The sequence below is a fragment of the Enterocloster alcoholdehydrogenati genome (assembly GCF_013282095.1).
Classification (GTDB): Bacteria; Bacillota; Clostridia; order Lachnospirales; family Lachnospiraceae; genus Enterocloster; species Enterocloster alcoholdehydrogenati.
In genome coordinates this window covers 57,672-107,983 of sequence record NZ_BLTJ01000014.1, presented here as the reverse complement: position 1 = coordinate 107,983, position 50,312 = coordinate 57,672, and the positions used below count along the sequence as shown (strand labels likewise).

29 protein-coding genes are annotated in these 50,312 nt (G+C 43.6%); 3 read left to right on the top strand and 26 right to left on the bottom strand.

Annotated features, from left to right (window positions below; translation table 11 throughout):
* Positions 1-103: 103 nt before the first annotated feature.
* The 26 genes from HW447_RS18185 to HW447_RS14970 all read right to left on the bottom strand — a co-directional run bounded on the left by HW447_RS18185 (position 104) and on the right by HW447_RS14970 (position 46,970).
* A complete protein-coding gene (locus tag HW447_RS18185) occupies positions 104-5,443 on the bottom strand; it encodes a DEAD/DEAH box helicase family protein (RefSeq protein ID WP_176255959.1) in 5,340 nt (1,779 codons plus the stop codon).
* Positions 5,440-6,213, bottom strand: coding sequence for a class B sortase (locus HW447_RS15090; RefSeq protein WP_176255958.1), 774 nt, complete (start codon positions 6,211-6,213; stop codon positions 5,440-5,442). Before HW447_RS15090 ends, HW447_RS18185 begins: the two co-directional genes overlap by 4 nt.
* A gap of 54 nt (positions 6,214-6,267) precedes the next feature.
* Positions 6,268-6,600, bottom strand: coding sequence for a hypothetical protein (locus HW447_RS15085; RefSeq protein ID WP_176255957.1), 333 nt, complete (start codon positions 6,598-6,600; stop codon positions 6,268-6,270).
* Positions 6,601-6,694: 94 nt separating this feature from the next.
* Entirely contained in the window at positions 6,695-7,225 is a 531-nt protein-coding gene (locus HW447_RS15080) for a hypothetical protein (protein ID WP_176255956.1), read from the bottom strand.
* A 206-nt stretch (positions 7,226-7,431) separates the two neighbouring features.
* Positions 7,432-23,238, bottom strand: a complete 15,807-nt coding sequence (locus tag HW447_RS15075; protein ID WP_176255955.1) for an MSCRAMM family protein — start codon at positions 23,236-23,238, stop codon at positions 7,432-7,434.
* Between the two features lie 117 nt (positions 23,239-23,355).
* A complete protein-coding gene (locus HW447_RS15070) occupies positions 23,356-24,327 on the bottom strand; it encodes a hypothetical protein (RefSeq protein WP_176255954.1) in 972 nt (323 codons plus the stop codon).
* Positions 24,328-24,532: 205 nt separating this feature from the next.
* Positions 24,533-25,525, bottom strand: a complete 993-nt coding sequence (locus HW447_RS15065) for a hypothetical protein (protein WP_176255953.1) — start codon at positions 25,523-25,525, stop codon at positions 24,533-24,535.
* 56 nt (positions 25,526-25,581) lie between these two features.
* Positions 25,582-26,544, bottom strand: coding sequence for a Fic family protein (locus HW447_RS15060; protein ID WP_176255952.1), 963 nt, complete (start codon positions 26,542-26,544; stop codon positions 25,582-25,584).
* 145 nt (positions 26,545-26,689) lie between these two features.
* Positions 26,690-27,181 carry a TnpV protein gene (locus HW447_RS15055; RefSeq protein WP_176255951.1) on the bottom strand — a complete coding sequence of 164 codons (492 nt, stop codon included), beginning with the start codon at positions 27,179-27,181 and terminating at the stop codon, positions 26,690-26,692.
* 23 nt (positions 27,182-27,204) lie between these two features.
* Entirely contained in the window at positions 27,205-27,363 is a 159-nt protein-coding gene (locus tag HW447_RS15050; protein WP_176255950.1) for a PhlB family protein, read from the bottom strand.
* On the bottom strand, positions 27,356-27,874 hold the full coding sequence (locus tag HW447_RS15045) for a helix-turn-helix transcriptional regulator (protein WP_176255949.1): 519 nt from the start codon (positions 27,872-27,874) through the stop codon (positions 27,356-27,358). Before HW447_RS15045 ends, HW447_RS15050 begins: the two co-directional genes overlap by 8 nt.
* 369 nt (positions 27,875-28,243) lie before the next feature.
* A complete protein-coding gene (locus tag HW447_RS15040) occupies positions 28,244-32,947 on the bottom strand; it encodes a hypothetical protein (protein ID WP_176255948.1) in 4,704 nt (1,567 codons plus the stop codon).
* 21 nt (positions 32,948-32,968) lie between these two features.
* On the bottom strand, positions 32,969-35,362 hold the full coding sequence (locus HW447_RS15035; RefSeq protein WP_176255947.1) for a DUF6273 domain-containing protein: 2,394 nt from the start codon (positions 35,360-35,362) through the stop codon (positions 32,969-32,971).
* Between the two features lie 5 nt (positions 35,363-35,367).
* Positions 35,368-35,556 carry a hypothetical protein gene (locus HW447_RS15030; RefSeq protein WP_176255946.1) on the bottom strand — a complete coding sequence of 63 codons (189 nt, stop codon included), beginning with the start codon at positions 35,554-35,556 and terminating at the stop codon, positions 35,368-35,370.
* Between the two features lie 330 nt (positions 35,557-35,886).
* On the bottom strand, positions 35,887-36,048 hold the full coding sequence (locus tag HW447_RS15025) for a hypothetical protein (protein ID WP_176255945.1): 162 nt from the start codon (positions 36,046-36,048) through the stop codon (positions 35,887-35,889).
* A complete protein-coding gene (locus tag HW447_RS15020; RefSeq protein WP_176255944.1) occupies positions 36,048-37,166 on the bottom strand; it encodes a hypothetical protein in 1,119 nt (372 codons plus the stop codon). The genes HW447_RS15025 and HW447_RS15020 overlap by 1 nt, the downstream gene beginning before the upstream one ends.
* The gene (locus HW447_RS15015; RefSeq protein WP_176255943.1) at positions 37,135-37,509 is read right to left on the bottom strand and encodes a hypothetical protein; all 375 of its coding nucleotides are present in this window, start codon (positions 37,507-37,509) and stop codon (positions 37,135-37,137) included. The genes HW447_RS15020 and HW447_RS15015 overlap by 32 nt, the downstream gene beginning before the upstream one ends.
* A gap of 138 nt (positions 37,510-37,647) precedes the next feature.
* Complete coding sequence (locus tag HW447_RS15010; protein WP_176255942.1) at positions 37,648-38,580, bottom strand: hypothetical protein; 933 nt, start codon at positions 38,578-38,580, stop codon at positions 37,648-37,650.
* Positions 38,532-40,274, bottom strand: coding sequence for a phage tail tip lysozyme (locus HW447_RS15005; RefSeq protein WP_176255941.1), 1,743 nt, complete (start codon positions 40,272-40,274; stop codon positions 38,532-38,534). Before HW447_RS15005 ends, HW447_RS15010 begins: the two co-directional genes overlap by 49 nt.
* Before the next feature lie 3 nt (positions 40,275-40,277).
* Positions 40,278-42,158: a VirB4 family type IV secretion system protein gene (locus HW447_RS15000; protein WP_176255940.1), complete on the bottom strand. Its 1,881-nt coding sequence runs from the start codon at positions 42,156-42,158 to the stop codon at positions 40,278-40,280.
* Positions 42,155-42,919 (bottom strand): hypothetical protein, encoded by a 765-nt coding sequence (locus HW447_RS14995; RefSeq protein WP_176255939.1) that lies wholly within the window; start codon positions 42,917-42,919, stop codon positions 42,155-42,157. Before HW447_RS14995 ends, HW447_RS15000 begins: the two co-directional genes overlap by 4 nt.
* Positions 42,912-43,277 carry a hypothetical protein gene (locus HW447_RS14990; RefSeq protein ID WP_176255938.1) on the bottom strand — a complete coding sequence of 122 codons (366 nt, stop codon included), beginning with the start codon at positions 43,275-43,277 and terminating at the stop codon, positions 42,912-42,914. Before HW447_RS14990 ends, HW447_RS14995 begins: the two co-directional genes overlap by 8 nt.
* 1 nt (position 43,278) lies before the next feature.
* Complete coding sequence (locus tag HW447_RS14985) at positions 43,279-43,527, bottom strand: hypothetical protein (protein ID WP_176255937.1); 249 nt, start codon at positions 43,525-43,527, stop codon at positions 43,279-43,281.
* Between the two features lie 4 nt (positions 43,528-43,531).
* Positions 43,532-44,404, bottom strand: coding sequence for a conjugal transfer protein TrbL family protein (locus HW447_RS14980; RefSeq protein ID WP_176255936.1), 873 nt, complete (start codon positions 44,402-44,404; stop codon positions 43,532-43,534).
* A gap of 25 nt (positions 44,405-44,429) precedes the next feature.
* On the bottom strand, positions 44,430-44,855 hold the full coding sequence (locus tag HW447_RS14975; RefSeq protein WP_176255935.1) for a hypothetical protein: 426 nt from the start codon (positions 44,853-44,855) through the stop codon (positions 44,430-44,432).
* A gap of 12 nt (positions 44,856-44,867) precedes the next feature.
* Entirely contained in the window at positions 44,868-46,970 is a 2,103-nt protein-coding gene (locus HW447_RS14970) for a type IV secretory system conjugative DNA transfer family protein (RefSeq protein WP_176255934.1), read from the bottom strand.
* A gap of 228 nt (positions 46,971-47,198) precedes the next feature.
* On the opposite strand from HW447_RS14970, the gene HW447_RS14965 reads away from it, so the two are divergent.
* Genes HW447_RS14965 through mobP3 form a run of 3 tightly spaced genes read left to right on the top strand, consistent with a single transcriptional unit; the run spans position 47,199 to position 49,982 of the window.
* Positions 47,199-47,807, top strand: a complete 609-nt coding sequence (locus HW447_RS14965) for a tyrosine-type recombinase/integrase (RefSeq protein WP_176255933.1) — start codon at positions 47,199-47,201, stop codon at positions 47,805-47,807.
* 31 nt (positions 47,808-47,838) lie between these two features.
* Positions 47,839-48,351, top strand: a complete 513-nt coding sequence (locus HW447_RS14960) for a plasmid mobilization protein (RefSeq protein ID WP_390470376.1) — start codon at positions 47,839-47,841, stop codon at positions 48,349-48,351.
* Positions 48,352-48,374: 23 nt separating this feature from the next.
* A complete protein-coding gene (mobP3, locus tag HW447_RS14955; protein WP_176255931.1) occupies positions 48,375-49,982 on the top strand; it encodes a MobP3 family relaxase in 1,608 nt (535 codons plus the stop codon).
* Positions 49,983-50,312 lie beyond the last annotated feature (330 nt).

The window sequence follows — 50,312 nt, the reverse complement described above, 5'->3', positions numbered from 1 at the left end:
ACTTTTTCACATCATGCTTCCTCACAGCCGTTACCAGCTGCTTTGGTGATGTCAGGCTACTGCTAATGGAATAGCAGGTTCGGTCAATAGCCGAACAATTAAATTATGCGACTTCGTGTCGCACCCAGGAATATGCATCAAATGTATCCGATGTGACATAGCGGTATATCTGTACTACCGGGTTTACATTCCCTTGCCGCACGATCCTTCCCTCTCTCTGCTCTATATCAGATGGACGCCATGGGATATCCAGATGGTGGAGCGCTATTAAACGGTCTTGGATATTGGTTCCAGCCCCCATCTTGAGGGTAGATCCCATAAGGATACGGATTGCTCCTTCCTTTACAGCATGAAACAGCCTACTTTTCTGATCCTCTGTCTTTGCGTTATGTATAAAGGCTATTTCATTTTCTGGTACGCCCTTCATACACAGCTTTTTCCTTATATCATCATAAACACTAAAACTCCCATCCCCTTTTGGAGTGGAGAGATCACAAAAGATGACTTGTGTACTTTTTGCTTCTTTTGTTTCTTCCCATATACGGTGTGTGATATCCACGCAGGTATTGACTTTGGAGTTTGCTGTATCCGGCATTTGTGGGTTTATCAGCCTTTGGTCTAACGCCAGTTTCCGCCCATCATTTGTGATCTTAAGCATATTATCCACGCTAGGGTCTACCCCCTGGTTTCTGACCATGTCCGCTCTTTCTGATATGGCCCTTATCATATCTTTCTGAAGATCGCTTGCCTGTACTTTCACATTGATTATTTCTGCTTCTGGTACCGGCAGGTTCAGCATATCAGAGGTTTGTATATCAGCGCTTTCATGCCATAATGACATCAGTTCGGGCAAGTTGGAGAAACTTGAAAAACGCTTTTTTGTACGATACCCCACCCCTTCCGGTGTCAACTCCACAGCATTTACCACATTGCCAAAATTGGCAGCCCAGGCGTCAAAATGTTCCAGGCCATATTCTTCCAGAAGGTTTCTTTGCAGGTATCTCATATTGGTATACATCTCGACCATGGAATTACTCAATGGCGTACCCGTGGCAAAAATAATGCCTTTATAATTTGTCAATTCATCTAAATATTGGCACTTTAGATATAGATCGGATGATTTTGCGGCCTCTGTCTGCTGTATCCCTGCCACATTGCTCATTTTAGTATAGAGGTATAGATTTTTATAATAGTGGCTTTCATCCACATACAGGCGGTCAATACCCAACTGTTCAAATGTTATAACATCATCCTTTTGTATCGAATTATTTAATTTATTCAGTTTTGTCTGGAGTTTTTTGCGGGTCTTCTCTAGCTGTTTAATCGTTAGCTTTTCCCCTTCTTCTGACTGCTTTTCTGCCTCAGTGATCGCCTTGATCTGGCGTTCAATATAATAAGCTTGGCGTTCTACTGAGAGAGGGATCCTTTCAAACTGGCTATGTCCAATGATTACTGCATCATAATCGCCTGTGGCGATTTTAGCACAGAACCTTTTCCTCCTTTCAGGTGTGAAATCTTCTTTTGTGGCAACAAGGATTTGGGCCGCTGGGTACAGTTTCAAAAAATCCATCCCCCATTGTTCTGTTAAATGGTTGGGTACGACAAACAGGGATTTGTGTGCGATACCAATCCTTTTAGCTTCCATAGCTGAGGCGGCCATCGTATATGTTTTTCCCGCACCCACCACATGACCAAGAAGTGTATTTCCGCCAAAAAGCGTCCTGGCTACTGCATTTTTTTGGTGGGGTCTTAATGTGATTTCAGGGTTCATGCCCGGAAAGCTAAGGAATGAACCATCAAATGCCCTTGGGCGACTGTTATTAAATTTGTTGTTATATGTTTCTACAAGTTCAGCCCTTCGCTGTGGGTCTTTAAATATCCAGTTTTCAAAATCAGCTTTCAATACCTCCGCTTTTGCATTACATAAAGCAGTCTCCTTTTTATTTAATATGTACTTGCCTTCACCAACACTGTCATAAACCTTATTGTCCCGCAGATTAAGTTCATTCTCCAGTATTTCAAATGCATTTTTACGGGCAGTCCCATATTTTGTAGTTGCAAGCGGGAAGGTTTCTTTATCATTTCCAAGCCGCTTATTGCTGACGTTCCACTCCGCATTCTCCTCCAAAAATGTAACATGGGGCATTAACGACTCATTGGACGATGAGGCTCTCCATTCCGGTATATTGAATACTTCTTTTATGAAGTCCTCTATATATTTGGGGGCAATCCATGTGGCTCCCAGATGAGCCTCTATCTCCTGTGCTTCCAGACGTTTCGGAAGCACTTCTTTTAACTTCGCTATATTGAAATCCATGGATACATCATTTAGGGCAGCTGCCTTTGCCTGCTCCATTTTAAGCCTAATATTACCCGATAAGTATTCATCTGCTGTCACATATCCACTATATGGGTCAGACGTGATCTTAGCTGGATCTCTGAACACGGAACCTTTCAACTCTGAAATAACCTTTTCCGGCAGTGTTCCTTTTGGCAGAAGGCTGCACATAAACTCCAGGTCTATCTTCCCTTTTTCGCAAAGGGATATCAAAACCGCCTCTTGTGGGGAGTCCACGTGTTCCACGGAAACCTTTGGAGATATGGTTCGTTTGGAAAACAGATCTGCTTTCCCTAATACCTCCTTATTTTTTCCCAGTTTCTCAAATGTGCTTAAGAATGGGAATGTCACGTCTTCCTTGAAAAACTGATTTGCCTTTGCGTTGATCGCGCTGTAATTTTCTACAAAATTATCATACAGGTCATTCAGCTTTTTCATTTGTGAATAGATCTCATCATCTGTGCGGTTCTCCAGTTCTAATCCCAGCAAACGGTAGCCCTCATCCCTTAATGCAATCAGGTTCTTTGCCCGCTCCGTCTGGTCGACTGACAGCACCTGCTTAACCATCCACGAATTATTCCGGAAGTAAATTTCGCCATTTACCACCGTGTATGAAAAATTTTTCACATTTATATCTGCCGGGATTACTGTTTCTGTCTTGTCGGACAGTGTCTGGATCTGGGTCACATCCGCATCTGGCATATAAGCGCGGAAATTTTTGATAGCTGATATGATTTTTTCTTCAATAGTGGTGCCGTCTGTTATTGCCTTGCACGTCAGCCTTTTCCCGAATGGCCCAGATTCCAGACGCAGATCCCCCAGTACCATTTCCGGATGTTCCTGGAAATATTTGTTGTATGTATAAATATCCGCCTGTTTAATCAGGTTCATTTCCAACGCCTGGTATTCTGTTTCATTTCCTTCATCATCTTTAACAACATACATCTCCCGGCCATTGGTATCGGCAGTCCAGGTGCCTTCCCGCACGACTGTATATTCGTATGTATGTTCCCGCATCATCCAGTCATTAGCATCCCATAAAGACTTTGTGACAGATACTCTGTCTCCGGGATGGAACATGGAATCTTGAGGGACATTACTTTCCGAGTAGATCCATGAAGGGTCAGGAGGCAGTGTATCGACTGCTTTCTGGAAAAACAGGATATCCGTCATGACTTCTGTTCCTGCATTGGCTTTAAAAACATTGTCTGGTAAACGGACGGCTCCGATCAGTTCCGCACGCTCTGCAAAATATTTCCGGGCTGAGGCGTTTTTCTTATCCATTGTACCGGCAGATGTGATCACCGCCATAATGCCTCCTGGCCTAAGCTGATCCAAGCCCTTTGCTATAAAATAATCATGGATAAGGAAATTGTATTTGTCATAGGCCCTGTCTGCAACCCCATAGTCCCCAAAAGGCACGTTTCCCACTACTACATCAAAAAAATTGTTGGGGAAAGCTGTTTTTTCAAACCCCATGACAGAAATGCTTGCATTGGGATAGAGGTGCCGTGCAATCTGGCCGGAAATGGTATCCAGTTCCACACCGAACACGTTTGTCTGAGACATATTTTCAGGCAGCATCCCCAAGAAGTTTCCTGTACCACAGGCTGGCTCCAAAAGGTTCCCGGAAGAAAAACCCATCTCTCCTAAAGCGGTATAGATGGAACGAATCAGCATCGGAGGGGTGTAATGTGCGTTTAATACGGAACCCTTTGCTGAACTGTATTCCTCTTCTGTTAAGGCCATTTTAAGTTCTGCAAATTCCTTTTCCCATCCTGGTCTGTTTTCATCAAAAGCCTCCGGCAGTCCACCCCATCCTACGTACTTGGATAATATATCCTGTTCCTCCTGTGTGGCTATCCGATTTTCTGTTTCGATTCTCTTCAGGGCTGTGATTGCGTCCATATTATGACGGAATTTTTCTTTTGCTGTACCAACACCCAGTTCATCATTAGTAATACGGAAATTCTCTCTCGTTTCCTCTAAGGCACTGCCCTTGGTTTCTGCCTTTTCCTCCTGTATTAAGCGGCTGGAATCCAACAGCAGCAGCTGGTCAAACGCCTGACGGTCTTCTACTCTGGAAACGGAATACAGCATTCCCAATGGCCGTAATTCCACTTTCCTGTCATCCACGTTTGCAATCTGGTACTCATCCCCATCCAGATAAACTGTATCCCCTATTCCATACGCATTTGTGGCCTGTGATTCTTCCTTGCGGTCTTCAAGTATTTTTTTCTCTGGCTGCTTAAGTATCAAGCACGCCATATTTACCTCATCATCGCTGTAGCCCTGGAACATCCTGTCATCTGGCAGGTTTTGTGTTCCTGCCTTTCTTGCTTCATATACTGACTCCAACTGCTGTAATGTAGTTTCCTCTGATAAAGCCTGTGCCTTTTCATACAGGCGGATGTTCCTGATGAGTTCTTTGAATGTAATGCGGGACACATTAGTAATCTGGTCTAACAAGTTCTCAAAGTTTTCCTTTGCGGCATCGGGGATTCTGTCTGCCATCTGCGGTTCCTCTGGGAACAATGTCCGGTTAAGCCCCATACAGGTATCCAGATCCAATTTGCAGCGGGCAAATACCTGATATGCCACTGCTGTATGGATTGCTTTCTGCATACCTGCATCTGCCGTTTCTGTCTGCATACCAACCCATTTCCACAGCTTTTCCTCTGGTGCAATGCCCTGTGCGTCCTGCAGGAGATTTCCTGCTATCAGGCCTAAGCCATCTTTGGGGAATACCCATAACTGAGGTTTTTTTGCCCCCTTTATGTATGGACTTACATCTGTGATATCAAAATAATATTTAACCCTTAGCCTATAGGGGTTTTTATCATCAAGGACAGGGATTCCCTTCGTATTGCGTTTCATATGCATCCCCATCTGGGTGCTCCATACTTTTCCCTCGGCTACTGCTATGGCATCTGGTCTTCGCCCATAGATCTGTAACTGCTCCTTTGCCGGATAGAACACAAAATGGGCCGAGCAATCGAGGAACCGGAACCATTCATCTGGGTCATTTTTTACCCGCTGTATAATTCGTTCATTATCATCCAGAACGGCCTGTATTTTTTTATCAATATCTTTTGTTGTTCTCATTCAGTAACCTCCCTACTGCTATAAGGCGTATCCTGTGGTAGAAGAGCCGCCTGTACGATCAGTTTCTTATTTTTTCCATAACAGGTAGATAGGGTTAGGATTTCTTCTACGCCTGTCCCCTTATCGCTGGCCTTATATATGCTGTTCTGCTGGCAGTGCTTCACAAATTCAGTAAATGCATCCCTGGAAGAAAACAGATAACGATAGGGATCCGTTTTTTGATTGTCTGCCTGATAAACTGCAAATATCTGATATACAGACCATATTCCCTGGTGAAATACATATACCAACGGATGGCTGTTTAAAAAATCATATGAAAGATAGCCGTCCAACTGGCCAAACATCTTTCCAGACTTCATATTATGGCCATGGATCACTGTGTTTAGTGATGAAAACGGGGGATTGGAACAGTCGAAAAACAATGTTCCATTCGCGTTATCATTTCCTTCAAATGTCTTCTTTAGATAATCCTGGTTATCCTGTGAAAGGACAACCGGATAATTCACCTCTGTATCTGGTATGTAGAGCCATGCTGTATATGCCGGGTTGATTGATTTTAAAATATCTTCCTGGATATCCGGAAGCTGTATGCCATATCCCGGATCCGTGCCACCAGGCCCCATAATTTTCTCCCCCTCTTCCATACCCGCTATCCTACGGATTGTTTGATATTCTGCCTCCCCCTTTAAGTCGTCCAGCAACTTCCATGACAGAGCAATTACACACGCAACTACGGTAAAAGTAAATAGGCAAAATAGCCCATTATCCATCACGCTCCTCCTCATTTTTTCCACCTTTCAAAAATAGATTTTCTGTCAGCAGTGTTACATACCAAGTATTTCCGCAATCACCGGGACAGCCCTACAGGTTTCATCCAGCACGCTGTTAAAAACATTTCCCAACGCTGCACGCGGTTCCCCATAGAATAATGCTATCATGCCGATAAACGCCAGACCAATGATCATAACTGTGGCGAGAAAACGCACCAGCCCAGTAATGGTTTTTATCGTGAACTTTAGTGTATTCTCTTTTTCAATGATCACAACGTCTTTCCCTGTGAACCCAAATTTCTCTTTAAGTTTATCCTGTCTCCTTTCCCTGGCCTTCTCTTCATCTGCCCCAGCCTGCAATACTGGCTGAAATTTTTCTTTTCCCATAATGTTTCCTTTCTTTTCAAACATAGCATAGTTACTGGATTCATGCGTATTGGACTATCTCATATTTTTTTACTTATCTCATTTTTGACATATTTTACATCCTGTAAAATAGCTGGCCGATCAGAAACGTGTACACAACCAGAAGCACAGCACGAACTGCCGGGCTTTCAAACACATTTTTTCGTTTCTGCCGCAAGGAAGCCCGGAGAATCCTCCATCTATACCCTATTCCCCTGCGTTGTTTTTCTCCCGAAGTTCCAGCCATGCGCTCACCGATCAGTAACCGGTAACTCTTATTCATAGTGGCATCGTATGCAAATGGGTCTGGGTTATAATTGGCAAAGAATGTATTGTCCGCCCGTTTTGTCATCATTGAAAGTACGCCTTCCTTCTGGTCGTGTGGAACAAAACTGAAAATAAACTTTACATCATTAAATTCCGGCCGCTTTAAAATATCATTTAATACGAACACTTCATTAGGTTTGACCCCTGCACATATAACCTGTATATCCTGCTCTAAAAATGATACCCGGTTGAATGTGCTAAGGCTCATCGCACCATAGTCCTTTACCAGAAATTCATATTCCTCATCTTCTGTCTTTGGCTCGGTCACTGACTGGTACAAGCATATGCGCTCATAAATAATACAGCTTTTGTCTTCTGTTACCCCTTGGTACAGCTTTTGCATATTATTTATATAATCTGAGCCATCAAGCGCAATGTACGCGGCAAGATATCCCATCATCTGTAGATATGCCACAATCTGTAGTGCCTGGGTCGTAGCCCCTATACGGGGCTGCGATCCGCAAACTGCTATTGTAACGGTTTTTTTCATGATCCTCCTTCTTCCTTTTCTTCATTGTTATCTTTCTTTAAAGAGATATATTGGAATTTCTTGTCATCTTTTCGCCGCCTTACAATCCATAGAACAAGGACTGCAAACAGCAGCAGGAGCAGAACAGCCAGCACCACAGGATTACTGATAAATTCGATCAGATGATCCAAAAATGATTTTTTGGTCAGCGTTTCAGAATCCAGCGTATACGTTGCAGTGGCTTTAATCGTATATGTATAGGTTCCTTCCTGTGCCTCCGAAGAGGTTGCTGGCTGCCGGTCTGTATAAACAGCCTGTATCTCTTTGGCAGAGACTGCGGGCAGGTTTGCAACACCTGTATACACAGCGTGGCAGTCCGTCACACGCATTTCACCGCTTGCTGTCAGTTTTCGGCATAGGACTCCATTTTCTTCATACGCTTCCCCATTCCAGGCAATCTGTGTAATTCGGTAATCTGAATCTGATACACCGATCAGATCCAGAAGATCCTTTTCGTAGCCCTTGAGCGGCTCCGTTTCTGATAGCTGGATCTCTTTCCCATTCAGTTCAAACACGTTTGCGTCATAATTACTGACTGTAATCGGGAACATGAAACCGCCAATCCATTTCTCCGTCCCATAATGTTTTTCTGCCAGCGGCACTTGGATCTGGTGCGTATCCCCTGTTACAGAATCTGTTACTTCCAATGCTGCCATTTCAGGGATCTGGCTGTTTACCGGGATATCCCGGTAAACAACCGTATCTGATACGGGTTCTTCTCTGGCGTCCAATTGAGTCTCTTTCACCTCATAGCTTTTCAGATACCACACTGTTTGTTCTTCCCGGATCTCTTGTTCTGGGATATGGTTCTCTTCCGTATCTGTAAATGGCGCTGACGTTGTGACCTTGAGGTTCTCTGATGGATCTGGGTTTTTCTTTTTTGACAGGGTTTCATACTTTATACCAGAAAGTACATATGCATTCCCATCCTCCCCATAAAGCATCTCTTCAAATTCTGGCTTCTGTTTTTGTGGGTCGTCTGTATCAGACAGGTAGGTTCTTTCCTGGTAACGCGCTGTTTCCATGGTATTCTCTTCTGCTGATACCTGGATATTCCCGGCAAGCGATATGCAAAGTGCCATGAGCAGGATTGTGAGTGTTCTTGAGGCTCCGCCGGCACCTCCTTTAGGCGGCTTTTTATTGGAGCCTTTTCCCTTTCTTTTCTTCACAAGCAAAACTCCCATACCCAGTAATGATATGGAAAGCAGTGCAAGCACCTCTTTGGCCGGGAAGTTATCGCCTGTCTTAGTGAGGTTCAGCCCAGAGCCTTCTGCCCCAATCCTGGCCCGTCCAAGCCCATATAGCTTCTCGTCAAATTCCGCCGTGATTGTTCCTTTTTTAGATGGCTGCACCGGAATCTGGGGCGGTGTTTTTTCATTCACTGCATAAAATACATAACTGTCTGCCTGATCCTGATAAAAACTGCTGTCTCCATTCAGCAAAATGGCATCTCCTTCTTTTGATAGTTCAATCCGATAGCTATTCTCCAGTGGTGTATATCCCTGCGGAGGTGTGATTTCCGACACAGTAAGCGTCTGTGGTGTCTTTACATGGAATTTGAATACAGTTCCATTCTCCTCCCTTACACCAGACAGCACGTTTCCACTTCCGTCTGTTACTTTAAACGCTGCTCCTGGAACAGCATTACCGTCCGTATCAACTTTTTTGATCCTTATTGTGTAATCGGAACTGTTTCCGCCGCCCCCATTCTTCCTGTTATCAGCAATAATGGTCAATACATCCGCATAGTCATTTACTTTAAACTCTACATCTTCCATCTTTTTATAGCCAGACGGGGCGGATACCTCGTGCAGAATATATGTCTCTCCTGCATTTAATGTTCCATACACTTTATGGGCAGTTTCTGTGGAAACCCACTTATCGATTACATTTCCAGCATGATCCCAGATTTCAAATACAGCACCTGCCAATGGACGGCCCGTTTCCGCATTTACTTTCAGGATCTCAACCTTTGTAATATCATCCTTCATTTCAACTTTATTTACAGTTCCATCATGATTAACGGTAAAGGTCACGTCCTTTGCATAGGCATAGCCTGGTGCCGGGTTGGTCTCAATCAGCCGGTATGTTTCATCTGCAAGAAGCTTTGCCGTAATAATATGCGGCCCTTCTCCTGAAATCCATTGGTCGATCACTGTCCCATTTTTGTCTACAAGCTGCATTTCACATCCAGGTATTTCCTTACTTCCTGTAATATCTGTTTTCGTAATGGCCGCAATCGTGGGCTTGTCTTCCATTTCGACAATATCAACCGAACCATCCTCTGATACAGTAAACTTTACATCATCCGCATATCCATAACCCGGTGCCGGTTTTACTTCATGCAACCAGTAGGTCTTTCCTGCAACCAGCTGTTTTTCAAAAAGTGTGAAACTTTCCCCTGTTGTAAATATCATCTCCCTTCCCTCATAGAAAACTGGGGTCTTATCCTCATTTAATATCTGCAATACTGCACCTGCAAGCGGGGTTTTCCTACGGGCCTCTGATGAGGTGGCGCTGTCATTTGGAACTTCAAACACATTCTTGAAAATTTTGACTTTTGTTGTATCATCCTTCATTTCCACATAGTTTACGCTCCCATCATGGTTTACAGTAAACTGTATATCATTTGCGATCACAAATCCATCTGCCGGAATCGTCTCCCGCAGCGTATAACTCTCATCTGCCAGAAGCTTTCCAACAATCTTATGCGGTGTGTCAGTGGAGATCCACTCCTCTATTACATTTCCTCCTTTATCAATAATCTGCAGGTGGGCACCAGGAAGTTCTTCACCGTTAGTAATATCTTTTTTAGATATCACAACCTCTGTCTGCCTATCTTCCATCAGGATTTCCTCTACGGCCCCATCTCCATTCATGGTAAATGTCAGATCCAGCGCATAACCATAGCCGGACGGCGGCATTTTTTCATGAATATGGTATGTTTTTCCGGGAGTAAGCCCAGAGAGGCTAAACGCCTCCTCTCCAGATACCCATTCCTTTATGATGTTTCCACTATCGTCTGTCAGTAATAAATAGGCACCAGAAATATATTGTCCGGTTAAAATGTCTGCTTTTGCGACGGATACCTCTGTTTCTTTATCATATCCGCCTACTCCATTGATACTTACTGCATCATCAGCAATATTAAATGAGAACTTATTGCTGGTCTGCCTTTCCCTATCTGTGTATATGGTGGTTTCTGTCAGGAAATAGGGGGTTCCCTTCACAAACAGGTCGCGGTCATTCTCGTCTACTACAGAACGGCTAAACCATGCCGCTGCCCCATCTTCGGATATAACACCTTTTGTGTGATGGGATGATACTTCTTTTCCATCTTCCTTTCTCACCACTTCATAACTACAGCTTTTAAATGTTGCTGGGTCTATGGTAATAAACTCATTTCCACGGAGCGTAATGCTGTCACCGCTTCGTAACATTCCGGTACTGCTGCCCGTATAGGCATATTTCCCTGCAAGTTCATTTCCCTTTTTATCCCACAGCCGGATGGTAAATACGGATTCCTCGTTCCTGTGCTGTTCTTTCCCTGACCCGGTCAGTTCATTCCATACTGTAAGGCAATTATCTTTTTGGATTGGTATGTATTTCCCTGTCTCATAGGTCTTGGATCCTGTCTGTACGGTAACGGCAATTTCTGTTGCCTCAGCAGTGTCTTTAGCAATGGATGCCGCAAAAGAAACGCTGCCTGAAGCAAAGGGTTCCGCTGTACCGATAAGCCATGTGATTGTTTTCCCTTCCGCTGTACCGTCATATGCATCCAGGATCTCCAGATTCTCATCCAAGGTTGCTGTCACAGTTATAGGTTCTGTTGTATGGAGCGGGTTAAACCACCGGATCGTGCAGATAACTGGCTGTCCTGAAAGAATCGGCTCCCCTTCTTCTCCATTCCTGTTTTTCACAGTTACGCGTGGATTTTCTGGATTGACCGTATTTTTGATGGTCTGCTCCTGCTGGTCGGCAGTTGGCTCAAATTGGCTGATTACAGTCCCGTTACGGTCTGTGAGCGAAAGTTCTGTCCGGTCAGCCCTGCGGGTTTTATACAGGAACTCTCCTGCTTCATTAAAATATACCCGTCGTGTCACTTTTTTCGTTACTGTGTCTGTTCCATCTGAATAAATTGTGTGCTCTGCAAAGGTATAGGTCTCCCCATCAGAAAGCCCATCATTTTCATGGAATACCTGGTCTTCCCCTGTATTCTCAAACCGTAATACCTCCTGTCCCTGCTGGTTCAAAATGGCCGTCTCGGTTCTTGATATGCTGCGCCCTTTTATGGTTACAGCCGCTACTATATCCTCTACATACTCCGCCTTCACTACTGACATCTGGTTCGATACATGGTTGATCCCATTCCCGTCCGCTGTCACTGTAAACAATATTGGTTTCATAAGCGTGTATCCATCTGGGGCCGTCAGTTCAACCATTACATAAGACTGGCCTGCGATCAGCCCTTTTAAGCAATGGGCACCTTCTGCCTTCGAGCTGATCCAACGTTCAAACAGGTCTTCTTCTCTGTATGTATACTCGCCGTTTTCATTCAAGGAACTTACTTTGTAGACTGCAAGTTCTGCCCCATCAACATATATTCCATCCGTTCCCTCATCATTCAAATGTGTAAGATCCTTCTTTGATAAATAAATCTGGGTTGGGCTGTTTTTTACAGTTGCCTCATGGACGGTGATCGTGACTGTATGGTCTTTGGTATATGTATCTGTCCCATCATCAAAGCGGAATATGTATGGCTCCTTATTTGCCGCAAAACCATTTGGCGGGACAATCTCTTTAAGGGTATATGTATATGGGCGGATCGTTCCGTCCGCTACTGTTTCACCTACTGGGAGGTTTTCTGCTGTAACGGTTCCATTCACATCTGACAGCCTCCTTGGGAAACCATCTACAGTTTTGCCATTCTCCGACTTTGCCGTCAGTTCAAATATGACTCCTGACAGGCTGTTGCCTGTTTCATCCGTCTTATTGACCACCAGCTTTCCGACTACTGGCTTATCCGTTGCACGTACAATCTGTATCCTTTCTCCTCCTGTGAACTCCAGCCGCATAGGCTCAATGGCTGTATAATAAGGCAGTGCTGCCTGTTCTGTCAGATAGTAGATGCCATCTGGCAGGTCGTAAATATAATGTGGCTTTAAGTCCCCTTCCCTGAATCCATCAGGTATCAGGCCATTGACTAGGTCAAGTTCCGTATACACGCCATCATTTCCTGTGACCCACGTTTCAATCAGGTAGTTATCTTCCAGTGTAAGCCCGCCCTGCTCATCCGCACGGTATAGTGCCAGCTTTGCCCCAGCAAGTTCTTTTCCTGTTTCTGATGATATTTTAGATATCACCATTGCGCTGCGCTCATTACATACATCGTGTAGCTGTATGTCTGTGATCTCATCCACAGATATCAGCACCGGATCAGCTTTTGCATATCCAAGCGGTGCTTTTTCCTCTACAAGTACATATTGCGCATTCACTGGCAGGTAATCTGCCCGCTGTAGCCCATCTGCCGTAAGCCATGTATTCGCGTAGCTGCTTATTCCTGGAAGCGCCTCATAATTAAACTTATAGCTGTATTCATATTCCTGGCCATTGTACAACGCCTTAATCCGGACTTTTTTGCCGGTCTCCTGTATGGTTGCTTCCAGTGTTGCCGCCGTTGGGTATTTTGCTGCCCCTCCGCCTGAGACTTCTGAATCGATCCGGTCAATAACCTGTATGGTTGCGGTTCGGGTAACTGCCCATTTAAGGGTACGCTTCTCACCAATCATATCCGCATATGCTGCTTTGAATCCATCTCGGTCTTCCTTGCTCATGGAAGGCGGGAATGTGACCATTTCATTTCCATTCTCTTTCCTTACTACCACACGGTTTCCATCCTCCAGTACCCAGACATTGGAAGCTGTACTGTCACGGGTTGCGGTTCGTTCCACTGACCAGGTGAATCCGGTTCCGTAGATACCATGTTTCTGGTACATTGCCTCAAAATCATGGGTAAACCCTGTTACCTCATTTTTTCCTGAAGTGTTCGGGTAATCCCGGAGTTGGATCGTCTCTGTATAGTCTGTAGCATCATCTGAAATCCATCCTGTGACCTTCTTTGATTCTTCATATTGTGGGATTCCATTTTCATAAACTACATTCCCATCTGTATCCTTTTTTGCTTCGTATAAAGCAAACTCCGCTCCTGGAAGAAGTTTCTGCCCGTCTTTATCCTGCGTGTATTTTTTAAACGCAAGTTTTGTATGGTCATCTTTCATGAGGATATTCTGGATCTCTCCCTCACTCGTAACCTGGACATTGACTGGGTCTGCCTTTATGAATCCAACCGGTGCAGAAAGTTCCTCCAGGATATAATACCCTTCTGGGATCCCCTCGATATAGATGGGGAGATCTCCCGTTGTCCACTCTGCCCGGATTTTTTCCACAGAACCGGCCCGGCTGTTGGTAGATTCAAACACCAGCGGCTCATCTGATGCCTTTTCCAGACGGTATCCATCCGGCTGAGTAATATCTGCAATGAATTTGGCTGGATACAGGGCAATTTCCGCACCTGCAATCTGGCTGTTAGTATAATTTCCAACAGTCTCTTCACTCTCCCCTGCCACTGCAGGTTTTCCACTCCTATCCTGTTTTGACATATCCCGGATTGCAACTTTCCCAATGGTTCCACTGTCTACTTTTTCTATGTAGTCCTTTGTCGTATCATCTGTTATCTTCACCGTTTGCAGCGCTGTGTCCTCTCCAATGGTAATTCCTGTGGGAAGGCTCTTTACATATCCCTTACCCGATGGCACAGACAACTCTTCCACGATATAAGATCCAGCTGGGACACGTTTAAGGAGGTCGGCCTGACCCTCCGTTTCTTCTTCCCTGAATGGGTCATTTGGATACTTGTCTGAAGTCACCCAGGTATTCTCCAGGATATAGCTTTCTCCCATCCGGTGATACAGCTTGTCCTGGGCCTGTGTTTCCTGGTCAGAACGGCCATCATAAAGCACATCATGCTCATCCAGTACATAGGCTGCATTATTGTACTTTTCCAGCTGGTCGGAATTTTTGTAACGAACAAAATCACCATTTCGGTCATACAATTCTGTTCCTTTATCATACGTCTCATCACTTCTCTGATAGTAAAGCACCAGGCCATGCTCATCATATACCGGATTCATATATTTTAAGAATGTTCCGTTATTGATGCTGTTTAAAACCTCTTCATTCATATTTTGGCCCTGTTTGTTTTTCTTTACGGTTTCTTCCTTATGGCTTTCCTCCCCTCCGTCTGATTTCCATGTGCCTGTTATATATCCTGACTCTGTATGTTCAAATGAAGGTTTATCGGCTTCCTCTACCGGGTTTCCTGAAGGGTTTTCCGGCTCGATCACTTCATTCTCATGATAGCCATCTTCATTTTCACCTACTGTCGCAATACGGGATGTGGTGATCTTGTCACGAGATATCACATTTCCTGCGTCATCCTTTGCAATATTTACCGGCCATACAAGAACCCTGTCTGCAACATGGTTTCCATCTTCATCTGTCTTAGGCTCCAGTACATATGCCATTCCTGTATAGGGATCCACCATAGCATCGCGGTTTCCTTCCCGATCCAGATGGTATACAATGGTTCCTTCTGACATTTTCCAGTCACGGATCCTGCTTACCCACTTCAGCTGTGCGAAATCCCCTTCAAACATTTTGTTCACTGGGTCATATGAAAGCTTTGTGAAATCTCCCCCTGTAAATTCAAATACGGCCTGACCTCCTGAAAAAGCGTAAATAGATGGTTCACGGTCAGACTTATCTTGGTTCTGTTTATCACTTTCCAGCTGTTGTATGGATACTTTTTTGTGTTTTTTATCCCAGCCATAAAGCAGATCCCTTCCATCGATCTTCTCTGTCCATGTAAGCGAAAGGGAATCCAGGTCATAATATAAAATATCCGTGTCAGGCCGTTCTACGGTATCTGCTCCCCAGATATATCCCTTCTGCGTGATGGGTTTTCCATCTTTATCAACACCCACTACATAGTCTGTAAGTATCTCTTTCCCATTTTCATCCTTCTCTTTGACCATATCAACCTTTGTTCCAGCATATCCCTTCTTCACAAACATCTCCTGGACATTCCCGTTGTCACTCCGGTTGATTGTAAGCCCTTCAAAGGCATGATCCTGGGTATCACCGGAAGGCTTAAGTTCAATGGCATCAAACATCGTGAGTTTTGCCCCCGCCACAAACGGGTTTTCATCGTCTGCTGTCTCACGTTCTCTTGTCACATACCCATACCCGGCGAAATTATTCCCGTCATATACGATCTCTACATCTTCACCTGCCTTCTTCAGTGCCATAAGGCGTTCGAGCGTCCCCTTCGGGTATGCATATCCCAGGTAGGTTCCATTGGAATACGCATACTCCAGTTCTGGATTTCCGCCAATTTCTGTAAGGCTGCCTTCGATCCGTTTCCCAATCCGGAATGTCACCTTTCCTGTGGGTTTCTGTTTCTGAACTTCCAGTTTGATGGGTGCATTTTCTGCATAGATCCTTGCTACATTCACTGTATCCTGGGGTTTTGTCCCATTCGCAGTCTGGTGATCCGAGGGATATTCATACATGGCGGCTATTACCCGCTTGTCCTTGTTTCCTTCCTTGTAATAGCTTATCTTGTCACTATACACCTCAATCGCTACCGGCTTTGTACGGACATAGCCAGCTGGTGCCTTTACTTCAGCGAGTACATATACTCCCGCCCCTAAAGGCTGTGGGGTTTCCACATAACCGGCCGTCTGATCCCGGTACACCAGGTTGGTATTGGTATCCTCATCCTTTACAAGCCCATCCCTGACTGTCGAATAGGATTTAAACTCAACTGTCCGGTTTCCGAAAGCATCTCCCTGGATGATCTGTTCAGATTCCTCACAAATAGGGGTTCCTGCTGGCACAACACCGCTGTACAGGGTTCCTGCCCCGTCCTCCTGGCTGCGTTTCACAGGTACGATCCTTTCTGCCCGCATGGCTTCCAGAAACTCCCGGCTGCCAGTAACCGTTGTATCCTCTTCATAGAACATGACCTGTCCATTTCCATCGGGGGAATCATTCCGTTTCGCTGCATATATCTGGAAAATCGCCCCATCATGCAGGATGTTCTCATGAGTTTCGCTGTCTATTTTTTCGATCCGCAATTTAGCTGTAAAGAAGCGGTTACGGAATTTGATATAGTCGAATCCCTTATAGGAACTTTCTCCATTGGCTTGCAGTTTACTGTCTTCAGCCTCTTCGCCTGCGTTTTCGCTTGCTGTGACTGTCCACGGAACAAGCATGGCAGCGTAAAGGCCATCATAGGCTTTCTGCACACCCTGCATTGTTTTTACGCCATCTCTGTATTCAATCCCTGGTATATTATCCTCCGTTTCTTTTCCTCCAGGGAATGGCACTCCATCTGCTGCGCCAGCCTGTTCCGACACGGAACTGTATCGGTAATACTTTGACACCGGTACACGGCCGGATGATCCTTCTGAAAGGTAATATGGGACATCCCCTGTTGTCCGGTCATCCTGGCTATTATAGTAATTCTTGTATGGCTTAAATTCATCCTGTGTCAGGGCAAAATAGTCTCCGGTTCCTGGTTCAACCTCGCCGTTACGGATCTGGTCGATATCCATACCATACTTATATACCTCAAAGTCCCCATCGGCATTCCTTCCTTTAATGGCCTGGGACATTTCTTCGTTAAAACGGATCTTATACCGTTTTTCCATCTCAGCCTGGGTGATCGCCGGGTTATAGTTGTAGTAACCATTCATTGTTTCCGGGGATGACTGGGAGCCTTCATAGCTGTCATAAACAGCTGGCAGCGTCACTTCCTTTGGCCGGTCAATCTGGTAATGCCGGTTCTTAAAGTCCTCCAGCTGATCATATTTGGGCTGTTGTTCCACAACCACATATGTACCGTAAGGGAGATAACAGGAATTGCCAAAATAATAGCCGTCACTTGTATTATCTTTTTCTCCCCAAAGCATATCTGCGGAAAGTGTCGTTGGGTCTTTATCCTTTCCGCCGTCTTCCTCTCCATCCCATTCAACCGCATAGATTTCATCCATATCATATGCAAAGAAGGGTTTCAAATAGTTTTTCGCCTTCTTAATCGCCCTGGCCAGCGCCTCATCGTATGTTTCATCTGAATATGGCACTGTTCCATCCTGATCCTCTTTCTCCTGCGGGTTGTTCTGGACATCCTTCACCAGTTTCTTGATCTCATCATCCAGATACCAGTCAATCGCAAACTGGCGTACCCGGTCAGACACCTTGGCATTTTCTAATGTATTGTCAGTCCTGTTTCCCTTATTACCTATTGGACGCCAGGATGTGTAGGCCGCAGAAGCATCATCCCATTTATCATTATTAGCCACCGCTATGGCATCAAAAAATTTATCATAATTATATGCTTTCACGGTTCTGGTGCTGTCACCATCCTCTACAAGAGTCTCCGTTGTCTCCAGGATGGATGTGTAGCCCTGGTTCTGATCTTCATTGATCATGCCATCCGTATAGCTGTAGAGCGCTTCATTGCTTATGGCAGCGTCCTGTGACTCCTTGAACAATGGGTCTGTCATATGGGGAACCTTTGTAAATATTTTGTTTACCTGGGCTGGGAATGCTTCATTTTCCTTGGCCTGGTCTGGAATTTCTTCCCCTTTACGGTTCTGCCACACTACGTTTCCGTCATTATCCCTAAATAAGCGGGTAAGGTTGGATTTTAAATATGTTTTAAACCGGAAATTATCTATTTTCCTGGCTCCGCCTGACAGCCCCAGTGCCCCGCCAAACTGTTCTGTAAACCAGTCTTTATGCGTTTCAGCATAGGAATTTGTGTTGTTGTATGAGTTTTCATCAATGGTCTTTGTTACCTTAATCTTCTGGCGGATGATCCTTTCTACTACAGAGTTGGGGCTTTCATTTGTATTTCCGTCTTCTGCCAAGTCATGGTTCCCGTTATAGATCAAACGCTGGTTTTTAATATAAGATCTGTCTTTGTTAAAATCTGCTGACGTAAAGACACCTGCCCCTGCGCCTGATACACGCATGATATACGCAGAATCATTGAGTTTATCCCCCACCTTATATCCCCAGACATTATTTTCTCCGATCTTATTGATGTCATTTTGTGTCAGGGTCGTGCTTCCATCGGGGATGGCAACCGTAAAACCGGATTTTTTTACTCCCACCAGATTTGCGTCTTTGGTTCCCGCGTGTAACGTATACTGCCTGGAAACCGAGTCATAAACTACATAGGTACTCCCCACCGGGTCTTTTACCGATTCCATGGAATCTACCATGGGGACTTTTGAGGAATTGACAGTGGACTGCTCCAATGTCTGCTCTTCGTACTTTGTTACATATACCTTTCTTCTGACCGGCTCATGTCCAACCCAGTTCCCTGCGTTATCCTCATACCAGTAATCGTACAGGGTGTCGCCGGTATTGTAGCATAGGTACTCTTCACCAGGAGCGGTTGTCATGATATCCTCTGGCAGCCCATTGGAGCCAATTTTATAATCAGGTGTAAGGTAAATGTATGCCTTATCCGCTGCGCCCGGAATCTCTGCTACCTGTACATCCTGTCCTGTATATTTACGCAATACATATCTTCTGGTATCCTTATTCTCTTTGAATAAATATCCAGCTATCACATCTCCATTTGCATTTGTCTGGTACAGTGCTGTTTTTTTGGGGTTCATGCCGACTGCCACCGTAACCTTTGCGCTGTTTCCGGTATGTTCTATGGCCTGGAGACTGCCATAGGTATACACCTTATTGGCGGAATAATAATCCAGAATCGCATTTATGATGGAGGCATTTGTCGTTACATTGCTGATATCAATGGTCACTTCAGGCATCCCATATGTATTTTCTGTCGGCTCATCATAAATTGGATGGTCAACCTCGGAGTATATGCCTTTTACAGATGGCGTATTGATTCCCATTTCCCGCATCATCTGTTCCAGTTCATATTTGACATAATTGTTGTTACTGTCACTGTCGGAATAAGAGGCATTATATTTTGCCACATCTGACGGTGCAGCAGTATTCCCCTGGATCTCTTTTGCTCGGTATCCCAAGCCACTGTAGGCAAGGGGGATCTGCTTTGCATTGGGATTCTTGATCGGAAGCCCATCTTTATCTCTCTTTACAACGGTAGAGTCTTCTGCCGTCAGATATAGTGGGGCTTCTGTCGCATCAGCCCATTCCCCTCCAACTGGAACTTGTACCGTTACATCCGATGTTTTTACATCATCAAAATAGAAATCCGCACCTTCTGGAAGCCCGTCAAACACTACGTTAAAACCGTTTACCGCCTCATTAGAACTTATCTCAACATTAAACAGATTTTCCCGGTTTCCATATGTGGGGTTACTCTCAGGGAATGTTACAACGTGCTGGAATTTCTGCGTTATCCATGCGCTCCCTTCCGGATGAGACTTTGCAGCCTCTGTTTCCCCATAATCGTTCCGGTTATCCTCTGAAGCGTTTGTAATCTCCATGTCTTTTCCTGTAATGGAAAGTTCAAAGCCTTCAGAACGTGTGAGTTCTTTGATATAATAGTTCCCAAGGATCAACGGCCTCCCGATCCAGTAGTCGCCGTTTACGGTCACATTATCTTTATAGACACGGCCCGTTTCTTCTTGCGCATATTCTTTTCTGAATGTATCCGCATCATACAGGTTTTTCGGGTACTCCTTCCCCGTATATTCAATCTGTCCTTCCTTGTAATTATAAATACTGTGTGGTTTTTCCGTTATGGTCAGGAAAGAACCGTCGCCGTTTTTATCTGTCGTTGCAACTGCAACCAGGTCATTTGCGTCAAATATGATACCCGTACCCTTTGTTACATCACCATTTTTATCTCTCTGGGTATCCGGCCCATAGATGTTATCAGCTGCAAACAATCCATATACAGCCCCTTCTAAGGTAGAATCCCCCTGGGTGTCCCCATATGCGTCATATTCCCCATTTTCCCCAGCTGCCAGATCCATGTCCTTTTTATTAAAATGGATCTGACCTGGTACACGATGGTCATATACCTTAAGGGAATGGCCCATCCGGCCGGGATCGCCAGGGGTTACCGGCGGCTGTGAATCAACGATAGCGCCCTCAAGGTCAATATAGCTTCCATCTGCTGAATAATATTCACCAGGATCGCCCTCTTCCAATATGTAAGTTACTCCGTCCCTGTCATAGCTGTAAGATGTACGGAGTTCATCATCCTCATACTCCTCATCTTCCTCCCAAAGACTATCTTCATTCTTTTGTGAAACCAAAGGTACTTTTTTAGGGATAATGGATAAGGTCTGGCCAGACTCCGGCAGCCCCTCATGGTTCCCGCTTTCTTTATCCTCCGCTGTTTCTGTATCTTTCTCTGCCGACTCTGTTTCTTTGTCGGCTGCTTCTGTGTCCTTTTCGGTTTCTGCCTCTGTTTCCTCCTTCTCTGTCTCTTTCTCCGCTGCTTCTGTGTCTTTCTCTGTCGGCTCGGTTTCTTCCTCCACCTCATCTGTGTCCTTCTCTGTTGATTCTGTTTCTGACCCTGTCGGATCAGTTTCCTTTTCCGCTGTACTGGTCTCATTTTCCTCCGGGAGCGGCTTTACAATATCATCAATCTCTTCTTTTTTGGCGTCAGAATGTGAGGCTTCTTCATGGATCACGTCATATTCCGCTACAATCTTGATCTCTAATTCATTTTCAGAGATAAACTTTTCCGGTAAGCCCACAAAATTCCTCAATGCGTTGATAATACGTTCTCCCATGGAAAGGTCATAGGTCTCTGTCAGGTATAGCTTCTTACCGTCTGCATTGGAATCTGTTGCTTTTCTCATCCGTTTACTGTCAAAAAGCTGCTGGGCTGCCTGTCCCTCTTTATCTGTATCTCCTTCATCCGTTCCTCCGCCCAGATGGTCTTGCGCCCTGCCTTCTACGATAATGTCCTCATTATCGCACTGTGTCCATTCCGCTTCCTTTCCTGCTTCTGATGAGGCAATCGTAACAATTTCAATAGGAACATCATCTGGGTGGCCGTTTTGTCCATGGATAATATAACCATCCCGTGCATCCGTTTCCCTGAAAGTATAGGAGTAGCGCAGGTTGATAAAGTTTTCATATGCAGCGTCCCTTGCTGCCTTACAGCCTGATTGTTCAAAGGCTTCTTCTTCTGACGGCTCTGACTCTGACCCGCACATCCAATGGTGGAACGTCCCGTTGCTGGCTTGCGCAGCAGCTTCACATTCATTCACAGCCTCCTGCCACTGCTCCATCAACGCCTCGTACTCTTCTTGTGCCTCTTCATCTTCCTCATCATCCCCGTCTGTCTCCGGTTCCGGTGGGATCGGATGGCCATCACAATATTTATGTGCAAAGTCGTAGTACCTTTTATCTGCATGGCTGATATACCCGTTTTCATCGGTAGCCATGTCTTCCTCGAAGATCAGCCAGTTATTCCAGGTTGTAGGTTCCTCACGCATCTTGGATTCCACCAGTTTTCCATCCGTTTCATCGGATTCGCCGATCTGGTCTTTATCAGGAAACGCCTCTAACGTCTGCCAGATTGAATCTTTCAGCGGATATCCTGTCTCATAGTCATATTTTGTCAGGTCAACTTTATAATTGCTCTCAAATGTTTCCTGATGTTCATAGATTTTAACAGAAATATTGTCCCCTGTATCCAGGCCGCCGTCGCCGCCATCTGGATTTGTCGGCGGGGTAAACCCTTCCCCAGTGGTCATGTAAAACTCTGGGTATGAAACCTGCACTTTTCCAAAAGCACGGTAAAATGGCTGGGAATCAGCTGCGTCATTGGTTTCAAAGTATTCCAGCTTTCCGGTAACCTTCAGGACTTTAAATACATTTTTATCATATGTCACCTTAAAAAGGATCGGGCCAGGATCCATCCCTGTCACCTCATACCCAGTATCGGGATCGATGATCTTGTAGCGAAAGTGAAGATCGTCAAAGATCACCTTAACAGAATACCGTTTCTCACCACCAGGCTGGGATACAACAATGTCTGATGCCGTAATGTTACAATACTGCTGAAATGAAGCCATATCTTTGATTCCTGCCAGATCATACAGCTTATTCAGATCTACCACTCCAGGGCCGCTCTTTAATGAATTGATGGATATGGCAGTCTCCGGCGTTCCATGCTGGCTTGTCACACTGAATATATCCTCTGGGGATTTACAGCCTGCGGGAATATTTTCCAAGGACATAAAACCGTCTGTTGCATATTTTTCAATCAGGGCTGACCCGCCATTGCTGGCGCCGTGTGACCATGCTACTTCTTTAGCGATTTTGGTGTTTCCCTTGTAAGGTCTTTTAAATGTATTTTCCATGGAATGGTCATTATATTCCGGATAAATGCCCGTGTAGTTTTCATAGGTTAGCATATAGGCCCAAAATAGACGTTTATCTTCCAGTGTTCCATTGGAATAATCAACATCATTGTCTGTTTTGTAGTAATCATAACCCGACTTAGCACTTGCCCCTTTTTTCATGCAAAGGAAATCAGTTTCTACACCTTGACCGTCTACCCTGCCACTAATATCATAGTGACCATCTCCACTGGTAGATGTGTTAAATTGCATACGGAATGCAAATGCCGTTAAAATATCTACTGGTAGATAAGGAATGATTGACATCATAAAAATGACCGTTGTCAGCAGCATTATCACTCCTCGTTTTAGTTGCCTCTCTTTCATAGTTCCTCCATTTTTTAATTTTTATCAAAAAAGCTACCGAATTGGATATTCGATAGCCTTTTCCTATTTCCCAAAAAATAAATCAGGCTACCGAACAATATTCGATAGCCTGATTTATTATCTATATTCATTTTTGAAATCTATGGTTATTTCGCCAAATGCTTCTCCTAAAGTTCCAAATTTGCTTAATTGGTTCTTGTCTGTCGGTATAGTATATCCCACTTCGTAGCAATATTCTCCAATCATCTGATACTTTGAACCTTCAGTCGTAAAATCTGATAAGTCTCCGCCTATGTTAAGCATCATCTGATAACCAGGATTATATTTATATACGTTTGCTACTGTAAAATATTTATCCTTCATAGTCGGCTCATTAGCCAGCCATACTCCATCTACAAAAAACAGAGGATAGGTATGTCCTACATCACCCATTTCAAATGTTGTAATTCCAACAACTTTGCCTAATAGTATTGCTGCTTCTGTATACCCCTGACAAACCGCTTTGCCTTTTACCAAGCAGCCATATGCACCATAGCTAAGAGAATCCGACCATCCCGTTTCATATGCCTCGTTCGCAGCATCATAATCGTAATCAGCCTGATGAATCCTTTCACAAATGCGGGTTGCTTTTTCAAGATCAGATGCATTTCTCCAGTCAAAGCTGTTCATAAATGCCTTGACTTCTCCTAAAAGTTGCTGGGTTTCAGGAGCATCTCTATAAGGTATATTTGCCTCTTCATAACCTGCTAAAATTGCAAGAACCGCTAAATTGTATCCCCCTTCCGGAGCATGGTAAGTAATATCTCTGTCCTCTACTGCTTTTATATCAATATACGTCATTCCTGTCATACCAGCCGGAACCACTCCTTCACTAATTACGTGTGCAGGTTGCCAATATGGAACAAGATTTCCTTCTTCTATTCCAAAATATTTCTCTACTCTTCCCTTCAATGGATATTCATCCGAACTCTCGGTTGTGCTTTCTGTCTGTACCTGCTCCGCTGGCTGCCCCTGGTCGGCAAATACTGTCATGCTTGTAAGTGCCATCATGGCTGCCGTAACGGCTAATACTTTTACTAATTTTTTCATAACATTCCCCTTTATTTTTATGCTTAAGCCTTCTGATAACATACCTCTATGCCACTATAACCTTTTGAAATAATCAAACCATGCTGTCAAAATATCCGACCTGTTTTCCAAAATGTAACGAGCAATCTTCTTTAAATCATTTTGAGGTATTCATATTCCTTTTAAGCATACTGCAAATCATTCCAGTTACAGCCGCTCATACTATTTACTGTTTCTGCAAAGTTTCTTCCTGCTCCCACTGCTTGATTTTTTCTATCGGAATGTTCATACATTTTGAAACTGTTTCATAAGATAAACCATTTTTTAATAAATTCAATGCTGTTCTCACAAGTTTTTCTTCCACTTCTGTTTCCATCTCTTCCCTTACACGAGCCTCTATACGGGCCTCTATGCGTTCTTCTAAACGTTCTTCCAGCAGGTCACTCAGATTACACATATGTTTTACCTCCTCCTCGATTTCTTCACTTACATCAATCCCATATTCCTTCAAAGTCTTCAGTTTCTCATCTGCCTTCAGTACACTGCTGCTCAACGTCTGGAGCATTGACAGCACCCGATCCTCCGCTTCTTTTTTATCGTTGATCCGCAGGATGATCACATTCATCAGGTCGTATTCCTCAGGACGCCTTTTTACAGTACCTATTATGTCTTTTTTCTCCATCCGGTACAGGGTCGCCGTATTCGCTTCCTTATCCGGTACGTCTCCCATACATACCCAGATCGAATATACTTTATGTAGGCTTCCGTAATTCGTGTTTTTGCTGATTGTTTTCAGCTGGCTCCCCAGGCGGCGGGCTGCATAGTATGCTCCCCGCATCTCCATTGGATAACCGGCATAATAGCTTTTCTGTGCTTCCACATTGATATACATCCCTATGTATTCCCCTGTCTTAGATGGGTAACAGGCTTTGAAGATAATATCGTAATATATGGTTGCCTCATTGGGGTTGTATTCTTCCTGGGCGGATCCTTCCACACGGCGGGTATTCCTGGCTACTCCCAGGCTGGAAACCTCTATACTGCCCGGTTCAATGTATTTGTTCTCTATATCCTCCAATGGGATATTTTCATATTCGGGTACAAATCGCTTTAAGATCCGGGAAAGGAATTGTTTATTTGAAAGCAGTTCTTTTATCACATGGTCATATTTTGCTTTCCTTTCGTCTGTTGTTTGAATGATTTCCTCTAACTCATTCACTTCCTTCTCTCCCTCCTGTCTGGCCCTGCCATTTCCGGGGCTTTCTTCTATGTGTTTTATGGCTCTATGTCCCAATCCTCATAAGCTGCTGGATCGGGAACCGTCCCTCCGTCCTCTATCTCCGTCTCAGAAGGCATTTGCCAGTTTGGGTCATAGGATGGGATATCGACATCTTCGCCAAACATTTTCCCTGCAGGAGTATTTTTTTCCTTCCCGTGGGCCAGTTCTTTTAATTCTGAGACAGTCTCTACGTTATATGGGATAACCGCTTCAATTGCCATTTTCCTGTAGGCATCCTGTTCTTTTTTTAAATATGACAGCAGATCCGTATAGTCGCCCGTTTCATGTATTTTTTGTAGGCCAGCGTAATACTGATCTTTATTGCTATCTTGAATAATAAATGGGGTGATCCCGTTTTTCAGGCATTCTTTAAATAATACAATCCGGCCGGTTCTCCCATTCCCATCCTGGAACGGATGAATAGTTTCATACTCCACATGGAATCTTGCAAGGTCATCTAACGTATGGCGTCCTTTGCTCAAGTACGCATCTAATAACTCCTGCATTTTTTCAGGCACCTCCTGAGGAAGGGCTGTTGTAATATTGGAAACATAGTTTCTCCTGTTTTTATATTCCCCAATCGGGTAACCATTTGCAAGATCTTCAAAAACACCAACCTTCAGATCGTAATGATACCGTTTAATCAGTCCCTGTGTCAGTGGCTGCTCCACTGTTTTAAGCATTGTGTTAAACATCCGGAAATGCCCGCTGGTTTCTTCTACATCCTTTGCACGGAAAATGGTATTGCCATCTGCGGATACTGTACCAGTCTCAAACAGCGATGCGGTCTGCCTCTCTGTCAGGCGGCTGCCTTCGATACGGTTGGAATTATATGCCAATAGTTTCTGGGTCATGCCATATATTCCGCTTCTGTCTTTTTTATCACATTCGACCCTTAACCTTTTAAGGAGCACTGTGTTAAACAGTTCCAATGTTTCCTGGTTGTTAATTTCAATCATCTGTCCTTACCTCATTTCATATCCAGTTCCATTCTTGCTCAGGAAATGTTTCTGTCACAGGCAAATCTTTATTTCCCAATAGCCGGCTTTCTTTTGCCTGAGTTTTCCATTACACTGCGGTGCGCCCTATCCTCCAGCTTTCCTATCAGACAAATACGATTTCCGCCCTGACAATTTCCTCGATAGCCGATCTTGCGTTGTTCATTTGCCTGATATATTCCCAACGATCCTGTTCCATCAGATCCTGGTGGGCTGCTTGCCACTCCATCATCAGGTCAAATTCCCTGTCATCAGCCGCTTCCCTGATTTGTTCACAGTGAATGAGCAGTGTCCCATTTTCTATCATTTCATCATACAATTCCGGTTTTTGTTCATAGAGGAAATCTTTACGCAGCTTGGCATATCCCTGGAGTTCATAGGCAAACTCATCCATCGTAAATTCCCATTCATCTGTACTCACATCTGGATACCAACGGATCCCATTCACCTCATAGCCAGGAATCCCATCATCCCTCACATACCAACTCTCCCATGGAGGGAGTTCCCCGGATTCTACCTTTTCTCTCCAGCCCAGATCCACATAGTAATCGGCCCACTCCTGCGCGCACTTAATAATCTGTTCTTTTGTCAGTTTCATCCTTATCTACCATCCTTTTTTTCTTACTCTGCTATTTCTATATCCTGATTACCGCAATATGGGCAGTAAAGATATTTACCCGTCATATGCTCCATGCACGTTCTTTCGATTATAAAATATCCGCCGCAGGATCGGCAGTGCTGTGCCAGAAGTTCTCTCCCAGATTCTTCTTTTTTATCCATTTTCAATCCCCCCTTCTAATGCTATGATCTTGCACTTCGCTCTTCTTCTCCCCCTTCCACGGGGGCTGCTTTGCCAGATCAGGATCGGCTCTTCCCCATAATTACCCATTATGTCCATGGCTGGGAAACAAAGGCCCTCTGGTGTGGTGATCACCATTTTTTTTTCATCTGTCGCAACAGCCTGAAAACCGGGAGGCAATTCGATTTTGACCTTCTTGCTTTCTTCCGACTCCTCTATTGGGTAGATAAAACTAAATATGACTTTCCTGTCCTGACCTGGGACACCATAGTTCGCGTAAGCTTCGATCACAGTCCCTTTTTTCTCTGGTACGAGGAGTTCCTGTAAAGAACATGACAGCAGTTCGCAAATTTTCAGCGCAACACCTAATGTCATGTTTTCCGGATTGTAATCTTGTTTCTCATACTTCTGTAGCTGGCGAACGCCTAATCCAAGCTTTTCCGCCAATTCTGCCTGGGAATATCCCCGCCTCATCCTTAATTCCTTTAACATATGATCCACACCTGACCTTATTTTATGCCTATATAATACGCCTTTTAATTCGTAATGTCAAGCATTTTTCGCTTCTTTTCAGTGAATGTTTGTAGGCAGTCTGTCCCCAGGTCTATCCTTTTCAGCCCCCGGAAAAGGACACGCCTGGAAACAGTCTTTCATAGTAGGCGGCCAGTCGGATCCAGCCGCCTACAAAACTTATTTTTCCCTATCATCGCATTTTAGTCCGTAAGCTATCATCCTTATTCAGTTATCAATGTGCGTTGCAATGTCCTGCCAGGCATTCCACTGCGAAAGGGGCGGCAGATGATGAATCTGCCAGGCTCTGTAGCTGCCCGTATTTCTATGCTCCCCTGCCTGTTTACAAGCTTAATTTTTCTTTGTCTGTATCGTTTTCCCGATTACGTACCTACCGTCTATATCAACAGTATATCCATCCGGTGTAACGCCATTTGCTGCCATAGCGCCCCTGTCTGACGGATCCAGATAATAGCATTCAAAAATGCCATCGTTATTTCCATCAATCCACTGCCATCCAGTAAGCAGACGGCCGCAGGTTTCTCCTTTGGGTTCAAAATATCTCCAACGTCCGTCTACTATATTCCATCCGATGAACATCCGCCCCAGAGTATTGTCTGATATAGGGTTCAGGTAATACCAATCCCCCTGTGTGTTCTGATACCACCCTGTAACCATATGGCCGTTTTCATCAAACCGGAACCAATCAGCCTTGTTCTGTCCATCTGCCGCATATGGATTATAGATATACGCCCACTCGTTTGTGTAATTATGGCCATCTGCTGTAAAAAGCCAGTTTCCATCCGCATCCTGTGTCCAGGTTCCTGTTACAGCCCCAGATGGGCCTCCCACCGTATTCCCCTGGGAAGTTCCTCCGGGAGCGCCAGAACTTCCGGCACCTCCGCCGCCTCCGCCGCTGTGTCCGCCTCCGCCGCCTCCGCCAGAGGATGATTGCGTCTGATCCACTACTGTAAGATGTAAGTTTACTGGAATGGTATCTGTAAAGGCACCATCAGATGAGGACACCAGTACCGCCGCATTGGCCTCTCCTGAAGTACCGGAATGGTTCAATACCGATTTAATCCATTCTGCCGTGACCGTGCCATTTGTGTCTGTAATAATAGGCGTTACTGTTCCGTCTTCTGATACGCTTAAAACAGAAGCATCGCTGCTACTCCATTTCTTTGTCAGGTCTGGGTTATCTGTATAGATCTGTGCCTCTAGATGTTTCGGGCTGTTGCCGCTCCATGTGAAAACCGGATCGGAACGTTTTCCTGTTTTGGTCAGGGTAATCTGAAAACTCTCTGACTCCCGGTCGGCCTCGATTGCATTAGCATGGAATTTCAGGCTAACATCACATGAAGCCGTTTTTCCTCCATCCTCTGTTGTTGCAGTGATGGTGACCGCTTTTTCTGCCTTGTATGGAGCAGTCTTTAGTGCATCCTGTACCCACTGGGCATTTTCATGAACCACAAGTTTTCCATCCAGCACTAAGATCGCATCAGGATCTGAACTTGTCCATTGTACCGTCCGGTTATATGGGGTATGCCCCTCTTCCTCAGTTACACTTGGGAGGACAAGGGCTGTCAAAATATCCCTCTCCCCAAATCCGTCCATTTTCTGTATTTCCGACTTTGTATCCCCTTTAAAGGTATAAGACAGGTCGTAGTCCAGCTTTGTATGGTTTAGGGAAATGCCCTCGGGATGGATAACCGTCTCGTCCTGTGTACGGAAGGTAACCGTTACTGTGCAGTCTGCTGAAACAACACCATGGGTCTGATCTTCGGATGTGGCAGTGACTGTCTCCGTTATACTGCCAGTACCGCTGCGTTTCATGTATCCCCCATCCGCATTGTATTTGGAATTATCTTCATTCACTATATTCTGTATCCAAGCCGGATGATTTTTTCCCGCCGGGTCAAATATGGCAGATACCGCGCAACTCTGTTGGTTGTTTCCAGATGGAGAGAGTGAAATGATCTTCCCGCTTTCTTTATCTGTCCAGGTGACATTTTTGAAAAACGGCTGTGATGGGTTCAGTTTTGCATCCAGGTTCACTGGTTCTGTTACAAAATAGCTTTCTACTGGATTCTTCCTGTCACCTGTCAGTTTTCGGACAACCTCGAATTGAATATTGTTCTGGTTTAACACCAGCCCTTCTACCCTTACAGTCGTCTGGTCAATAATCTGGAAGGTAACATCTACCTTGCAGGTTCCCGTGACTGTTTTATTATCTACGCTGGTTGCTGGATTAGAGGCCGCAGTCACTACCGCCGTATCTGTGTATATTGTATTTTTAATGGGCTGGCTATAATTAGCATCTGCCTGTGCCTGCACCTCTTTCCGAATGATCTGTTGAATAAATTCAGAATTTATATTGGGTACAATCCTGGCATCCTCTGTGGTATATCCACCTGTCCATCCTTCTTCAAAATGCAGTAAATCCGTATCGTCAATTGACCATTCCACGGTACGGTCTGCTGACGCACCGGCTCCATTATGCTCTGCATGGATGGAAACGGGCAGGGCTTTCATTTCTTTGGAGTCATTGATATATTTTGCAATCAGTTTTCCCTTTTCATCACGTACTTCTGTTATGATTTTGGGGTTCTTTCTGTCACCTGTTCTGGTGTGTGTGACGGAAATCGTTGTCTCAGCTGGTGACATCGCCAGTTCAGTCGTTACCTTAACATACTCTACATTCAGTTCCGTATCGCACTCGGGCATATCAAAGGTATAGGAGCCACCATTCATATAGGTCATTGGCTGCGGATCAGACTCTTCGTCCGTATATGTCGGAGGTTTTACCTTACCTGGTTCATTCTCATCGTAAACCATCTGGTAACGGTTCCCATCTTTATTTTTTGCGGCTGTCGCTACAGTGATCGTACAACCAGGGGCAACAGCTGAAGGATGGTCTTTGTCAATCTGGCGGTAATAGCTATTATTCGTAGAAGAGATCGCAGTCAGGGTTGCCACGTCATTGTCATATGTCCCATTGGCATTTTTTGTGTCAATCCTGGGGATTGAGACAAGATATCCTTTCACCGGTTCCCCTTGGGTGCCGGGGGCATAATGGTCAATCTTAAACGCTTCCCCTTTTGCATAGTCGATTGTCAGGTCTTTTCCCAATTTCTGTGTGATGATGTATTGTATCCCATCTTCCAATTCCTCATAAAAATATCTGCTTCCGCTGCCCTCCTGCGTTGTTCCCGCTACCTTGGTATATTTCCTTTGATAATCCGTGAAATATCCGATGTGTGCCTCCATTGTCCATGTGTTATCATCCTGTATGGATGATCCAATCACATTTTTGGCCTGTTTTTCGTTCCCAGCGTACAAGAATGACACATTGTCATTTTTTCCTGTTCCATATTTAAAGCTGTTACGGGCTTCTCTGGTTCCAATGAAGGTTCCCTCATGTGAAGCCGTCCCTTGGTTTGTCCGGCTGATCTCACCATCAAACTGTGCTACGATCAGGTTACCGGATTCGTAGATACCTGTAATGCCTCCCACGGCCTTCCCCAGGTTCCCACCTATCGTACCTGAAACATACGAATTATAAATGTTAACTTTATTCTGTCTTCCGGCCACTCCGCCTACATAGCCTTTCCCCTGGATCCGGTTGCTGTCTCCGTCCTGCGTTATCACCTGTACATCCACAATATCCGCTTTCTGCGCATTTCCCACAATTCCGCCCACAAAGCTGCCGGTTCCCTGTGAGTTAATCGATACATCGTCGGCGATACAATTTTCTACTACCGCATATTGTGTTCCACCCGTCATTTCTCCTGCAATCGCACCGGCGTCTCCCGATTTAGCGTATACAAAACCATTTACTGTTACATTATGGATTGCCGATTTTCCTTCCACGCAGCCTGCCAGGATCGCGATATTATCGTCTCCTGAAACTTCCTCCGCTTCCAGATACAGGTTTTTTACCGTTGCATTCTTTAGATATCCAAACAGCCCAAGGTAAGAATATTCATGGTCTATTTTTGTAAATCGAAGTCCTGATATCGTATTTCCGGCACCATCAAAGGTTCCAGAAAAAGCCGTATCAGGTTTTCCGCCAAGGTCGGACACATTTTTAAACCAGCCAATCGGGTTCCAGCAGCCATCATTCAGGTTAAGCCCCCCAAGGTCAATGTCGCTCTGAAGTTCAAAGTATTTCCCCGCAAAATCTTCCCCCTGTGCCACGGATTCAGAAAGTCCCATAAATTCAGAGAGGGTTGTGATCTTGTACGGATCAAGTTCTGTTCCTGAACCGTCCCAATTCATCTTTGCTCCTGTCCATTCGTCCCATAGATCTCCGGTTGCGGAACTCTTTACATTCCCAAAAAAATCAATTCCTGTATATTCTTTGTATGCCCGTGAAAATCTGGCTTCATTTTTTCCGATCCATTCCATAAACCGGTCATAATCATCTGCTTCTGTATCTTCTAAAAGATCCAGCACATAGTCCCATAGTTCTTCCTGGTCTGTATGTTCAAAGAACCATTCCGTAAAAGATTCTGTCCCTATTTCCGGCATATCCGTCATTGCAAATTCTTCTTTTTCAGGAAGTTTATTAGGCTTGGGAGTTGAGGGGCTTGCATTATTTACCTCCGGTTTCTGTCCTTTCCCGGCCTCTGTTTCCCCTTCAGTTTCCATCTCTGTTGTGTCCTCGGTATCCGCTTCTTTGGATTCTTCCGTCTCTGCCTCCGTAGACTCTTCTGTCTCTGCCTCCGTGGATTCTTCTGTTTCTGCCTCCTTGGATTCTTCCGTCTCTGCCTCCGTAGACTCTTCTGTCTCTGCCTCCGTGGATTCTTCTGTCTCTGCCTCCGTGGATTCTTCTGTTTCTGCCTCCGTGGATTCTTCTGTCTCTGCCTCCGGGGATTCTTCTGTCTCTGCCTCCGGGGACTCTTCTGTTTCTGCCTCCGGGGATTCTTCCGTCTCTGTTTCAGTGGCCTCTATCTCTGTACTATTTTGGGCCAAGGCTGGCGTTACATTCCCCGCTGTAAGCGCTACAGCCAAAAACCACAGCAGTGGTCTGTTTGTGATATTTTTTCTCATTTATTGCCTCCTCGTTTTTATTTAATCCTGCGGCATTGTAAACGCCGGTCTTACACCTGTCGTTGTTGTTACATTCAATTCTTCATTTCCCAGATCTTTTTGTGGTTTAATAGCTGCCGGATGGATATTCCCATTTACCAGATCTACAATATAAGCATACCCTGTATCATAATTGTCTGAATTTCCCATCGGGCTTCTAAGCCAAAATCCCTTTGAGAATGAACCATATTGGGTTTCTGGATTATCTTTATCAGATCCCTCAAACTTCCACATAAAGTCTTTATACTGTATCGCCTCATCCAGAGACAGGATGAAAAATTTTGCCTGGAGTTTCTGGCTTCCTATGTAGTAGGAAGAAAAACTATTATCGTCAAAATTGGCAAATTCCTGTTCTGGGCTGTTTCCCATATAAGCGTAATTTACACCAATATGGGTTGGTTCCATGTTATAAACACTCTCCTGCTGCTCAAGCCATTTATAAACTGACGAGTATTTATATTCATTGCTATTTCCGAAATTAACGATTGGGCCTGGAGCAAATACATACCTATGGCTACCATCCTCAGTTTGCTTTATCTCATAATCGGAACCATAATTGGCAGGTATGACACTGTCGCAGATAAACAGGGCTGCTTTTCTATGATTCTGCTGTGCATCGGAATAATTCTGGTCTATGCACCGGAACATATATATCTGCCCATCCAGTTCCCTTGCCTGTATATCCCCAATATTCCAATGAACAGTATCTGCCGTTCCTTCATCTGGGGTTTCCATGACGATTGCGGGGCGGATGCCATATGTACTTTGGGATATATCCTCCAATGTATACCCACCATTTTCATCCACGCCCAAAACCTTTCCCTCTTCTGAGTCCTGTAACAGGAAACCTCCCCCGTCGATACGTTCTTTGTATGCTTCATAGTCTTCTTGTGTCAGACTCATTGCATAATCCGTCCCTGAAAAATTCTGTCCTGTAATACCCATCAGGCCGTTTTTTATGGAAAAACCGTTTTGGAAACCATCTCTGAAATATTTTCTTGGATTGCTTTGCCCATATTCAGCTGCCCCATAGCCTCCAAATGTGGATAATTCCAGTGTCTGGTCTGCAAGGTACAACATCCCTCCTTGATACTCATCAGCAATGCACGTAAATGTAAGTTCTTTTCCACCGAGTTCGGCTTGAATCTTACTTCCAATTGCCTGGGGGATTGCCCGCTTTTTGCAGCGGTCGCAAATGGAGTCATTGTTTTTATCTATATGGCCCAATGGAGCTGTTATTATTTCCTGTTCTGCTCCACATTTCTGACATATATACAATGCACTGCCTTTTTCCAGGCAGCCGCCTTCTCTCCCTCTCTCCCATTTCCAATTATGGCTACACCCTTCCTTTGAAAAGCTTCTCTTTATTCCCATCCTTGCGATATAGTAAGTATCGGACTGAATACGAATCACATCTTCCAAAAGGTTGGAATATACCGCCTCTTCACCGAACCACGCTGCGATTGTCTTTCCATTTGGGACAAAGTTTTTTCCTATTACATAAAATGTATGGTCATCTGTATCATTGATCTGCGTTGCAAGGCTCCGAATCCTGTGATCGTTTTCCATCTGCCCTAAAACTATGAACCTCTGATCTGGTATCTTCTCTGTATCTTCTCCAGTGATCATGCTTTCACAGGCTTTTGCCTGATCCAGATACCCTTTTAGTTTTTTCTGTTCTTCTTCATAAGGATCTTCACCGTCCGGCACTTCCCCTGTATTGGCAAATTCAATATATTCTATGTATGTCCCAGTTCCATAGATCTGCCGTACAACCGGCGGCTCCTCTATACTTTCCCATACCGTCCCATCCTCGCTATAGATGATCGGTGGATAATTGACAGTGAGTTCTCCTCCATCTGCAATTTTTCCGCTTTGGGAGGGCCAGATTTTGTTACTATGATCATCCTGGTCGACAAAATGCACTATCCATTTTACTTTCTGGGCAGATGGTTCAGATGGAGTTGCTTCTTTCACTTCCTGATAATAAATTTTTTGAACCAGATCATCAGACTCCACTTCAAGTTCCGTAGGCTGTCCATCACAGATCTCATAATCTTCTATGTCTGGATGGTCGATATCAATCACGCTCCCCTGCGTTGCCTGTCCAATTACTGTACCCAGGATCAGTTTTGTATCAACGTCCACGTAATGAATCGTGTAGCTATATAATCTCTCTGCCTCTGAATCAGTCGCCGTATCCGTTTTTTTCTGAAAATAAACTGTAAATACTTCTCCATCCGATTGCAAAACTGCTGTCAGTTCTTGGTCTGGCATTAGCACATATCCATCTACTTGATACTGGCCCAAAGATAGATATGCCCCCGCTTCTGCTTTGCCCTGAATCTCCTTTAGGATCCCCCCATCCTGATTCAACAGCCTTACCGTATAGGAGTACCTTTCTGTTTCTTTGTCTGGCTCCAATGGGCTGGAAGGAATACTTGTGTGGCCGCCGCCCGATGAATGGCCTCCTGATCCGCCACCGCCGCCGCCCTTACCAGAAGAGGATGGACGGCTCGTATATGTTCCCACACCAGGAACAGGAACTGCCTTGGTCTGAACTGCTCCATTGACCACCCATGCACCGTTGCGATCTACTGTATATCCATCTGGTGTTGTTGTGTCTGAATACATCCATCCATCATGGTCAAATGCATAACACTCTGCCGTCCCATCCTTATTCCCATCTAACCAGTGCCATGCGGTATTGCCTGGCTTATCGGAAGCATACCATTCTGTTCCCATTTCATTGGATGAATACCACCAACCGGATTGTAAGCCCCTTTCCTGTTTGGGGGTTGACGACCGCATCCAGCCAGCCGCAAATACCTGGTTTGGGAATGCCAGTAATGCCGCCAAAGCATAAACAGCAACCCCCTTCCACTTTGGCTCAAGTAATCTCATCCGTTTTTCCCCTTTCTCCTAAGTAAATGTGCCAGCAGCAGTATCCCACTACCCATAAGCGCTGTAATAAGGTATGGGACTGCTGTTAGTGCAGCTGCTTCTGACGCATTATATCCATCTGTGATGATCAGGTCATAATACTTTTTCCTAAGTTCCATTAAAACACCTTCTTTCTTATCCGGAATCCAAATAGAGTTTTCGGGGGCGGCGTGCTGTGAGGGAGATAATCTGCCAGGATTTGTTTTAATCCTGGGAAGCTTGTTGCCTCAAATGGATCGGGTCTATATCCAATAAAACTGAATTTAGTCCTGAATATTTTCTCTATTGCCTTTCTGTCATCTTCCTTTTCTACAAAATTTATATAGAAATGTATCTGGCGTCGCGCCTCTTCGTCGTATCGGTTCCAAAAATCATATAAATAATCAAGTTCCCAAGGCTGTACATTTCCCAAGGCGATCTTAACGTGGCACCGGTTAAAGCAGTTGATATTGCAAGTACCGAAACTCCCAAAATCCAGAATTAAAAAATTGTACACTTTCTCATCCAGTATCGTCCGCAAGAGCGTTTCATCCCCATCTGGATAATAGTCAATGTTCCGGCTTGTAAATAGCATATGGTCAATCATGTTCAGTTTCTCGGATTCACGTATCATCTGAAAAGCACCCGATGCGTTCATTTCCACACACGCCACTGCAAATCCCATTTTCTTAAGCTGGTTTGCAATGATAATGGCATTATGGGTGCAGCCAGTCTTTGGCTGCGTTCCCGTGATTCCGATCATTACCTTATTGACCTCCCGGATTTCCTTGATCTCTTCTTTCAGACGCTCTTTTACGTCTTTATACTCAATGGCCTCTTTATAACTCATTCCAGTTTCGGTCAGGCAGCGTTCAAGGCTCTGTTTGATCCCCACAAAATCATTTCCTACTGCAAAATTCCGAATCCCAAGCGCAAACAGGCTGCTGAGTATCTGATCCCCAGCCAGATTTCGGGGTGCTACAATGATGATGCGTACCTGCTCATGCATTGTTAAAAAACCGCCGATAGAACTAAGGATTTTTTCGTCTGTATCGATCAGTGCAGAGAGATCTATGATTAGATAATCCACATCATTGTCGCTCAGGAGAAATCCTTTATGGTTCATATAATCCTCCAGCGAGATCATATTGCTGATCTGATTGTTACAGTCGAAAGTCATAAGTTCTTTTTCTTTGATCGTATGGTCAATGGTTTGCCGCAGCGCTTTACTGGTTATGTACAGCACTATTTTCTGCATTCTGTGCCTCATCTCCTTCTAAGAGTTGCTTTAAAATAATGATTTCCGCGATGTTTTTTATACTCATCGTCGTGTAATTTTTTGCCCTATTTAATAATCGGTTTGTCTCATCATCTACGCAGAAACTGATCCTTGAAAATGGATTGATGCGCTTTTTTCCATTAGAAAGATACAGAGGAACCTGGAAGCCGACATTAATGCCGTTAAAATCACCACATATATCAAAATACTGAGGGAGCGTCTGAACCAATATATTTTTGAATATAGTTGCCAGCGCTTCATTACTTTCTTTCCTTACATATGCCCTGATAACGGAATCAGGAATATCTACGGTTACTGTCATATGGTTTATCCTTCTCCTGTTGCACTCGTTATCTGCGTTTTTTTATCGTCATTGTGTCTGTTCTGTTGGCTGCATGACGAAAAAAGCAGCAGCACTAACAAAAGCAAATAAACCGCGATCTTTAATACTTTTGTATGTCTATTTGTCATATTGTCCCTTCTTTGTTCTTGTGATAACTATAGCAAGCGCCCCACATAAAAAAGCCAGTCCCAGTGTGATCAGTATCCCTATTTTTAAAGATATGCCTGTCTTGCTGCCATTCTCATTCTGTTTCTGTCCATCAACTGTTTCCTCCTGGGATATCTCTGTCTCCTGTTCTGGTATGTCTGGAATCGTTTGTTCGTTCTGCGTTTCATCCTGCGGGTATGAGTGTTGTGGGATATGGGATGCACGGTTGCCATTTGGGATTTCAGAAGCGTCAATACCATTTTGTGCTAAGAATGAATTTTCTCTTTCCCATTCTTCTACATCCAGGAAAGCACTCTCTCCCTCCTTCCTTGCACTCTCCTGTATCTTTCTCAGTTCATCCATCTGACCAGCTGAATATACTGTTTCCCCGTCAGACGGCACATATTCCTGAAATTCGTGTCCCTCCTCGCTTTCTTCCATTCCTAAAATCTGAAATACTGCCTCATGCATATCCTTATAGTCTATGTCTCCTATGGATATTTTCAGGCTTTCCGGAAATACCTGATATACATGATCCTGGTCGTACCGCACCCTGGCATATACCTCATACGTCCCTGCCTCCAGTTCTGTCTTATAGAGATATTGGTTTGATTGGTTTAAATCATAATCGCCATAAAATTCTCCATTTTTAGCCACATATACTTCTATTTTTTCATTAAAGTCATCCTCTGTAGAAACAGTGACTGAAAAATTATAAAATGGCTGTAAATCAGCATAAGCCCTTATGCCAGAGGCTATACTGATTGCAATTCCAAGGCTTGCAGCTGCAAACACTGGTACTCCTAATCTTTTTTCCGGCACATTATGGCCCTTCATTTTCCTGCTCCTTCCTCTTAATCTCCTGGTATGGAAAAGTGCATATAATCCTTTGATGATGTCCAATTTCCGCCCCATTTCCATCCGGTCTGTTTTAGGGTCTGCACGGTTACGCTGCCTTCTTTCATCGATAACTCATGCGATCCATACGGTGTTCCCACCAGTACCTTTCCGCCTTTTACCTGGGGATTCCCATAATTCCAGTTAATGTCGATTGCCAGCCCATAACTGTGCGAAGAACGTTCCTTAGAGGCAGAATTGGTTTTATTTTTCCATACAAACCCGCCGATCTCCTTAATTTCGTATCCATTTTGTGATATATCCGTTAAAGCTTGCAGCAGGTCGGCTGCTACGCTTTTATGTACCCTCACATATTTCTTTTTTCCCGCAGAATTGGTAAATGATATGGTTACACAATAAGCGTCTGCCTCCTTCTCACTGGTTGGCAGCTTTCCACCAGGGAAGTATGATTTTTTGATCTGGGAATAGGATCCTCCCTGTGTTGGCTTTCCACCTCCGGCAAAGAGATTGTATGCATCCTGCGCGGCTCCCTGCCGCCTGTCTTGCTGGGCATATTTATAATTGGGGGATTCCCAATGCCAAAGAAAATCATCTACTGCCTCTGAAAGTTTGGCATATGCATATGTACCAAATTCAGGGAGGGAATTTGCTTTTGATTTATGTTTCTGGCCACCACTGTTATAAATAGTCACAGTCCCTGCATACCATGTATTTTCGACCAGTATATATTCACACTGGGCGCTGATATCCGTTATGCTTTTTCCGTTTTTATGCAGCCAGTTCAAAAACGCTGTGCGGCGTCCAAATGACCATTGTCCTAAGCCGATCCCTGTCACTCCCGATTCTTCCAGATTCGGTTTTAACCCGCACTCAGCCTCAAAATTTCCAATAATGGCCGCACAGGCATAATCTGACCAGCCTTTCGCTTTGAAAAAATCCCAAATAATCCTAGCTACCTCTGTATTTGATACATTGCCAGATGGTATGCCATCGTAGCCTGTCCCACCTGCCTGTGCGATCATTTCTGTCAGGCGTTCAATCGATACTCTGAACAGGTCTTCATCTGCCTCATCTTTGAACAAGCCCTCTTCCCTTAACAATTCTATAATTTCATCATCCGACCGGTATTCCACTATGACGCTGTACAGGTCTTTGTTGTGGCATATGACCTGAAAAGGCTTTTTACATATCTTCTGATAAAAGTCCCTTATATCACGGTTAGAAATTTTTTTTTCCGGATTCGCCAGCAGCACCTCCTCTTTCGTGCAAAAGTATGCCAGGACAGACACGATAGGGGGATTTGGAACGGGGGTTTCCACCTCTGGGTATACAGTCCGTTCCTCGGTTTCTGTATTTCCTTCGTCATCCGTATAGGTATACGTCTCAGTGTATTTATTTTCTTCTCTGACTTCTTCAGCCCTTACCTCCTGCTCTTTTTGAATTTCCGCCAAATGTTTGCTCCGTGCTTTTTCAATCTGCTTATAAAACTTGGCTTCCGTTATCACATACTGCCCATTTATGAGGGCATCCAGATCAGACAGGTCGTTCATGTCCTCCCCTTCTTCACCTGAAAAGAAGTTATTAAGTCCTGTTACTAAGCCAGCAATAGGCAAAAAGACAGCAGCCGGGATAATGACCAGAAAGCAGATAATACCGATTAGTATACCTTTAAGCAGCTTGCGGCCATCCTCTGTCAGGACGAGTTGCGCTGCTATTTTGGCTACCAGTTTTCCCCACATTTGTTATCGACCTCCGGCGTTTCCAAACATTGCGAGTATTTCATCTGCTATCTCAAGTGTCAGGTTAATACGCATATTTCCACACATAAATACGCCCTGTCCCCTTGATTTTGAAGATAAAACAGATACTTCCTTATCTGATAGGTTAAATAGCCCTTGTGTCTCCTTTAGATTCTTTCCATCTGTACCCATGATGAATTTATAACAGGCATTGTCAATAATTGCCTGACCATACCGTTTTACTGCCGGATCCAGAATATCCACTACTGAATGTGTGATAAACATAAGGCCGCCTTCGTACTTTCTGGCACGTTTTGAGATATTTCTTAAGAACTTCATCAGGTCTGGATTTTCTGGATCAACGAACAGATACCCTTCATCCACGCCAAACAGTACCTTTTCATGCCGGTCTCTCGACATTTGCTGCCATCCCCACATGGTCAGATTGTAATACTGCGCGCGTTTTACATTATCATCACTTTCCTGTAGGTTAGATACGTCCAAGTTAATAAAATTGCTCTGCGGGTTAAGCGTTGTGTAGCCATTCCATATAAACTGATCTGCACCTTTTCCGCAGCTGTAAAGCTTTAGGGTCAGCTTATCCCTTAAACCCTTTATATACTCATTTGTCTCTTCATCTGCCAATTCCTTTGAAAGGTTATACAGATCTTCCATGATCGGGTAATCCTCATTGTGTAATCCACTTACGTCTGTTTCCCAGGTAATATGGAATCGGTTATATAGTTCGATCAAGGTCTGTTCCAGAATTGTCCGAATTTCCGAGTTAAACTCGTCCTTGCCAAAATACAGCGCAAAAAACAACCGCAGCTGTTGGAGATACAGCGCCAGATCAGAGCCTATATGTTCCCCATAATAATCCGTGAGCGTTTCCCCTTCCTCTAAATCCTCTTTTGTTATTTTCTGTCCAACCCGTATCTGCAATGGATTGATGCGTCCTGTAATACCGGACGCACAGTCTATCACATCTCCGTGTATGTACTCGTTTTTTGCTATATCTGCATATTCACGCTCTGGATCAAAAATAATGATTTTTGTTCCCAGCGAATATTCTTTAAAAAAGATGTCTTTTAGTGCGGTTGACTTTCCAACTCCTGGAACCCCAGTCACGATCCAGTTAGAATTTGTCCTGTCCTTATTCCTTACCCACTGGTTTAAAATAACCAGGTTTTGTTCCCTGGTTTTTCCCAGATAATACCCGCCCACATCATTCAGTCCAGAAGACGCGCTTGCATAGCCTCCCATTAGCGTACTAATAGGCATGGGCCTTTCCCCTACATTGGAAACCATTTCGTAATTAGGGATTCCATAAGGGGCCATGGATTTAAATGCCATGTCCTGTTTATAGATCAGCGTTCTGACCCCACATTCCACTACAGATACAGCTGACTGTATTCTCTTGATACGGCTCTGGAGTTCCTGTTGGTTCTCTGCTGTTACATAGATCATAATATTGACATAACCTACTGGTTCGCCTTTTACGATGATCTTATTAACCAACTCTCTAAGATTTTCAACTGCATTTGATATACTTTGTTTTTCTGACTCCTGTTTTGCGGTTTCAAGATTGTCCTTCAATTCTGAAATACGCTTATTGAGCTGTTTCGCTAACCGGTCTGGTGATGTATACCTGTACTCAATCAAGGTACTGCTCCCTTCAAGATTACAGATCGGCGCCAGCCAGCCATATCCTGCATCTGACGGGTACTTTGATATGCAGAATATCGTACCCACATTTTCTGATACATTGATATGACTACGGTCAAAATCAATTCCTGATGGCGTAATGATATTTAAAATATTTTCGTTGACATCTCTTTCATAAAGGTTTGTATCCTGTTTTACACCATTTTTTCTACGTTTCATGGATTACCCCTATCTTTAATTATTGTGAAATTTTCATAGCGTGAAATATTTCCACCAGTAAATGGCGCTTGCTGCGGATTGCTGAATAAATTGCACATTTTTATGATTTCTCTGTCTTTTAAGATTTCGCACGGGATCCCCGCCTGTACATACCGCTCCTTAAATTCGTTTAATCGGACTCGAAGTTCATTTTGAGTATCTTTTATGTTCGTTCCTATTTTGCACCATAGTTTGATAAAGTGCTGGTGTTCAAAATTTTCGCCCGACGTAGACAGACGTGTCATCTCCTGAAGCATCAAATTGATTCCTTTACGTCTGCCAATATCTTCCGTTTCCTGGTGTATTCTCTTCAGGAAATCTTTATTTGGATCCAGATTTACTTGTGACGGAAGCGTAAAATAATCAAAATTTTTCCGGTCGCCCTCAAAACTCATAGCCAGACGTTGTGTTTTTATCTCAAGTTCCTCTGTACTTAGCAGTTCAATGTTAAGGTTCCCTATCCGCAGATAACCGATCAGATAACCATCTTCCCTTGTATACAGAAAATTTTCGTCTATGTCCCTAACATTTACAATATCATTGGCCTTCTTCTGTCTTGGTGTCAGTTCCGGTTTCCCAGCTTCTTTTCCGTCTGAAGCTTTTCCTGTTTCCCCTCTTCCCAGTAACAGCAAGCACGCTACTACAGCAAGCGTAATCCCTGCAATGGCCAGCATCACTATATAAAGGGGATTCCTGGATAAGTATGTTGCTATGCTATTCATAAGCCACCTCTGTTGTTTTGTCCTCATCTATATCCATTGCGTTTAAACTATCAAAAAAATAATACATATATTTTTTCTGCGCATGGATAAATCGGTAAATGATCATAAGCTTTCTAATCAAATTTTCGTTCGTGTTATCCCGCTTAAATACTCCAATAGAAAGAATCACGATTACAAGACCAACCGCAAATGCTATGAGAAAATTGCCTGTAATCCCCTGTATGATCATTCCCACTGTAATACCTACCATAACACCAGCCCCAATCAGCGCCACCTCCAGCTTTCCAATTCCTTCAATGTAATCCTCTGAATCCAATGTTTTAACAGGAATATAAAGAGGCCTTCTTTTTTCATCCATCTTATCTGAACGCTCCTTCGACTAAATTGATGATACTCATTGTGCTGGCAACCAGTGCAATCACAAAGAGTCTTTTTTTCAGTATCCTAATTGCCTCAAGAAAATCTCTTCCTTCCGTCATGGCACTTAATGCAAGTAAAATACATCTGCACAACATTCCAAGTGCAAATATTCCAAGAATAAGATTGACTATCAGCATAATATAATCTTCTGGCGTTCCCACCTGAAAACCGCTTTCAATTATTGCCATTTTCTCACCGTCTCATAAAAAATCCTCTTACCATACTGGTCGTTACTGTTGCAATACTCCGTTTTGCCATGTCGCCTACTCCACTGTTATAGGCAAAGCGATCCAGCCATTTGGGTGACCGCAAGGTAGCGATCAAAAAACCGATGGTGACATAGGTATTGGAATCCATAGATGATGATGCTGTGATCCCGAACAAACTGTCCACAAGCTGATTTAAAAACAGGTTAAACAGCAGTAGCTGGAATGAAAAGTACATTCCGGTAACCACTATATTGGTCAAAAGCCCATTAAGTCTCTCGTGGCTCGTGTAACAAAGTTCTGTTGTAAATAGAGGCACGATAATAAACATCAACGATAATTCAGCGGCCCTGAGTGCTGCAATAATATAAAAAACAATTATTCCGATCAATACTGCAAACAAAAAAAGCAGCCAGATAAAACCTTTAACTGTAAGGTTACCCATCAATCCATCCAATGCCTGGTTAAAGCCCAAAATAAACTCCGGCTCTCCATTATTTGTCAGTATTTTTTCTGCAAAAGCAGAGCAGAAATTCATGAATGTATAAAAAAACCATGTTGAGCCAGCAGCCATTGCAGCAGCCCTAGATCCTCGAACTAATATATCCAGCGGGTCGGCTTCGGGATCTCCTGATGTTTCCATAACATATGTATCAAAATACTGTTTGACACAAAAAAGAATAATCAGTGACATTGAAATTCCCAAAACAGAATTATGTGAAGCAATTATAAGACTATTTGTGATACACGCTTTCATGATTTTCTGGAAAAAGTCTATGATTCCGGTCAATGAACTAGAAATCATCCCATACTCTAAATTTCCGATAAAATTGGCAATAGATTTCAGTAGATAATCCAACTTTCATCTGTCCTTTCGTTTTCCATCATATAAAATAGCTGATATGGTTAATTGCTGATATTAAGCCGGAATTGGTTTCATCTTCCAGGCCATATGCTCCTAAAATAATACCGATTACACCGGCAATCGACGCAACTATAATGCCAATTCCAATCGTCTGTAGCAAAGCCTTTTTCTTCATTGGCTTCTCTTGCTCATCTGCCGTTTGCCACTGGATTCCTTTTACAATAGCAAGCGCTACCGTCACCAGTACAGTGATACCCATCAGGGCCTTGGACAGGCCAGTCAATACCGCAACACTTCCCTTAAACAGGGTCGTATTTTTAAAATCTACTTCTCCAGTTTTTGCATATGCGACATCGGCAAATGCCATATTAAATATTGTAATTGCAATAAAAAGTTTACATTTTACTTCCTGGATTTTTCTCATAATATCTTTAAAATGTTTCATTTCTTTCCCTTTCTACATATCTTCATCTTCATTTTTTATGCCAGACTCGTTTGACTGCCGCCTCGCCTCTTCTTCCAGTTTTTCCTTAAATACATTCCAAATTCCCCAAAGTGGAATTGATTTACAATCTCTCTCTATCCTTTCATTCTCCAATTTTTCAATCAGCTGTCTGTTATGTTCCTCATCACCCAGACCCAGGATTTTATTAAAGTGATATTCTGACAGATCCGGTAGTTTTGTCATTATTGGTCGCTCTGATGTGATCATAATCAGGGCATCCGGATATCGGATCATTCCAATATCTTCCTCTTGTAAGAGTTTTCTGCCTGTGAGGTTACTGGAATTTGAAATGTTGGCATCCTGTGTTTTCAGATTGGTGTTAGCCGATGTGGAGGTACTTGTGGACTCTACCGTATAATTCCCATAGGTTTTCGATATACTTTCTAGTGTTTTATTGTCGTCAGATTTCAAGAATATCTTCAGACCACATTGCGCCTTGATCGTTTCAAAATCATTCTTGTAATTTGCTTCCAGCTGCTGGTAACCCTGTATTACCAAATTGACTTGAATCCCACGGGAGCGCCCAGCCGCAACCATATTCCCCATCACCGGGATAGGTGGGAAGTTTCCTATTTCATCTAAGTCATAGTCTGTGGGCACCTTCAATTTCCCGCCTAATTTTCTTGCTGTCTCAATCTGTGCAATATACATTTGATTGATCAAAACGGAGGCAATTGGATAATATGTTTTCTTTTCGTCCGGGATGATCATATATATCGCTATCTTCTGTGTTCCGAGTTCCCCCAGAGCAAAGTCGCTTTGTGAGGACATCTCGGCCAGACGCGGATTTGTAAACAGACGCAATGTACCCAGCGCTGATGTATAAAATGACGAACGGGTTCGTTCCGCTGCAATCTGCGACTGCATAAATATCATCTTAGCAGGATGAGAATCCGGCAATTGGTCTAAGTAAACCGATAATGGGGTCTTATGTGTTTTAGGATTGCTCTGGCCCATATATGCAATAAAGTTATATACATTGTATAAATTCCAATATTCTTTTGGAGCCTCCAGACAAATTGCCATGATACAGGCAGCCATTGTAGCCGTTTCACCGTTATGCCAAAGTGGCTCTCCTTTTGGTTCACCCGCAAAAATAGCTACCAGATCCCACGTATAATCCTGTGCTTTGTCAGTCCAAGAGTAATCATTGTTTAAAATTTCAATGTCCTTTGCATATTTTCCTATTGTCTCCAGATCATCTTCCGCTTCCAATATCTTTTTTTTAAGTTCCTCGATTTTTTTATCCCGCTTTTCTCGTCCTTCTTGCAATGCATCAATGATTGGCTGAAGGAAATTATAATGCGAGGATTTAAGCGGATTCACGAAGTCGATGGTAATAATTTTATATCCCTCTGACTTTGCAAAACGGTGGGTATAGTAATAAATCTCACCCTTAACGTCTGACACTAAAATACAATCACCAGCTAAAATTTGAAGGCAAATGGACTGTAAAAGCACACGCCTCGTTTTTCCGGCACCTGTCATCGCCAAAATAATAGAGTGAGAAAAACCTTTCAGATATCGGATCTCATCCGTATCTCCTACACGCTTCATATCCACTACAATTCCTGGCCGTTCTTTTAATTTCTCTGGATTTTCTCCGCTAAGGACATATGTATTCAGAAGCCTTTCCTCATCGCTCCTTGTAGCAAACCATGCGTTTCCATACTGTCCATTTCCGGCTGGTACTGGTATACTTATATAATCTGTAACCGGAAATTCTCGTATAGTATGCAGGGTAGACCGCGGCCGCATCAGTATATTGAACATCAGGCAAAAGAACGCTATTTCTGAAATGATCCACCAAACAACCATACCTCTCTCTCTCTTTATTATCAGTAGAAAAAGAGCCTTTAGATAATTCCAGTCAAGTTCAAGCGAAATTTTTCCTCTATATGTTCCGCTGCTTAATTGCATAAATAGGCTTGTGAACTGATGCAAAAAATACGCACAGTATGGTGTAAGCAGGAAATGAAGGCAGAAAATATATGCCACTCTTGTTCGTAACTGTCGGCGCTGGTCTTCCAACATTTTTTTGTCAAGCGTTGCCATCTCCTATACCTCGCCTTTTTCTTTTGGATCGCAGAACTGCCGTGCATAGGGGATATGTGATGTATTGGAAAATTGAATATCCCCCCCTATTCTTTTAATTGTTACATAATGTTGCATTTTTCCTCCTTTTTTTTCCAGTTTTGTGATATAATATCCCTGTTTGCAGGAAGCCGACAAAATAACTATAGTGTCATATAAAACCACTTTTAAAAGGATGGTGTAAAATTTATGGCTAGAACCGCTTTGACCTCAAATATAAAGTATCTTTCCAGTGCTGAGTTTCGTGATCTTATTGTTGCCCTAAAGACAGCAGACCCATCTTCTAAATTTCACAAGAGAAACATAGCTGCATTTTTAATTGCAGAATATTGCGGACTGCGCGCCTCCGAATTGGGCCTCATAAGAATATCCGACTATGACCCAAACGAAAAAGTTCTGCGGTGTCGACGTTTAAAAGGCAGTGTCAGCAACGTGCTAAAAATCATTGACCCAGAAGTTTTAGCTGCAATGGAACAGCATTATTTTGAATACTTAAAAAAACCGGATAACAGCCAATACCTATTTGCCTCTAAGTCAGGCAAACCTCTGGATCGGCGTACTCTAGATGTCCTAATGAAGTTTTACTGTAGCTTTACGAGCATTTCTCCGGATAAACATCATTTCCACACACTCAAGCACACGCGGGCTATGCAGATGATCGCTACACCTGGAGTTAACCTGCGCGACGTACAATGGTGGCTGGGACATAAATATATTGCCAACACGATGATTTATTTGAATTACTCCGTAGAAGCTCAGGCAGAACTATACAAAAAACTCGAAAACAACCTTATGTAACACTTAGTTTAAATCCTTCTATCGCCATGAAATGAAAAAGAAACTGCCAGAAGAAAAGAATACCTCAACGGTTCATTTTCGACTAAGCGAGGAAGATATTGCCATGCTGGATTGCTGTGCGCAAATAGCTGGCCTTTCTCGCTCTGCATATGTACGAAAAATCACGCTTTCGCATATACGCTCTGAAATGGCCGAAAAATCTATCAGCAATACCGAAAAAATCATACGGGAAACTATGGAAACAATTTTAGATATCAAAACAAAAAATGAGGCAAAAACCCTTCGACGTTTGATTGGCGAAATTCAACGAGCCAATTTTATGCAGCTAAAAAATTACATTGAGTTAAATCCTGATTTAGATTTTTCTGAATACCAGGCATATTATTACCAGTGTGAAAAAGAAGCATATGAACTTTCATCTGGAAAACGGGTGCTTGAAAATATTTTACATATGGATCCATTGCCTAAAGAACACTCAGAATCTGTGCAAAATGAAACCGACGCCTTACCTGACTGGTTAAAGGTCTTATCTGAGAACACTTAGAGTTTTAGCAAGGAGTAATCCCTATGAAAAGCAAGGTAATATCAAAAATACGCTGCCATTCACCCAATCAGAAAAATACACCTATACTCAACTATAATTACCTTTACTATATCGCCACTAGAGAGGGGGTTGATTTATATCCTTTAGATCAAGAACTCTCCCAGGACATGACGGGTTCCTCTGATAACGAAACTTATATGCGCTATATCCATGAACGTCCGCGTTCCAATGGTCTTTTTGGAAATATTGATACCAGTGATGTAAACGCGGTCTGCCGAAATATGAAAAATATTTCAAAAACGCATTGTATCTACAGAGGTATTCTATCATTGTCAGAGGAGGATGCTCAGGATTTAAATTACATGGATAAAGCCGCCTGGAAGGATTTGCTTACTTTGTCTCTCCCCGAAATTAGTTCAACTCTTGGAATACCAGCAACTGAACTGCAATGGGTAGCTGCATTTCATAAAGAGAAAGGACACCCCCATGTCCATTATATGCTTTGGAGTAAAAATCCCAAGCACGTGCCGACGCCGTACATATCAATCCGTCAACAACACCGCTGTAGAGAAATTTTGGCCAGACGAATCACTGCCAATAAACGGAATGAACTGAACATTCTTAAAACCCAATCAAGAGATGCTCTTCTTGAATCCAGTAAAAAATATACACAAACAAAATCGCAGAAACTAGCAGATAATATCTGTACACAGCCTTCCTTTCAAACTCTACGGAAAGTAAATCGAGATTTCCTTAGTTCATCCTCCAGAGAGTTGGCAGACTTAGTTACTAACCTTCCCAAAAAAGGAAGCATAAAGTATGCTTACCTTCCCCCCGAAGTAAAAAAACAGGTAGATCAAATCGTACAAAACATGATCGGAAAGGAAGAATTAAAAAAAGAATACGATTCATTCTTAAACTATCACAAAGAAATTGCATCCACATATTCTCCAACCCAAAAAGAACTCCGGATTGCAATTTTAAAAGCTAAAGAGGATATTGACCAGCGTTTAGCCAATGTTGTTTTAAAGGCTGCTCAAGAGTTGCGAAAGGACAAATCGCTTTATTACGCCCTGTTAAACACACGGCTCCCCAGTTATAAAACACTTTTAAAACGTGGCATTTCCAATCAGACTATATTTGCCCTTAAAAATGAAATTAAAGACGGCGATTCTCAGGCAGCCTATCTATTGGGACGAATCTATGATGATCCAGACTCTGCATTTCATGATCCCGACAAAGCAATTCATTTCTATCAAAATGCAGCTGACAATGGGAATACATCAGCAAAAAGCATATTAGGCAGTAAATATATTTGGGGAAAAGATGTTAAGCAAAATGAAAAACTCGGACGAACCCTTTTACACGAAGCACAAAAAGAAGGAAACGAATATGCAAAGGATGCGGAGCAAGCCTATGATTCTTACCAAAAAGAGCGTGCTGAATATCGAACAATATCACTCATGTCAGACCTGCTTGTCAGCCTATGCTACGCTAATACCACCCGTAACCCATCGTCTGTTTATCGCCAAGATGATGATAAAAATAATATAAAAGCCCTCCGTGAAAAGGCCAAGCTTAATCCTCATAAGCATTCAAATAACCTGGATTACGAACATGATGCTTTATAAACCTTAAATGGACACACAAAAAATCTAGTTTTTTCAACGCTTAAGCAAGATTCTGTGATTACTGAAAGCCTATTTTTATGGATTCGTGTACATTTGTGTTATGTACGAAAAATGCTTATATTTCCTGGCTTTGCCAGGAAAATGTTGAGGCGACAGATACCATAGGTGTCTGTCCTATTCCTGCCTCAAAGCCACAGTTTTATCGTGGCTTAGCGAGTGAACCGGAGGTGAGCGAGCGGTGAGGCCAGAGATGATGAAGGAAGCAGTTTGCAGGGAGAAAGTCGGAAAGGGTTTGGGGGGTGAGCGGCGGGGTGTGGTAATGTGGTAAAC

Excerpts from the sequence above, each read along its gene's own strand:
- HW447_RS18185 (WP_176255959.1), bottom strand. The coding sequence starts at position 5,443 with ATGAGAACAACAAAAGATATTGATAAAAAAATACAGGCCGTTCTGGAT.
- HW447_RS15090 (WP_176255958.1), bottom strand. The coding sequence starts at position 6,213 with ATGGATAATGGGCTATTTTGCCTATTTACTTTTACCGTAGTTGCGTGT.
- HW447_RS15085 (WP_176255957.1), bottom strand. The coding sequence starts at position 6,600 with ATGGGAAAAGAAAAATTTCAGCCAGTATTGCAGGCTGGGGCAGATGAA.
- HW447_RS15075 (WP_176255955.1), bottom strand. The coding sequence starts at position 23,238 with ATGAAAGAGAGGCAACTAAAACGAGGAGTGATAATGCTGCTGACAACG.
- HW447_RS15070 (WP_176255954.1), bottom strand. The coding sequence starts at position 24,327 with ATGAAAAAATTAGTAAAAGTATTAGCCGTTACGGCAGCCATGATGGCA.
- HW447_RS15060 (WP_176255952.1), bottom strand. The coding sequence starts at position 26,544 with ATGATTGAAATTAACAACCAGGAAACATTGGAACTGTTTAACACAGTG.
- HW447_RS15055 (WP_176255951.1), bottom strand. The coding sequence starts at position 27,181 with ATGAAACTGACAAAAGAACAGATTATTAAGTGCGCGCAGGAGTGGGCC.
- HW447_RS15050 (WP_176255950.1), bottom strand. The coding sequence starts at position 27,363 with ATGGATAAAAAAGAAGAATCTGGGAGAGAACTTCTGGCACAGCACTGC.
- HW447_RS15045 (WP_176255949.1), bottom strand. The coding sequence starts at position 27,874 with ATGTTAAAGGAATTAAGGATGAGGCGGGGATATTCCCAGGCAGAATTG.
- HW447_RS15040 (WP_176255948.1), bottom strand. The coding sequence starts at position 32,947 with ATGAGAAAAAATATCACAAACAGACCACTGCTGTGGTTTTTGGCTGTA.
- HW447_RS15030 (WP_176255946.1), bottom strand. The coding sequence starts at position 35,556 with ATGGAGCAGTTCAGACCAAGGCAGTTCCTGTTCCTGGTGTGGGAACAT.
- HW447_RS15025 (WP_176255945.1), bottom strand. The coding sequence starts at position 36,048 with ATGGAACTTAGGAAAAAGTATTATGACCTGATCATCACAGATGGATAT.
- HW447_RS15020 (WP_176255944.1), bottom strand. The coding sequence starts at position 37,166 with ATGCAGAAAATAGTGCTGTACATAACCAGTAAAGCGCTGCGGCAAACC.
- HW447_RS15015 (WP_176255943.1), bottom strand. The coding sequence starts at position 37,509 with ATGACAGTAACCGTAGATATTCCTGATTCCGTTATCAGGGCATATGTA.
- HW447_RS15005 (WP_176255941.1), bottom strand. The coding sequence starts at position 40,274 with ATGTGGGGAAAACTGGTAGCCAAAATAGCAGCGCAACTCGTCCTGACA.
- HW447_RS15000 (WP_176255940.1), bottom strand. The coding sequence starts at position 42,158 with ATGAAACGTAGAAAAAATGGTGTAAAACAGGATACAAACCTTTATGAA.
- HW447_RS14995 (WP_176255939.1), bottom strand. The coding sequence starts at position 42,919 with ATGAATAGCATAGCAACATACTTATCCAGGAATCCCCTTTATATAGTG.
- HW447_RS14990 (WP_176255938.1), bottom strand. The coding sequence starts at position 43,277 with ATGGATGAAAAAAGAAGGCCTCTTTATATTCCTGTTAAAACATTGGAT.
- HW447_RS14985 (WP_176255937.1), bottom strand. The coding sequence starts at position 43,527 with ATGGCAATAATTGAAAGCGGTTTTCAGGTGGGAACGCCAGAAGATTAT.
- HW447_RS14975 (WP_176255935.1), bottom strand. The coding sequence starts at position 44,855 with ATGAAACATTTTAAAGATATTATGAGAAAAATCCAGGAAGTAAAATGT.
- HW447_RS14970 (WP_176255934.1), bottom strand. The coding sequence starts at position 46,970 with ATGGCAACGCTTGACAAAAAAATGTTGGAAGACCAGCGCCGACAGTTA.
- HW447_RS14965 (WP_176255933.1), top strand. The coding sequence starts at position 47,199 with ATGGCTAGAACCGCTTTGACCTCAAATATAAAGTATCTTTCCAGTGCT.
- HW447_RS14960 (WP_390470376.1), top strand. The coding sequence starts at position 47,839 with ATGAAAAAGAAACTGCCAGAAGAAAAGAATACCTCAACGGTTCATTTT.
- mobP3 (WP_176255931.1), top strand. The coding sequence starts at position 48,375 with ATGAAAAGCAAGGTAATATCAAAAATACGCTGCCATTCACCCAATCAG.